We start from the raw sequence: 57471 nt of genomic DNA on the forward strand, positions 1-57471 counted from the left end.
TCTGGTACGCGCCCTGCACATAAACGTCCGTACGCTTCGACAGGTTGTAATCCGCCATCAAACCGACCGAGTGAATCTTCGGCTTCACGCTGCCGGTCGACGCATCGTAGTTCTCCATCGTGTACACATACTGCGCGCCGATAAAGAAGGCCGGCGTGAACTGGTATTTGCCGTTCACTTCGAAGTTCTGGTACTTCAGGGTATTCAACTTGACGCCGGACGCCGCCAGCGGAATGCCGATATAGCCGTTGCCGGTCGGATCCTGATAGTTCGAGTTGGTGTAGGCAAAACCGGCGGTCGCCGAGCCAAACGTGTAGTTGATGCCGCCGCCGAAGACCCGCATGCGCCCGGCAATGAAGCTCGCGTCGTTCGCAGTGATCGCGCCGGTGGACCCCGCGCCCGGATTGTTTGCCTGCAGATACGCGGCCGCAATCAGCAGGCCGCCGTTCGCGTACTGGCCGCCAAAGCTATAGGCGCGGTTGTTCGCGAAGTTCGTGTCGTTGCTGAAGCTGTACACGCCACCGAACTGGAAGCCCGCGATCTCCGGGCTCGCGTACTTCACACTGTTGCCGAGACGGAATGAGTTGTCCGTGTTGTCGTTGTCGTACGGATGCGCAAACAGGTAGCCGGCCCAGTTACCGTTAGCCGTGGTCTGCGCGAGGTAATCGACCACCGAATCGTACTGGCGCCCGAGCGTGACGGTGCCAAACCGGCCGTCGCTCAAGCCCACGTAAGCCTGGCGGCCAAACATGCGGCCGCCCTGGGCGAGGCGCCCGGAACTCACGTCGAAGCCGTTCTCCAACTGGAACACCGCCTTCAGGCCGCCGCCCAGATCTTCCGACCCCTTCATGCCCCAGCGGCTGCCTTGCGCATAGCCGCTAGCCATTTCCCAGACCGCGCCGTGTCCGGCGTTGTTGGTGTAGTCGATGCCTTCGTCGAGCACGCCGTACAGGGTCACGCTGCTTTGCGCGAAGGCGGATGAGGCCGCCAGCGAGGCAAGCGCGGTGAATGCGGCGGCGGCGATGACATTCTTTTTCATTGTGAGCTCCAGACGTCGGTAGTGAGCGGGCCCATGGTCAGAAACGGGGTCCGACCGGCTTCAAAGGCCGCTGCATATTGGCAAAGCCGGGATTTTGCTATTCGAGATGCAATTCGCGTATGGGGCACATCCCTGGATAAACGTGACTTTTTTGAATCTTTGTCCCGCGAATTATTCGCTTGTGGCGGGCGGGTTCCGGGAGAAAAATTCCGTTCATGCACCTTTGGCATGAACGTGATAGCCGAAGGCAATGCGCCACCGCACCAGGCATCTCAGGAGACGACATGCGACTCGATCGGAATTTTGCTAACGGCCGCTTTATCGACGCGGCAAGCGACGAGCTCATCGCCGTCACCAACCCAGCCACGGAGGCGGTGATTGCCCACGTCTCGGGCGCCACCCAGGCCGAGGCCATCGCGGCGGTCGATGCCGCCGCAGCCGCGCAAAAGGGCTGGCGCAAGCTGCCTTCAGCCGAGCGCGCGGTCTATCTGCACAAGCTCGCCGATGCCCTCACCGAATGCGCCCCCGCCATTGGCGCGGCGCTTGCGCTGGAGTCGGGCAAGAGCGTGGCCGACGCCACCAATGAAGCGATCTACGCCGGCCAGATCACCCGCTATCACGCCGAATGGGCGCGCCGCATCGAAGGCGAGGTGATTCCGAGCGACACGCCCGACGAAAACCTCGTGCTGCATCGCGAACCGATCGGCGTGGTCGCGTGCCTGATCCCGTTCAATTACCCGGTCTATACGTTCATGCGCAAGGTGGCGCCCGCGCTGATCGCCGGCAACACCGTGGTGGTGCGCCCGAGCAACAACACGCCGACCTCCGCGTTCGAGATCGCCAAGGCGGTTGAGAAGGCAGGGCTGCCCGCCGGCGTCGTGAACATTCTCGCGATGAACCACGCAACTGCCGAGGCGCTCTGCACGCATCCCAAAGTCGGCATGATCACGCTGACCGGCAGCGTCGGCGCCGGCCGCAAGGTACTCGAATACTGCAAGGCGAACATTGCCAAGCCGTCGCTCGAACTGGGCGGCAAGACGCCCGCCATCATCGAGGCGGATGCCGATCTGGAGAAGGCCGCGCGCGATCTGGTCGCCTCCAAGACCACCCACTGCGGGCAGCTTTGCACGGCGATCGAACGCGTCTACGTGCAGGAAAGCGTGCATGACCGGTTCGTCGCGCTGCTGAAGAAGCATATGAGCGCGGTGGAAAGCGGCGATCGCAGCGAACAGCCGTCGGTGATGGGGCCGCTCGTCAACGAGGCGTCGCGCCAGTCGATTCACGGCATGGTCGAGCGCGCTATTGCGGCGGGCGCCACGCTCGAAACTGGCGGCAGGCTGCCGCAAGGCAAGGGCTCTTTCTATCCGGCCACGTTGCTGTCGAACTGCCGTCAGGACATGGAAATCATCCAGGAAGAAACCTTCGGTCCGATCATGCCGGTCGTCAAATACCGCACGCTCGACGAAGCGCTGGAGATGGCCAACGACCATCAATTTGGTTTGTCGTCGGTGCTCTATACCGAGAACTACCGCAGCGCGATGAAGATCGCCAACGGCATCGAGGCAGGCGAGCTGTATGTGAACCGCACGCCGGCCGATCCGTATCAAGGTTTCCACGCGGGCTGGAAACGCTCGGGTCTCGGCGGCGACGATGGCAAGCACGGCATGCTCGAATTCACGCAGACCCGTCTTGTGGTCATGAAGTACTGAAGCAGAAAACGGCGCGCGCCGCTCGAATCGGAGTAGACGGCACGCGTCGCCTTGAAACCCACAGAAACGCAGCGAACCTGCTGCACTAATAAAAAAGTTTGGAGTCCGGCAGACCGGTAAACCGGCGCTGTGTCTCTCAGGAGCGTTTACGTGTCATCTCAATCCGTTCAGACCGCGGCCTCGCTTGCCTCACGCGAAGCGGAAACCGCGCTGCAAAACAGCAAGACTCAACGCTACGTCCAGCTCATGTTGCTCGTGGTGGCGGCCGGCGCGATTTACCCGATTCTGTATCTGCGGCAGGTTTATCAGCCGACGATGCTCGAAGTGTTCCACATTACCGATAGTCAGCTTGGCTATCTGTATTCGTCGCTCGGCACGATCTTTCTGCTGAGCTACCTGCCGAGCGGCTGGCTCGCCGACCGGATCGCGCCGCGCCTGTTGATCTGCTTTTCGTTGATTGCAACCGGTGTGCTCGGCCTGTGGTATTCCACCGCGCCGTCGTTCCAGATGCTGATGCTGATCTTCGGCGGCTGGGGTTTGACGACCGGTTTGACCTTCTGGGCCGCCGTTATCAAGCGTGTGACGATGATCGCCGGCACGCACGAGCAGGGCCGCTTCTTCGGTTTGCTCGACGGCGGACGCGGCTTGATCGAAGCCATGCTTGCAACCGTCGCGATCACGCTATTCGCGTGGTTCACGCAGACCAAAGGCGAGCCGGTTGCGGCCGGCTTCAAGCTGGTCGTCTACATGTACGCCTTTCTGTGCATTGCGCTCGGCGTGATACTCGCGCTGGTCAAAGATCCGCAAGGCGCTCAGGACGCCGCCGCGAACCGTGCCACACGCAAACGCAGAAACGTGCTGGTCGATCTGAAAACGCTCGCGTCGATTCCCGAGTTGTGGCTGGTCGCGGCCATCGTGTTCTGCGGTTATCAGGTGTTCTGGGCGACGTACAGTTTCTCCGCCTACCTGCATGAAGGTGAGATCGGTTTGACGGTGGTGATGGCCGGCACGATTACCACGCTCAAGCTGTGGATGCGGCCGATCGGCGGCATCGGCGGCGGCTTTCTCGGCGACCGTTATTCCAAGGTCTCGGTGCTGGTAATCGCGCTCTTCCTCGCCGCACTGTCGCTGCTGGGCCTGATGGCGGCGCCGCGTATCTCGAGCCACGTGCTGCTGGTGTTCCTCGTGCTTTTCATCGGCATTCTGACTTACGCGATTCGCGGTCTGTACTGGTCGCTCCTGGATCGCTGCAATATCCCAGTCGAAACAATGGGCCTCGCCATCGGCCTGATCTCCGTACTCGGTTATTCGCCCGACGTGTTCCTGCCGTTGATCAACGGCTATCTGACGCAGAACTTCCCGGGCGTTTTCGGTTACCAGCTTTACTTCGGCTATGTGGCCGGAATGGCGGCGCTCGGCGGCTTTGCCGGCTTGGCGCTGAGAAACATGCTTAATAAGAAAGGGGTTGCGTAAATGAAAGTCGTCTCGCTCGAAACGCATATCGTCGCCGTACCGCCGCCGCACGTGGGCGGCATGTACTGGATCTTCGTCAAGCTCAAGACCGATTGCGGTATTGAAGGCGTCGGCGAAATCTATTCGGCGACGTTCCATCCGAAGGCGATGACGCACATCATCGACGACGTATTCGGCCGATATCTGCTGGATAAAGATCCGCACCATATCGAACGGCTCTGGCGCGAAGCGTATTCGAGCGGTTTCACGCAACGTCCCGACCTGACGATGATGGGCGTGGTCAGCGGGCTGGAAATGGCGTGCTGGGACATCATCGGCAAGGCGGCGAACAAGCCGGTGTACGAGCTGCTCGGCGGTATGGTGAACCAGCGCCTGCGCTCCTATACGTACTTGTATCCGAAGAACAGCAAAGGCGAATACGACTACGACGATCCCGATCTCGCCGCCGAATGCGCCGTTGAAAATGTAAAGCGGGGTTTCACCGCGGTGAAGTTCGATCCGGCAGGGCCGTACACGGCTTACTCGGGTCATCAACTGTCGATGGAAGTGCTCGACCGTTGCGAGACTTTCTGCCGCCGCGTGCGCGAAGCGGTCGGCAGCAAGGCCGATCTGCTGTTCGGCACGCATGGGCAGATGGTGCCGTCGTCGGCCATCCGGCTTGCCAAACGGCTGGAGAAATACGATCCGCTGTGGTTCGAAGAACCGGTGCCGCCGGGCCAGGAGGGCGCGATGGCGCAAGTCGCGCAGCACACGAGTATTCCGATTGCCGCGGGCGAACGCCTGACCACCAAGTATGAATTCTTCAAGCTGCTTGAAGCGGGCGCGGCATCGATTCTGCAACTGAACGTGGCACGTGTGGGCGGACTGCTCGAAGCGAAGAAAGTCGCGTCGATCGCCGAGGTTTACTACGCGCAGATCGCACCGCACCTGTACAACGGGCCGATCGGCGCGGCTGCCAGCATTCAGCTCGCCGCCTGCACGCCGAACTTCCTGATTCAGGAAAGCATCGGCACCTGGGACGGTTTTCATGCGGCGGTATTGAAGAAGCCGATTCAATGGGAAGACGGCTACATCATTCCTTCGCAGGAACCGGGCCTGGGCGTGGAGTTGAACATGGACGTCGTCCGGCAGCACACGCCTTACACCGGCGAGCGGCTGCATCTGCAAATGGCGGCTCGTCCCGCCGACGTGAAAGACCTGGCGCCGGCCAAGGGTTGAATCTGGATTGAACCTGCCGGATTCGACCTGGCGGGTTCAACCAGTTTCTCGCATTCAATGGATTGGGCGCCGTTTGGCGATATAGAGCATGAACTACGATTACATCATCGTCGGCGCGGGTTCGGCGGGCTGCATTCTCGCCAATCGCCTTTCGGCGTCGGGCCAATATTCGGTACTGTTGCTCGAAGCGGGCGGCAAGGACAGCTCGTTCTGGTTCAAGGTCCCGGTGGGTTTCACCAAGACGTACTACAACGAAACCTATAACTGGATGTATTACAGCGAGCCCGAAAAAGAACTCGACAACCGGCCGATCTATTGCCCGCGGGGCAAGGTGCAGGGCGGCTCCGGCTCGATCAACGCGATGATCTATGTGCGCGGCCAGCCGCATGATTTTGACGACTGGGCCGCGGCGGGCAACCCGGGCTGGGCATTCCGCGACGTGTTGCCGTATTTTCGCAAGCTCGAATCGCACCCGCTCGGCGACACCGAATATCACGGCGCGGACGGCCCGATTCGCATCTCGCCGATGAAGGATGATGTCCATCCGATCTGCCACGTGTTCCTGAAAGGCTGCGATCAGGCCGGCTACAAGCGCAGCGACGACTTTAACGGTGCACGATTCGAAGGCGCGGGCATCTACGACGTGAGTACGCGTAACGGGCGGCGTTCGTCGAGCAGTTTTGAGTACCTGCATCCGGTGCTGACGCGCAAGAACCTGACAGTCGAGCGCGAAGTGCTGGCAAGCCGCGTGCTATTCGACGGCAACCAGCGGGCCATTGGCGTGAGCGTGACGCAGAACGGCGCTACACGGCAATTCATGGCGAACCGTGAGGTGATCCTGTCAGCGGGCGCGGTCGATTCGCCCAAGCTGTTGCAACTCTCGGGTGTCGGTGATAGCGCATTGCTGGCGAAGCATCGCATCGCCATGGTGAAGGAACTGCCCGCTGTGGGGCAGAATCTGCAGGACCATCTGTGCGTGAGCTTCTACTATCGCGCGAACGTGAAAACACTGAACGACGAGATGCGGCCCTTGCTTGGCAAGCTCAAGCTCGGTTTGCAGTATCTGCTGACGCGCAAGGGGCCGCTCGCGATGAGCGTGAACCAGTCGGGCGGGTTCTTCAAAGGTAATGACGAGGAAGTGCAGCCGAATCTGCAGTTGTACTTCAATCCGCTGTCGTACCGGATTCCGAAGAGCAACAAGGCGAGTCTCGAACCCGAGCCGTATTCAGGCTTCCTGCTGGCATTCAACCCGTGTCGCCCGACAAGCCGCGGGTCGATCGAGATTGCGTCGAACCGTGTGGAAGACGCGGCGAAAATCCGCATCAATGCGTTGACCACGGAGAAGGACATCGACGAAGTGATCCAGGGTTGCGAACTGGTGCGTAAGGTGATGGCTTCGCCCGCGTTGAAAGAGATTACGATCGAGGAAATTTCGCCAGGACCGCAGGTGAACACGCGCGAAGGTTTCCTGCAGTATTTCCGTGAGCAATCGGGTTCGATCTATCACCTGTGCGGCTCGTGCGCGATGGGTGACGACCCGCGCACTTCGGTGGTCGACGCGCGTTTGCGGGTACACGGAGTGTCCGGCTTGCGCGTGGTCGATGCGTCGATCTTCCCGAACATCACTTCCGGCAATATCAATGCGCCGACGATGATGGTGGCGGAGAAGGGCGCTGAGATGATTCTCATGGACGCCGCCACGGAGGCCGCCTTTAAAGCCGATGCGGCAGAGTTCTCTGCTGCGGCTTGAAGCTGGTCGGTAAAGCTTCACCGTCGTCAATAAACCGCGCCGATGCGATGCCGTCGACGCGGTTTATTCTCATTTTTCTCATGTCGGCTTTGACGCGCTCAAGCTGACGGCACCGACTCCGACGAATCGAGCGCCCGCTCGGTCAACCAGATTTCCTGTTGCAGCCAGTCGCGGAACAACGCGACGTGCGGCAGCTCGTCCTGTTCCGCGCGCGTGACGAGCCAGTACGACTGATGTCCGTCGACGTGCACGTTCAGCACCTGCACGAGCTGGCCTTCCGCGAGTTCGCGGCCGATCATGTGGCGATCGGCAATCGTCACGCCAAGGCCGTCGATGGCTGCGCGGATTGCGTGATCGAGCAGGTCGAATTCGTAGCCGCCACGGGTGTCGACGTTTTCAATCCCGGCGGCCTTTAACCAATGCTGCCAGGTCAGATAGCGCTGATCGGCGCTCGCGAGCACGTGCAGCAGGGTGAACTGATTCAGGTCGATGGCCCCACGGCCGGCCTGGCGCGCGAGCAACGCGGGCGCGCAGACGGCGATATGCCGTTCGTTCATCAGTAGGCGGTTGTCGAAGCCCTCCCACTCGCCGTTGCCGAAGCGGATGGCGCAGTCGAGCACGCCCGATTCGGCGAGATTGTCGTCGACCCGGGTGGACAGGCTGAGTTCGAGATGGGGATGGGCGTCACGCAGGCGTCCGAGACGCGGCATCAGCCAGCGGCTCGTGAAGGTGGGTGGTGCGTTGATACGCAGGCGATTGCGGTGGGTTTTCTCTTGCAGGCTGCGCACCGTGAGTTCGATGCGGTCGAATGATTGTTGCAGCGCTTGCAGGAGGATGCGGCCGGCGGCCGAGAGCTCCAGATGGTGATGGTGACGCTGGAGCAAGGTCTCGCCGAGTTGGGCTTCGAGTTGCCGGACCTGGCGGCTTACCGCGCTTTGCGTGACGTTGAGCAACTCCGCTGCGCGGGTGAAGCTGCCGGTGCGGCCGGCGACTTCGAAGGCTTTCAGCGCGTTCAGCGCGGGCATTTTGCGTTTCAAGATCGGAGACCTGAGGGGAGGCTGGTGCGCGGCGGCGCGGGTGGTGGGTATTTTAGCTGGTTGTTCGTCTCTTTCCTTGATCTGGAATCTTTGGCCTTTCCTTGATTTGTTAGTGGTCTATTAGCGTTGCCCCTGTGCGGGGCGGCACTCACTTCTCTTTGCCTGCCGCAAAGAGAAGTAAGCAAGAGAAAGCGGCTCAAACCGCTAACTCTTAAGCGGGTCCCCTGGCTTGGAGGAGGCAGTGGTGCATCTGGAATCCGTGCCCTCGCACACTCCGCGTTAGTGACTAAGGGCTCATCAGCGCCCACTCCACACTGCGTGCGTCGCGGATGGGTATGCGTGGGAAACCAGGGGCTTCGTTCACGCGTGGCGGGGGGGGGCCATCGGCTTCGCCTCGACGATGCGCTGAATGCGCGAACACCACGAGGTTTAAGGGCTACCGCCTGCTTGAAAAAATAGCGGAGGTTTTTCGAATTACCTTTCGGCGCGCGCAGCGCCGCCGGAAGTATGACGGCCTTGTCACCAGGGCTAAATGTGCGAGAGCACAGATTCCAGATGCGCCACTACCTCCTCCAAGCCAGGGGACCCGCTTATGAGCTGGCGGTGTGAGCCGCTTTCTTTTGCCTACTTTTCTTTGCGGCAGGCAAAGAAAAGTAGGTGCCGCCCCGCACAGGGGCAACGCTAATAAACCAATAAGAATTCAAGGAAAGGCCAAAGCTGTAAGCGCACAGACTAACCGCGCCGAGCAGGCAAAAAACCCACATCAATAAGCAATACAAACAGACTTACTTTCAGTATAAGAATCAACAATAACCTTCCCATGTTCACGCCCGATCCCGGACGCCTTAAACCCGCCGAACGGCATAGCAGGATCAACCATATTGTGCGTATTGACCCAAACAGTTCCCGCTTCAAGCCCATCAACCAACCGCAGTGCCTTATCGAGCTGATTAGTCCAGACACTCGCGCCAAGACCATATTCCGACGCATTGGCCTGCGCCAGCACTTCATCGATATCGTCATAAGGCATAGCCACAAGCACCGGCCCGAACACCTCCTCCCTGACAACAGAAAGCGGCTTGCATGCGCGATTGGCAATCACCGTCGGCCGAACAAAAAAACCATCCGCATCAACGGCCGCATCGCGCGACAGAATCTCGCCACCTTCCAGCTTGCCGTGCGCAATCATGCCCATGACCTTGTCGCGGTGCCGCGCGGAGACCATGGGTCCCATCTGCGTCGCGGCATCGAAACCCGAACCCAATGTAATGCCGTCGGCGACCGCCGCAATGCCTTGCACGACTTCGTCATAGATCGATCGCGCAACGTACAGGCGCGAACCCGCGGTGCAGACCTGCCCATGGTTGAAGAAAATCGCCCCTGCCGCGCCTTCAATCGCTTTCTTCGGATCGCAATCGTCCAGCACGATCACAGGGCTTTTACCGCCCAGCTCCAGCGACGCCCGTTTCAGATCGTCAGCACACTGGCGGCCAATGATGCGGCCCACTTCGGTCGATCCCGTGAAAGTGACTTTGTTCACCAGAGGATGCTTGACCAACGCCGCGCCGGCTGTTTCGCCCCGGCCGGTCACGACGTTGAATACGCCAGGCGGGAAGCCTGCTTCGTGTGCCAGTTCGGCCAGACGGATCGCTGTTAAAGGGGTTTCTTCGGCCGGCTTCAGCACGACGGTGCATCCGCATGCGAGTGCCGGGGCGATTTTCCAGACCGCCATCAGCAGCGGGAAATTCCACGGGACGATTGCAGCGACGACGCCCACCGGGACGCGTTTCGTCGATGCGTTGTAACGGGTGCCAGGCGGGAAGGGGATCGACAGGTCAAAAGTCGTGCCCTCGATTTTGGTGGCCCAGCCGGCCATGTAGCGCAGCCATTGGACGCTGCCTGATACTTCCAGCATCTTTGAGAAGGCTATTAGTTTTCCCTGGTTTAGGGTTTCTAGTGTGGCTAGCTCGTCAGTGTGTTGTTCGATCAGGTCGGCTAGTTTTAGTAGCAGATGCTCCCGGCTGGCGGGCGGCATTCTGCGCCAGGTGGCTGAGTCGAAGGCCGCTTTTGAAGTTTGGACCGCGTGGTCGATGTCGGTTTCCGATGCGTCTGGGATTTGGGTTAGCTCTTGTCCTGTTGCTGGGTTGTAGATTGGGAAGGTTTTGCCTGCGGCGGCTGGGGTTTTTTCGCCGTTGATGAACATGGTGTGGGGGAGTTGGGGTGTTTGGCTATTTTTTTCGGGCATTTTGTGGCTTCTCCGGGGGGGATTGGTGGGGGTGTTTTTGTTGCTTGCTCTTGGGATGGTGGCCTTTCCTTGCTTTGTTAGTGGTTTATTAGCGTTGCCCCTGTGCGGGGCGGCACCTACTTTTCTTTGCCTGCCGCAAAGAAAAGTAGGCAAAAGAAAGCGGCTCACACCGCAAGCTCTTAAGTGGGGCCCCCGCGCAGTTGCGGTAGCGGTGCATCTGGAATCCGTGCCCTCGCACATTCGGCGTGAGTGACAAGGCACTCATACTTCCCGGCTCGCACTTCGCGCTCGCCGGAAGGGGCTGGCCGGTGGGGGGGATGGGTTGGGTGCTCGAGAATTGCGCTCCTATCGAGCCAATTGGCTGCCAATGTGCCTGCGCATATTACGTTCGCTATCGCGCTTAGCACATACAGCACCATGAAGCCGTCGCCGAAAAAATAGGGTGTCATCGATAACGTTGCTCCCATTACCATCCCGATGTGGTGTGCCACGCCGGGGCAGCCGGCACTCATTGCGCTACGCGATTTGCCTCGCAGTTTCATCAGCGCCGGAATCGTCAGGCAGTCGAGAACCAAAAACATCTTTCCCGCATGGAGCGCTAGCGTCGGACCGTCTACGGCTGCGAGCGCTCCAATCAACACCGCCCGTAGCACGTACAGCACAATCAACGTCCGCTTGATGTTGCCGGACCGGTCAGCGATAAGCGCTACCGCGCAAACAGCACCCACCGAAAATACAATCTGCCACAGCGGTTGCACACCACTCACGCCGCAAATCGCATACAGCTGGAAACGCGCAAGACTGCCGCTCGATAAGCCCGCAAACCATGCGAGCAACATCGTCGAACCGGTCGTTTGCAAGGCACGGGTCGGTCGGTTCGCGTTTTTATTCGCGTCCTTGCTTCGATCGAAATTGTCAGTGAGCAAGGCCGGCGCGCCTGACAGGCGCCACCCGCAAATCAGCAACACGCCTCCCACCAACATAACCAACCCAAATGTCGCGGTGCGATGTTCCAACCCGTTCATGTACGCCGGTACGGCGCCCATCGCGCTCATCGTGGCGATCAGCGTCGCAGCCGTAGCGAGCGTGCCGTGCCCTCGGGATATGCGCGACATCGACAGCGGCACGAGCGCCATCGTTGTCAATGCCAGCGCACTCATCCACAGCGCGTTAACGCGTTGACCCAAGCCGGCTTGCGTCACCAGCGTCGCGGCGCCGCTCATGAGTAGCACGCACGCTGCGCCAATCACGCTCGCAATGAGTCCGCGTGCCGCGCCATCCGCGCTCGTCATCAACATGCGTGCCGAGCCCGCAGCAATCCCGGGACGCACGGATGTCGCATCGGCGACGCGTGCAGCGGCGGGCCGTCCGGCGCGCGTCGTCGGATCAGCGCTTGCAGCAGCCATGATCCGTGGTCTTGCCGTCTTCAACGCTGTTCTGGTCACGCTCGGACGGTAAGTCCATCGTCGGGTTGGCCGAGAAGAAGTTGTTCGGCTTGAGCATGAAGCCGGCGTACTCCACCGGCATCACGGGGAAGTCCTCGGGTTTGCACACGTGCGTGTGACCGAAGCTATGCCACAAGACAATGTCTTCATTCTCAATGTTGCGGTTTGCCTCGATGTAACGCGGCAAGCCGTCACCACCCGCGTGCTGGTTCGGATAGTCGCCGCTCGCGTAACGCTCGGACGGATCGAATGGCGTGACCCACACGTGACGCGTAGCAAAGCCGCCGCGTTGCCGGACCTTCGAGCGCTCGTCGGCCAGCATCAGCGGAGAGTCGTTCACGATCAGCTTGTAGCCAGGATTCGCACCCACGGCGTTTTTCACGTTCGGGTTGGTCACCTTCCAGTAACGTCCCGTGCCGCCGTTCGCCATGCGCGCGGCTTCGCTCTCGGTCCTGAACACGCGCTTCGTGGTGTCGAAGACGTTGCCATACGGATTCGCTTCGCCCATCGGGCGCGGCACGAACTCATGTTCGGTCACGGTGTTGCGTTCACCGTCCACCATCATGTGCATCCGTGCATTGAAGAAGTGCTGGTGGGTCGGGCCGCCCAGGTGCTCCGTGATCATGCCGCCCCACGGATACGTGTCGCCGTCTGCCACAGCCGACGTTTGGACGATGCCGGTCAGCTTGCATTCGAGTTGAATCGTGCCGTCCTGATACAGGTACCAGTAGAAACCGTAGTCGTAGTTGCCGACCGTCGCGAAGAAGGAGATCACAAGGCGTCGCGAGCGGCGCATTTCGAAAACGCCAGTGCGAAACTCATAGTGCTTCCACAAGGTGCCGTAGTCCTCTTCGTGCATGCACACGGCGTTCTTCATCAGAAACGCATTGCCGAAATCGTCTGCGGACGGAATGTCGAAATACCGGATCGTGCCGAGGCAATCGCAACCGAGTTCAAGTTGATTCGCCAGCTTGCCAAGGCCGTATTCGCCAGCATCGAACGCGCTTTTCCAGTAGTGATTCGTGCTCGGGTCGGAGTAGGGTACGCACATTTCCGTCACGCTCGCACGGTAGATGACCGGCCGCGCACTCTTGCCGTCGTCCCATGACAGTTGATGCAATACCAGCCCCTCGCGCGGCGTAAAGCCGACCCGGAAGTTCCAGTTCTGCCAGCTCACGTGCCAGCCGTCGATCTCGAAGCTCGGGCCCTCGGGTTGGCTGATCGACAGCGGTTTGAGTGTGCTGCGCGGCTCGCCGAGACTCGGGGTGTCGTAGTTGTGCTTCGCGCGCGGAATCGGAATGATGCGGCCGTCATCCACCAGTTCAATCACTTTCTTCTCGAGCAGATCGACCACCGCCACCACGCCCTCGATCGGGTGCGCGTAACCGTTGTCGGTCACGTTCTCGCGGTAGTAACTCACGCAACGCACGAGGCGCCGGCCATTCTCGTTTTCGCGGTCGAAACAGCCGGCGGAAAACGGATCGACCTGGACGCGCTCCAGATCCTTTTCCGTGATGCCACGCTTCATGACCGCAACGCGCCATGCGTGGTCGTTCTTGACGATCTGCTCGGCGTTCATGAAGTCTTCGATCATGATCGGCGGCTGACCGTAAGGCTCCTGATCGAACGGCAACACGTTGCGCGAGGCGACTCTTTTCTCTCTCAGGTCCACGTTATATTCAATGGTCGTCCCATTCGTGCGGTCGATCGCCAGAACGAACGCTACGCGAGAAAAATAGTCGCCGGTCTTGAATGCGACCACGTCGGCCTTCGGCGGCTCACGCAATTCGACCATCGGAAACCGGACATGCACGTCGAGTTTTTCGGCGGCCTTCACGAGATCGCAAGCAAGCTGCATTTCGTTTGAACTCAGCGGATCGAGCGGATGAACGGGGGCGTGAGCGGCTTTCGTGGCATTCGTGTTCATAAGGTTCCCGTAAGGAGTGTGCTGGACCGGACCACGTTCCCGCGCGGCTGGAGGAAACGCGGCGAACGCTGAGTCGATGGCAAATCGTAGGAACCCAATAATATTTTCGCGCTTGCTTATCGCGCCAAATGAACGATAAAGTGCGCCATGAGAAGTGACACGGCAGCACATCAGCGAAGACTCGGGAGGAGACGGTCGGCATGAAAAAAGTCACGCTCAACGGCAGTTTCCCAATGATCCGCGCTGCGGTGATGGGACCGGTTGTGCGCGCACTCGACGCATCAGGCGCCGAGTGCGACGCGCTGCTCGAAGCGTTCGGCATGAGCCGCAAGCTCCTGTCAAATCCGTATGAAATCCTGCCGCTCACGCGTTACGTAGCGGCATTCGAGCGCGCAGCCGAAGTACTCGGCGAACCGTTGCTCGGTTTGCGTCTCGGCAGCGAATTGCAGGTGACGGAGCTCGGGCCGGCGGGTCTCGTGTTTCTATCGTCGCCGACCTTGAATGCGGCAGTGCGCAAGTTCTCGCTCGCGCTAGCGTCGTGGCAGAACACCACGACCTGCGAGCTGCTGCGCGATGGTGAATGGCCGGTATGGACCTATCAGATCGCCAATCCGCAGATCTGGCCGCGCAGGCAGGACGCGGAATACAGCCTCTCGACGATGTGCCATATGATCCGGGCCGTGCGTGGCTCAGCGTGGAATCCGGCCGAAGTCCATTTCGAACATGCCGCGCCCACTGACCTCAAACCGTATGCACGCATTTTCCGCGTACCAGTGCGCTTTCAGCAGCCTTTCAATGGCGTGATCCTGCGTCCATCGGATCTCGATGCGCCGCTCAAAAGCGCCGACACGCAAATGGCGCGCATGATGGAGCGCCATGCCACCGATCTGATTGCGCGCGATGCAGTGCCCCACAGCATCGCCGACCAGGTGCGCGATCTGGTGACGCGGCGGCTCGCGCACGAAAAGCTGATCGTTGCCGACATCGCGAAAGATCTCGGTCTCTCGCATCGCTCGTTGCAACGGCATCTGGCCGAGGCGGGGACCTCCGTGCGGCAGATCGTGCGCGAAGAGCGGCAGCGTAGTGTGGAAGGACTGCTGGAACGCGACGGGCTCACCAATGCGGCGATCGCTCGCGCCGTGGGCTATGCCGACGCAACCGTGCTGTGGCGCGCCACGCGCAACTGGAAAAAACAATAAAAGGTAGTGGCGCCGCATGTGCTTTCATTCTGAAAGCACATGAAGGCGCAATCTTCACACGAAAAAACTTCCGTTTCCTAACTATTCGCTGCGAACCGCAGTGCCTGAGACGCTCGCGAGCATTGGCGCAATTTATCGAAAATTTGGCGCAGTTCGCGAAGTCGCTTTATTTTTTAGCTACCTACCATGCGCTCACACCGAAACATCGAACGTCGGTCAACCGAGCGCCTGGACCAGTATTTCCAGGGTTTAGGCGAGTTCCAGACTAGCCAACAAAATAGAGGCAGCGATGAATGAACCCTACTCTCCGACCCGTCTGGTCGACGCGGAGAATCCCGTGGAACTGAAGGGCAATACGCTGGGCCTGTGGCAGATCGTGTTTCTCGTGATTTCCGCGGCAGCGCCGCTTACCGGCATGCTCGGCGCGGTGCCGCCCGCGATCAGCCTGGGCAATGGCGCCGGCATTCCGGGCGCGTTCGTGATTGCCGGCATTGTGTTGCTGATTTTCAGCGTCGGCTTCGCGTCGATGAGCCGCCACGTGGTGCGCGCCGGCGCGTTTTACGCATACATCACCGCCGGACTCGGACGGCCGTTGGGCATGGCCGGCGCACTCGTCGCGCTGATGTCGTACACGTTCATCCAGATCGCGCTGTACGGGCTGTTTGGATTTTTCTGCACGGTGATTCTTGCGCCACTACTGCATACCGCGATACCCTGGTACGGCTATTCGCTCATCTGCGTAGCGGTGGTGCAATTCACCGGCATTCGCGGTATCGATCTGAATAGCCGGCTGCTCGGCGTGCTGATGTGTCTGGAACTGGGCATTCTGCTGCTGCTCGCGATTGCGATCGTCGTGCATGGCGGTGGCCCGAACGGGCTCACGCTCGCGCCGCTCACGCCGGAGCATGTGTTCAGCGGCCACCTCGGCATTGCGGTGATGTTCGCCTTCGCCTCGTTTATCGGTTTCGAAGCGACGGCGATCTACGGCAAGGAATGCCGGGACCCGAAGGTGACCGTGCCACGCGCGACGTATGTGTCGGTCATGCTGATTCTCGTGTTCTTCGCTTTCGTCACGTGGACGATTGTCTGCGCGTACGGACTGAACGACGTGGTCGCGGTCGCGACGAAGCAGCCGGGTGACTTCTGGTTCATTCAATCCGGCAAGTACCTGGGCGGTGCGGTGACGACGGTGATGAGCTTCCTGTTGCTCAGCAGTATCTTCGCGAGTCTGTTGTCGTTTCATAACACGCTGGTGCGCTATATCCACGCGTTGAGCATGGAGGGCATCCTGCCGGAAGCGCTTAACCGGGTGCACGAAAAATACCGTTCGCCGTATGTGGCAAGCTATCTGCAAACGCTCTCGGTGTGCGTTCTGCTCGGGTTCTTCATCGCGGCGGGCAGCGATGCGTTCAACATCGTGTTCAGTTGGAGTTCGGCGCTCGGCACGATCGGTATTGTGATGTTGCAAGCGGTGACGAGTTTTTCCGTTATCGCGTTCTTCCGCAAGACGCGTAAGGACACGCGCGTGTGGCACTCGTTTGTTGCGCCCCTCCTGGGCGGCATCGGCCTGCTGTATATCGGCGTGATTCTGGTGCGCAATCTCGATGCGCTCAGCGGGTCCGATAGCCCGATCGTCAAGTCTTTCCCCTGGATCGTATTCGCGGTGGCGCTCGCCGGCGTCGTGATCGGTCTCATCTTGCGTAAGAAGCGACCAGATATCTACGCGCGCTTCGGGCAGTAATCGAACAGCGCGCAAGACACTCAGCGCGCGCCAGCTCGCCACGTTCTAACGATCGACTGTTGCCGTTCATTCCCGAACGGTAGCGGAGTGCTGTCGTTCGTCCGCTGATTTCACCACTCAACTTTCGGCAAAACTATGGCAGACACATTCGTCAAGCGCTCGGCGCTTGCGCTGGCCGCGTGCGGCCTTACGATGGGCGCGCATGCGCAATCTTCGGTGACGCTCTATGGCACGGTCGACGCCGGTGTCGTCTACACGACCAACCAGCAAACGACGCTCGCCGACGGCAGCACCAACGGCCACGCGAATTATCAACTGGCGGGCGGCAATCTGGTGCCGTCGCGTTGGGGTTTGACGGGCGCTGAAGATATTGGCGGCGGCACTACGGTGAACTTCACGTTGGAGAACAGCTTTCTGATCGGCAACGGCGCGATGTTGCAATCGAACACGCTGTTCAACCGCAACGCATGGGTCGGTTTGAACAACGGCACGTACGGCGCGCTGACATTCGGCCGTCAATACGATCCGTTCTCCGACTACATGGGCGCGTATGCGTCGAGCAATAACTGGGCAACGCTGTATGGCTCGCATTTCGGCGACGTCGACAACCTCAACGAAGCGTTCAACTTTAACAACTCGATCAAGTACATCAGCCGGAGTTTCGGTGGGTTGACTGTCGGCGGATTGTTCAGCCTCGGCGGTGTGGCGGGGAATTTCTCGCAGAACAAGGGCTGGGCGCTGGCGGCGAATTACGCGCAGGGTTCGTTGTCGTTGAGCGCTGGGTATCTTGAGCTGAACCAGCCGTTGCAGGCGGCCTTAGGCGGTACAACCGGGTATATCGGCGATTTCAGTTGCGCGAATGCCGACGCGTCGTATTGTCTGCTGCAGCAGGCGAGCAAGGTGAGAATATTCGGAGCAGGGGGCTCGTATGCATTCGGTAAGGCGGGCGTGGCAGTGACCTATACGCACACGCGTCTGTCGCAGAGCCAGTATTTCGCGAATGCCGCGAGACCTGCGGGGGCGGATATCTCTTTCGATATTGCCGAGTTGAATACGACCTACATGCTCGCGCCGGATTTGCAGCTTGGTCTGGCCTATATTTTCAACGATGCCAAACCGAGCAGCAGCGCGTCGACCCGTGTGCACCAGATCAACCTTGGCGCGGTGTATAGCCTGTCGAAACGGACGGCGGTTTATGCGGTGGCGATCGGACAGAAATCGTCCGGTGCCGGGCTGGGGATCAATCCGTCGACGGGGCAGACGGAGAATCTGGCGCAGATTCCGAATATCGTCAATTCGGACACGGATAAACAACTCTCCGTGATCGTGGGTTTGCGGCACAATTTTTAATCTGCCGGTGCGGCGCTGGCAAACAGATTAACGGAGCCAACGCCGCATCCCGACTCACGCAACGTGCCACGCGGTGAAAAAATTAATCTGCGAGGCGCTTGTCCGAAAGCGCGTTCTGGCAATCCGCCAGCACCTGCTTCACCAGTCGCGCTTGAGGGTCGAGCTCGTCCGTATCGAGAATTTCCTCGACAGCATCCCGCGCCCAATCGGCCTCGACAAATTTCGCGTGCCGCTGCGCGATCTCCAGCGCGGTTGCCGACAGTCTGGCGATGCTCAACCAGTCTGCTTCCCGGGACCGATAGTCGAGCCACTTGTGAGCGGCCTGCACGTGAAACGCCGCGTCAGGCCAGTCCTCATTCAGGTAATAGGCGCCCAGGCAGCCGCATGTGAGCCAGCACAACAGCTCCAAACGGTCCCGTGGACTCAGATGATGGCGTACATCACTCATGGCGACGCTCGCTGCTGTAATTTGCGTTCCGGTGAGGACGGCAAACCGCCCCTCGCATACGTTACACAATATCACGCAGAATTCACGAGCGGCAATGCCTGCTTGACCCAGGCGGCTCCGGCGCCACAAACGCCGCGCGGCAACCGGCTGGCGGCTGACTCCGCTAGCGCGTAGCGACGATAAAGAGCCGCGGGAAGGGCAGCAGCACGGTGCCGTCAGCCTGGGCCGGATACGCCCGCGCGATTGCATCCCGGTAGCGCTGCAGAAAGACGCTTTCCTCGCTGTCGTCGAGCTCGGCGAGAAACGGCCTCAGCGCGCTGCCCTTGAACCATTCGACCACCGCATCCGCGCCGCCCGCCAGCGGATGGTGGTAGACGGTGCGCCACACGTCGACCCGCGCGCATTGCGGCTTGAGCAGCGAGTAGTACCAGTCGGCGCCGTAGCGCATGGTGCGTTCCACGCCCTTTAACTTGTTGGCCCAAGGACCGTCCGCCGCGATTTCGCGCAGCAGACGGTGCGCCGGCTCGTCGAGGTTGTCCGGCATTTGCACGGCAAGGCTGCCGCCCGGCGCGAGTTTCTTCACCAGCGACGCAAACACCTGCTCATGATTCGGCACCCACTGCAGCACGGCGTTGGCGAGGATCAGGTCGTAGGGGCCCGGAGCCTCCCACGTCGCAATGTCGCTTATGTCGAACTGGAATTGTGGCAGGCGCTTCCTGGCCGCCGCGATCATGTCGGCGGAACTGTCCAGACCGCTGACCGCCGCGCCGGGCAGGCGGGCCGCCAGTGCTTCGGTGGAGTTGCCGGGGCCGCAGCCGATGTCGACCGCCACTCGTACATCCGTTGCCGGGACCGCCGCCAGCAGATCCCTGACGGGCCGCGTGCGTTCGTTTTCGAATAACACGTACTGCTTCGCATGCCAATTCGTCGTTGAAGTCATCTCACACTCCTTTGTTTCGATCGCTGGATCGTTTCCGCCGACCTCCGCGCGCCGTGTGCGGTGTGGGGTGTGCGGTGTCAGGCCGATCCAATCCGTTCATTCTCTGCGGTGATGAAGGCGGAGTAAAATGAATTTATTATCCAGATTCCTTCATTTTTCTAATGAAAATCGACACCCTCGGCGTGCAGGCATTCGTCGCGATTGCGGATCGCGACAGTTTTCAAGCCGCCGCCGATTCGCTCCACGTCACGCAAACGGCCATTACGCAACGTCTGCGCAAGCTCGAAACGTACCTCGGCGTCACGTTGATCGAGCGGACCACCCGATCCATGGCGCTGACGGAAATAGGGCGCAGTTTTTTGCCGCAGGCGCGGCGTTTGCTGGGCGAACTTGCCGATGCGCTGGTGGAGATTCGCGAGACAGGCGTGGCGCGTCGCGGCGATGTGTCGATCGCCTGTGTGCCGACCGTGGGCGTGCAGTATCTGCCGCGCATTTTGCAGGCGTATGCCGCGCGTTATCCGCATAACCGCATCAAGATTCTCGATCACGCCTCGTCCGCGGTGGAGGCAGCCGTGCTGCGCCGGGAGGTGGAGTTCGGCATCAACATCGCCGGCGAGCATCATCCGGATCTTGCCAGCGTGCCGTTGACGGAAGACCGCTACGTGCTGATTTGCCATGAAGATCATCCGCTGGCAAAACGGCGGCGCATCGCCTGGCCGCAACTGCAACCGTATCCGCTGATTTTTGCCGGCGAGGTCAGCGGCAATCGCGCCTTGCTCGATGTCGCGCTGGAAAAGAGCGAACTGGCGCTGCGCTCGTTTTATGAAGTGCAACGCAGTTCGACTGCGGTTGGCCTGGTCGCTCAGGGCGTGGGCGCCGCCGTCGTGCCGGCGCTAGCGATTCAGAAGGGCGCGTATCCGACGGTTCGTATGGTCGAACTCACGCATCCGGTGGTGTCGCGCACGCTGGTTCTTGTGGCGCGCAAAACCGCCCAGTTGTCACCGGCGGCGCAGGCGCTCTACGACATGATTCTTGAGCAGGCGACGCTGAAAGCGTGACGAAGGCGGCCGGGCGCAGGGTATCGGGCTCGAAACCTGAAGCCCGAAACGTGACGCGAATCCCGGGTACGAACGCCCAGGGCAAGTCCAGCTTCTACAAACACTGAGCGCGCAAACAGCTCGCCGCATGACTCAGATCGTGCTCAATCGCGCGCCGCACGCCGGCTGCGTCGCGCGACTTCGCAGCGTTCAGCAAATCGTCGTGGGCGTCGTTGAGCGTAGCGGCGAACTGCGCGTCGCCAAACAACAGATTCGAAATCGGTCCAACCTGCAGCCACACCGTTTCGATCAATTCGAGCAGAAGCGGCGAGCCGGCCGCGCGGTACAGAATCAGGTGAAACGCCTCGTTGGCGTCGAGATAGCCCTTGGCGTCGGCAGTCCGCAAGGCCTGCACCATCCGCGCATTCAGTTTTTCCAGCGTTTCCAGATCGTGCTCGCTGAGATGCGGCACACCCAGTTCGGCGGCCTGGCCCTCGAGAATCATGCGTACACGCAGCACATCGTCGAATTGTGCTTTCGACAGACGGGGCACCGTCACGCCGCAATTGGGCACGTTCACCAGCGCGGATTCGGCCGCCAGCCGCTGCAAGGCGGAGCGCACCGGCATCTCGCCCACGCCGAGTTCGGCGGCGACGTGCCGGATCTTGATGCGCTCGCCGGGCACGAAGCGCCCAATCGTCAGCCATTGCCGCAGCGTTTCGTAGGTCTGGTCCTGCAGCGTGTGATGGCGCGAAGTTTTCATAAAGCTCGGTGCAGGGGCCGAAAAAAGCTGCGAACAGGCTGCAAAAACGCCGGAAAAACGGCCGCTAGTTTAGCGCCGGCCATGCTCGACCGGCCTCGATCCAATCAGGCTCACGTCAGTTCGGCAAGGCAGGCGTCGAACGTGGAAACCAGTTTGTCGACGTCGGCCGCCGACGTCTCGGGACACACCAGGATCATGTTGTGAAACGGCGTAATCAGCACACCGCGATTGAGCAGGTACAGGTGCACGACATGCTCCAGTTCCGGATCAAGCTGGCGGCCGGCCTCGGTGCCGTTGCGCGGCGGTGCCGGCGTGAACTGGAATTCGGTGCGGGCGCCGACGCGCGTCACGCACCACGCGAGGCCATGACGCTCGATCGCACTTTTCAGGCCGGCTTCGATCCGCTCGGCGAGCGCGAACATATGCTCGTAGGCGGTATCGGTCATCACCTCGGAGAGCGTCGCGCGGATCGCGCTCATGGCCAGCATGTTCGCCGTCAGCGTGGTGCCGATGCCGGAGTGGCCGGGCGGTGCGCTGCGTTTGGCGTGCTGCGCACGGGCCGCGAGCTCCGCGCTGAAACCGTACACCGCACATGGAAAGCCGCCGCCCACCGGTTTGCCGAGGATGAACAGATCGGGTTCGAGGCCGTACGCTCTCGTGTAACCGCCCGGCCCGCAACTGATGGTGTGGGTTTCGTCGATCGCCAGCAGCGTGCCGTAGCGCCGCATCAGCGCTTGTGCTTGCCGCCAGTAGTCCGCTTCGGGCAGCACCATGCCGATGTTGGTCATCGCGGGTTCGGCCAGCACACAGGCGACGTCACCGTCTTTCAGCGCGTTTTCCAGCGCGGCCAAGTCGTTGAATTCGATCACGCGCGTGTTCTCGAGCAGGTCGTGCACCTGGCCGATCAGGCTGTCGCGCTGTTGCGGCTTGCCGTCGACGAGATCGACGAACACGTCGTCCACGGTGCCGTGATAGCAGCCGTTGAAAATCACAATCTGTTTGCGTCCGGTCGCGGCGCGCGCCCAGCGCAACGCAAAGCGGTTGGCGTCGCTCGCCGTCATCGCGAACTGCCAGTAGGGCAGCCCGAAACGGCGCGCGAGTTCTTCGCCGACCCAGGCGGCATCCTCGCCCGGCAGCATGGTCGTCAGACCGCGCTCAGCCTGGGCCGCCAACGCGCGGGCCACGGGAGCGGGCGAGTGACCGAACATCGCCCCCGTGTCGCCGAGGCAGAAGTCGGCGTAGCGATGACCGTCCACGTCGGTAAACGCGGCGCCGCGTGCTTCTTCGACATAGAGCGAGAAGGGCGTCGACCAGTCGTTCATCCAGTGCAGCGGCACGCCGAACAACAGGTGCCGCGCGGCGCGTTCGGACAGCGCGCGCGAGGTCGGCATGGCTTCGGCAAACGCGCGGCGTTCGCGTTCGACGAGCGCTTGCGCGCGCTCCCAGTTGATGCCTTGGCGAGTATTCAAATCCAGCTTCTCCGATGATGTTTCCATAAGCCGCCCGCGCTCAGACGAGCAGTTGCAGATGCTCGCGTTCCCACGCGGTAATGCCTTGCGAGAAGGTCTCGAATTCCTTCTCCTTCACCGAGCAATAGGCCTGCACGAAGTTTTCGCCCAGCACGTCCGCGAGTTCGGTGCATTTCAGGAGCGCCTTGAGCGCGTCTTCGAGACCGCGTGGCAATTCGTATTCGAGGTCGTACGCGCTTTCGATCATCGGCGCCGAGGCTTCCTGTTGCTCCACCATGCCGAGATAGCCGCAGGCGAGGGTGGCCGCCATCGCGAGATACGGATTGACGTCGACACCCGGCACGCGGTTTTCGAGCCGCCGGCCGTCGGGCCCCGAGTTCGGCACGCGGATGCCGCAGGTGCGGTTGTCGTAGCCCCAGCGCACGTTGATCGGTGCCGCGGTGAAGCGCGACAGGCGCCGATAGGAATTCACATAAGGCGCGAACATCGGCATGGCTTGTGGCATGTACTTCTGCAAGCCGCCGATATAGTTGAAAAACAGCGGGCTGGCCGATCCGTCAGGCAGCGAAAAGATGTTTTCGCCGGTTTTACTATCGACAATGCTCTGATGAATATGCATCGCGCTACCGGGCTCGTGCTCCATCGGCTTAGCCATGAACGTCGCGAAAATGCCATGACGGTACGCGGTTTCGCGCACCGCGCGCTTGAACAGGAACACGCGGTCGGCGAGATCGAGCGCGTCGCCATGAGAGAAATTGATTTCCATTTGCCCCGCGCCGACTTCGTGCACGAGCGTTTCGACACCGAGATGCGTGGTCTCGCAGAAGCGCGAGAGGTCCTGGAAGAACGGATCGAATTCATTGACGGCGTCGATCGAAAACGACTGGCGGCCGGCTTCGTGACGCCCCGCGCGGCCGAGCGGCGGGCGCAACGGTTCATGCGGGTTCTTGTTCTGGGCGATCAGGTAGAACTCCATCTCCGGCGCGACCACGGGACGCCAGCCTTTTTCCTCGTAGAGTTTCAACACACGCCGCAAGACCGCGCGCGGCGAAATGCCGATCGGCTTGCCGTCGAGTCCGACGCAATCGTGAATCACCACCGCGACCTGCTCGATGGCCCACGGTACGAGCCGCACCGTATTCGGATCGGGGATACAGACCATGTCGGGATCGCTCGGCCCGACAAAGCGCTCGAAATCTGCGAACTCGCCGTTGACGGTGATCATCAGCAGCGCGTTCGACATGTGCATCTTGCCTTCCGAGAGAAACAGGTTCTTCGGCACGATCTTGCCGCGCGCGACGCCCGTCATGTCCGGTATCACGCATTCCACTTCATGAATGCGGTGATGTTCCAGGAATTCACGCAAATCCGCACGCAGGTCGTCGCGTAGGTCGCTTGGCAAGGTTGACTCCAGTCGGTTGATGAAGACGGCGCGAAGCGCGGCTGCAAATCTTGCGCGACGAGCTGTCTGTTCGGGAAAGCTGGGCGTTTTGCATCATGAGATTTGATCAAATCATCGCACGGATTTCCCCTTTTGGGAAATTTGATCAAATATCATGCTCTCACCGAGAGAGCCCAAGAACCGCCCATGACCGATGCACCGTGTTCGCCACGCCCGTCGCCGGCCCAATGCGTCGCGACCCTGCATACGATTGCTGCTGCAGTCTCCTTGCTGGAGCGGCAGGGGATTGACGCTGCTGCGCTGCTGGCGGGAAGCGGCATCAGCGAGGGCGATTTGCGGCAGCCGTCCGGGCTCGTCACGCACGCGCAGGAGCTGATCGTGTTCGCCAACGCACTCGGCGCTTGCGGCGATACGCGCCTCGGCCTCGATATCGGCCGCGCCATGCATATTTCGAGCTACGGCATCCTCGGTTACGCGATGCTGGTGAGTCCCACGCTCGGCGACGCGTTGCAATGCGCCCAGGACTTCCCCGTCCTGCTCGGCAGCTACTTCAAGGTTTCGCTGCGCCGCAACGGCGACGAAGCGGCAATCGTCGCGGCTGATTATCACTACCGGCCGGACCTCACCGTGATCAACACGGACATGTGCCTCGCGTCGATGTGGGCGATTGTCTGCGACGTGCTGGCCGCCCGTCGCGCGCCTGCCGCGCTCGTGGTGACGTTCGGCGCGCCGGCTCACGCGGATGCCTACGAAGAGCGGATAGGCCGCCACGCCACCTTTGACGCCGCCGAAAATGCGCTGATATTTCCGGCCAGCTGGCTCGACGAACCGCTGCCCCTTGCCGAGCCGGTGAGTTATCTGATGTCGCGCCAGCAATGCGCGCAACTGGAGCGCGAATGGGCCACCGCGGCGGGCAACGACGTGACCGCACGCAGCCTGCGCCTGCTGTATTCCGACCCGCGCCGCTACGGTTCGCTGAGCGCGCTCGCCGATGCGCTGTGCGTGTCGGAACGTACGCTGAGACGGCGTCTGGCGGGTAGCGGCTCCGCCTTTCAGGCGCTGCTCGACCGCGTGCGCCACGATCTCGCGCTCGACTACCTGATGCGCACGCGCCTGTCGATGTCGGATATCGCCGAGCGGCTCGGCTATAGCGAAACGGCCGGCTTCCGGCATGCGTTCCGCCGTTGGACCGGCCATTGTCCGAGCGACTACCGCTGCGCGTAGCCGGCGGTTCTGTCGAAAGTCCTTTGGAAGCCGAGGCATGAACGGCGCCGCCACGCGCTGTGAAGTCACGTCCTGACGCGCTGCCATTTCGCTCAGATTGGCCACATTTATCCCCTCGATGACCGCTTCTCCGTTATCACTCATGGGCGCACCTCGGGCAGAATTTTCCCGGACAAAACCATCGACATAGGAGACACAAGATGCGCGAAGTCAGCGTGGCGGCAATCCAGTTGGCCGTATCCGGATGGGATCGCGAGGCTAATCTCGCCCAGGCGGAGGGCCTCGTGCGCGAAGCGGCAGCACAGGGCGCACAGGTGATCCTGTTGCCTGAGCTGTTCGAGCTGCCGTACTTCTGCACCGAGCAGGACGCGAAGCACTTTCGCCACGCGCTGCCGTACGAAGGCCATCCCGCCATCACACGTTTGAGCCGCGTCGCCGCCGAATTGAACGTGGTCCTGCCGGTCAGTTTCTTCGAACGGGCCGGCAACGTCTTCTTCAACACGGTGGCGATGATCGACGCCGACGGCAGCGTGCTCGGCCGCTATCGCAAAACCCATATTCCCGACGGCCCCGGCTACAGCGAGAAGTACTACTTCACGCCCGGCGACACGGGTTTCCGGGTCTGGCCGACGCGTTACGGCACGCTCGGCGTCGGTATCTGCTGGGACCAGTGGTTCCCTGAGACGGCTCGCGCCATGGCGCTCCTCGGTGCTGAATTGCTGTTCTATCCGACCGCGATCGGCAGCGAACCGCAAGACCCCTCGCTCGACAGCAGCGCGCACTGGCAGCGGGTGATGCAGGGTCACGCAGGCGCGAACCTCGTGCCGCTGATCGCCGCGAACCGCACGGGCCGGGAGCAGGGCCGCGACTTTGCGCAGCGCTATTACGGATCGTCGTTCATCGCCGATCAGTATGGCGAGCAGGTGCAGAAAGCGGGGCGCGACGAGCCCGCGATCCTGCTTCATCGGTTCGATCTGGATGCGCTCGCCGAGACTCGCCACGCATGGGGTGTATTCCGCGACCGGCGTCCGGCCTGCTATGGCATCCTCGCGACGAGCGATGGCGAACACCGTACCGCGGAGGGCGCATCTGGCGCATCGTATCCGCGAGTGTGACCGGCCCGGGCGGGTTGGGTAGCGGATTCAGGCAGGACTCAAGCAGCACGCATCCTGAGGAGACATGGCATGTTGACTGTGTATAGCGAGCGGCACCGGCTGCACCATGGCCGTGCTGAATTGATCGATGGCGAAATGAAGCCTTGCTTCGAGATGCCGAGCCGTGCCGATTTCGTGCTGGAACGGGTGCGCGAAACGAAGCTTGGCGACGTGATTGCGCCCGCGCCGTTCGGGCTCGATCCCGTGCACCGTGTTCACGACAAGGGCTTCATCGCGTTTCTTCGCGGTGCGTGGGACGAATGGAGCGCACTCGGCCGCAAGCATGACGCGCTGCCGCTCATCTGGCCGGTGCGCGGCATGCGCCAGGACCGCGTGCCGGAAGATATCGACGGCAAGCTGGGCTACTACGCGATGGACGCGGGTGTGCCGATCACCTCGGGCACCTGGACCGCAGTGAGCGACGCGGTGGACGTGGCGCTCACCGGCGCGCGCCACGTGAGGGAGGGCGCGCGCGGCGCGTTCTCGTTGTGCCGGCCGCCCGGGCACCACGCGGCGGCGGACTATATGGGCGGCTACTGCTATATCAACAACGCGGCGGTGGCGGCGCAGTCATTCCTCGACGCGGGTGCGAAACGCGTGGCGATTCTCGATGTCGACTATCACCACGGCAACGGCACGCAGAGCATTTTCTATCACCGCCCGGACGTATTGTTCGCGTCGCTGCATGGCGATCCACGCACGGAGTATCCGTTCTTTCTCGGGCACGCCGACGAAACCGGCGCGGGTGCGGGCCTCGGCTACAACGCGAACTTCCCGCTGCCACCGGGGACGGCGTGGGCGGACTATGCGGTGGCGCTCGACGCGGCTTGCGCGCGTGTCGTCGACTACGCGCCGGATGCGCTGGTGGTGTCGCTGGGCGTCGATACTTTCGAAGAGGATCCGATCTCGCAGTTCAAGCTGCGTAGCGCGGACTATCTGCGCATCGGCGAGGCGATTGGACGCGTGGGAAAACCAACCTTGTTCGTGATGGAAGGCGGCTACGCGGTCGCGGCGATCGGGGTGAACGCGGTGAATGTGCTGACGGGTTTTGAGTCGGTTTGACGGTCCTCGATCCCATGCTCCCATGCTCCCATGCTCCAGATACTAGGCAAAGCCACCTCCATCAACGTCCGCAAAGTCCTGTGGACGTGCGCCGAACTCGGGCTGCCGTTCGAACGGGAGGACTGGGGTTCCGGCTTCAGGGCGACCGACGTGCCCGAGTTTGTCGCGCTGAATCCTAATGCCATGGTTCCGGTGATCCGGGACGGCGAGTTCGTGCTGTGGGAATCCAACTCGATCATCCGCTACCTGGCCGGCCGCTATGGCGGCGAGTCTCTCTATCCGAGGGACCCTTGCGAGCGCGCAAAGTGCGATCAATGGATCGACTGGCAGGCAAGCGAACTGAACCGGGCCTGGAGCTACGCGTTTCTGGCCTTGGTCCGGCATTCGCCGGCGCATCGGGACCGTCAACAGATCGACCTGTCGTGCGCGAACTGGGCGAGGCATATTGCAATCGTCGACCGGCAATTGGACATGACCGATGCCTTCATCGCCGGTCCATCGTTCTCGCTTGCGGATATTCCGATCGCGCTGTCGATCAACCGCTGGCTCGAAACGCCGCTGCAGCATGCCGAATTTCCCGCGCTGACGGCTTATATGGCGCGTCTTGCCGCGCGCCCGGGTTATCTGGACTACTGCCGCAACGGCACGCCGTGAGCCGTACGTCTGTGCTGTGCGGCCCAACAACCATAGGCCCAAGTGGCAAGGGCAGCCTGAGGCGGCGTCGCGCCGTCGATGCGCTTTACGCGTGGGTCTCGGCGTGGCGCAGCCTGAACAACCCCACGATGCGCGACAGGCCGTGCGCCTGCTCGTTCAGCGTCGCGGAGGCGGCGGTCGATTGCTCCACGAGGGCGGCGTTTTGCTGGGTCGACTGGTCCATCTCGGCGACGCTGCGGTCGATCTGGCTGATGCCGGCGCTCTGCTCGTTCATTGCGCCGTCGATTTCGCCAATGACGCGATTCACGCGGTCGATCCCGGCGACGATTTCCTGCATCGCCGCGCCGGCGGCCTGCACACGCTGCGCACCCGTGCCGACGCTGGCTTCGGATGCCTGGATCAGGTCCTTGATCTCGCGCGCGGCGGTGGCGCAGCGCTGCGCCAGTGTGCGAACTTCGCCCGCTACCACGGCGAAGCCGCGGCCGTTCTCGCCGGCCCGTGCCGCTTCGACCGCCGCGTTGAGCGCCAGGATGTTGGTCTGAAACGCGATGCTGTCGATCACGCCGATAATTTCGGTAATGCGTGCGGAGGACCGGGCGATGTCGTCCATCGTGCTGACTGCGCTCGTCACGACTTCGCCGCCGCGCGCCGCTGCCTGGCTTGCCGAGGTCGCGAGCCGCGTGGCCTCCACGGCCGATTCGGCCGACTGCCTGACGCTGGCGGTCAACTGCGTGAGGGCCGCCGAGGTGGTCTGCAGATTGTAGGCGGACGTTTCCGTGCGCTGCGACAGATCGCGGTTGCCCATTTCGATTTCGCTGGTCGCCGTCTTCATGTTCTCCACGCCGGCACGCACTTCCAGCAGCACCGTGCCGATCTTGTCGACGAACGCGTTGAACGAGGCGGAAATCTGCGCGACTTCGTCGTTGCCGACCACCGGCAGGCGATGCGTGAGATCGCCGCTGCCCGAGCCGATCGTATCCATGGCATCGCGCACCTGCGAGAGGCCGCGGAACGAATGCGAGGTGAAGAACGCGGCAATGCCCACCGCCGCCAGCGTCAGCAACACCATCGCCACGCCGAGTGCTTGCAGGACGTTGGCCAGACCTGCTGTTGCCTCTGCCTTGTCGAGTGCGATCACCAGATACCAGTCGGTGCCGTGCACCGGCTGCGCCTTGAGCAGCTTCGCCACCCCGCCCAGCTCGACTTGCATCGGCGCACCGGCTTGCGCGAGCGAGCTCAGCGCGTCCGGCGTGAGCGCCGCGGAGATGTCGGTTGCCTGCTTGAGAATCAGCTTGGCATCCGGATGCGCGATCACCTGACCGTCGCGCGCCACCACGAAGGCCAGGCTCGAGGGCGTCGGATGCACGGCGGCGACCACTTCGCGCACCCCGTCGAGTGGTACGGCGCCGCTCAACGCGCCGGTCGCTTCGCCGTTACGGATCATCGGCGCGGAAAACGAGACGTAGGGCACGCCGGTCGACGCGTCGCCGTACGGCTTCGTGACAATCAGCGTACCGGCCGCGACGGCCGCCTTGTACCAGGGCCGGGCAGTCGGATCGTAGTCCTTGGGCGTGGTGCTGCTGGTCGAGAAATAGGTCTTGTCGGTCCAGCCGACGGTGGTGATTGGAAAGCCGTCCGCATTGCTCATATGCTTGACGAAGCCTTGCGGATCGCCGTGCTCGACCTCTTCAGCGGTCACCTTCACGGCCTGGGCCTTAGCGGCCACCCACTTGTCGATGGCCAGTGCATTGGCGTCGGCGATCGCGCTCAGGTTCTCCGCGATGGTCGCCATCGTATTGGCGCGCACCGTGACGTAGGCGGTGGCACCCGAGAGCGCGAGCGCGCCGATGACCGTAGCGGAGGAAATGATGAGGATGCGGGTTCGGAGTGAGGAAATCATGGTTTCCGTGAAGAGTGGGGGAGGCTGCTGCACGATCTGGAATGGAACGCCTGCTGCGGCACCTCGGCACGACCCGAGCCGGGCCGCGGTTTTAGGGCTACCTTCACGGACTACGGCGAAAAAATGGAGAACTTGAGGCGGCCGCGTGGGTGGCGGCGACGTTGATGTCGCAGGATTCGTTTGCAGACGAATGCTTACAAACACGCGAGCGAAATCCTTACGGAATTCTGAGTGCCGGATGCTCCTGCGCACCACGGCCCGATGCGCCTACAATGGCCGCTTTTGCGACACAGATTGAAGGTTTAACGATGCGGGTATTGAAATTTGCACTGGCGCTGCTGACGGCCAGTTTCACGCTCAACGCAAGCGCCGAGATGACGGCCGCGCAATACAAGGTCTGGGCGCATACCGACAACAACTCGGTCTACGCGGCCTACATCACGGGCACGATCAACGCGCTGGGGTGGGCGAATGGGGATCTGGTGTCGAAGAAGCGTCCGCCGCTGTTCTGCCCGCCGCAAAACCTGGCTATCGGCAACCAGAATGTCTACCCGTTGCTCGATCAGTTTTTCACCAACCATCCGGGTATTTCAGACGACTTTCCGATCGGCCTCGCCATTCTGCGCACGCTTCAGGCGGCGTTTCCCTGCTGATACCGCCGATCGTTTTGAATCAGGCGGCTTACGGGGCCGCGAGGGCCCCGCGAAGACTTACATCTGGACGAGCCCGGGAATCTGCACATCCGGATTGACGTCGGCGTCATAGTCCACGCCGGCGATCTCGAATCCGAAGAGACGCAGGAAATCGGTCTTGTAGCCGCTGAAGTCGGTGAGTTCGTAGATATTGTCGTTGGTCACCTGAGTCCAGAGCGCCTGGACGCGTGCTTGCACGTCGGGATCGAGTTCCTTGTAATCGGCGCGCAGACGGCCTTCTTCATCGATGTGCGGCGTTGCGCCGTACATGCTGTCTTTGTAAAGCCCGTAGACCTGCTCGATACAGCCTTCGTGCGTGCCTTTTTCCTTCATGACCTTGAAGAGCAGCGACAGGTACAGCGGCATCATCGGGATCGCGGAGCTTGCTTGCGTGACGACCGCCTTGAGCACCGAGACGCGTGCATCGCCGCCCTTGGCAGCGAGTTTTTCGCGGATGCCGATCACCTTCTGGTCGAGGTCTTTCTTGGCCGCGCCGATCGAGCCGTTCCAGTAGATGTCGTGCGTGATTTTTTCGCCGAGATAGGTGAACGCGGTCGTCTTCGCGCCGTCCGCGAGCACGCCGGCTTCGAGCAGGGCGTCGATCCACATCTGCCAGTCTTCGCCGCCCATGACTGCGACGGTGTTGTCGATTTCTTCTTGCGTGGCGGGTTCGAGGACGGTTTCCTTGACGACTTCCTTGTCGGTGTCGATGCCGCGCAGGGTGACGGCCTTGCCGATCGGCTTCAGGGTCGAGCTGAACACTTCGCCGGTTTTCGGATGCGTGCGTTTGGGGGCGGCAAGACTGTAGACGACCAGGTCGACCTGACCAAGATCGCGCTTGATGACTTCGATGGTGCGTTGTTTGACTTCATCGGAGAAGGCGTCGCCATTGATGCTCGTGGCGTACAGGCCTTTTTCCGCGGCGAATTTCTCGAAGGCGGCGGTGTTGTACCAGCCTGCCGTGCCGGCTTTGGTTTCGCTGCCGGCGCGCTCGAAGAACACGCCGAGGGTGGCCGCGTCCGAACCGAAGGCGGCGCTGATGCGGGCGGCGAGGCCGTAACCTGTGGATGCGCCGATCACGAGCACCTTCTTCGGGCCATTGGCAATGGGGCCGCGTGCCTTGACGTATTCGATCTGTTCTTTGACGTTGGCTTCGCAGCCGGTCGGATGGGTCGATACACAGATGAAGCCACGCACGCGCGGTTTGATGATCATGAAGCACCTCTTGTCGGAATTGCCGACATTATAGTTTGGGCCTGCTCGGCGGGGTTTTTTTGTCTGGTTGCCTTTTGGGGTTGGTCTTTTCTTGTTTTCTTTGTGGTTTCCTTGTTTTGTTAGTGGTCTATTAGCGTTGCCCCTGTGCGGGGCGGCACTCACTTCTCTTTGCCGCCGCAAAGAGAAGTAAGCAAGAGAAAGCGGCTCACACCGCCAGCTCATAAGCGGGTCCCCTGGCTTGGAGGAGGTAGTGGCGCATCTGGAATCCGTGCCCCCGCACACTCCACGTTAGTGACTAAGGGCTCATCAGCTCCCACTCCGCACTGCGTACGTCGCGGATGGGTATGCATGGGAAACCAGGGGTTTCGGGCGTGCGCGGTGGGGGCCGTCGGCTTCGCCTCGGCGAAGCACAGAAAATATAGGTGATTCAGAATGTCCCGCCCAGAGCTCCGCGCGGCGGCAAGCCGCGGCGTCGAATGCAGGACTGAATTCGCACTTCGAATGAAGCGCTGGCGCAGCGGAGAAGGGGATACGCCTGCGAATCGCTGCGGCGGGTGAAACTCGCGCGCGAAACCGAACAGACGGTTCCAGGAAATACGCGTCGGCGCGCGCAGCGTCGCCGGAAGTATGACTGCCTTGTCACTGACGCCGAATGCGCGAGAACACGGATTCCAGATGCACCACTACCGTGGCTGCGCGGGGGACCCGCTTAAGAATTAGCGGTGTGAGCCGCTTTCTCTTGCTTACTTCTCTTTGCGGCGGCAAAGAGAAGTGAGTGCCGCCCCGCACAGGGGCAACGCTAATAGACCACTAACAAATCAAGGAAAGGCCAAAACCATAAAAAACCACCCCCCAAACAAACCGCCGAGCAGGCCCCTGCTACGATGCTGCCTTTGTCAAGCAGAACGGTAACCCCGAGTGAAGCGCCTGATCCCCCAATTCCTGCAGATCCTTGAAAAAGGACTAACCCAGGCAAACCAGCCCATTGCCCGGGCCCTATGGCACCTGCGCCATCCCACGCTGCGCGGCATGGCATGGGCTTGCGCCGCGATCCCGGCGCTCTTCGTCGTGTATGTCCTGGCCCTGATCCCATTCACGCCCAGCATCGGCGACATCCGCAAGGCGAAAATCGAGCAGCCGGCCCAAATCCTCTCGGCAGACGGCAAACTGCTTGCCGAATTCAAGCCCTCGAACCGCGAGTGGGTGAAACTCAAGGACATCTCGCCAAACGTGGTGAACGCGCTCATCGCCACGGAAGACCATCGCTTCTATCAGCATTTCGGGCTCGACTGGCGCCGCACGGCATCGGCCGCGCTGCATACGTTTTCCGGCGACCGTCAGGGTGGCTCGACCATCACCCAGCAACTCGCCCGCAATCTTTATCCGGACGAAATCGGCCGCGCGCCCACGCTGACCCGCAAGATCAAGGAGGCGATTACCGCCTTCAAGATCGAGGCGCTCTACACCAAAGACGAGATCCTCGAAACCTACCTCAACACGGTGCCGTTCCTCTACAACGCCTATGGCATCGAGATGGCGGCACGAACCTATTTCGATAAATCGGCCGGCGACCTGAACGTGCTGGAAAGCGCAACGCTGACCGGCATGCTCAAAGGCAATAGCTACTACAACCCGGTGCTCAATCCGGAACGCGCCCTGCAGCGCCGTAACACGGTTCTCGCGCAAATGGTCAAATACGGCAAGCTCACGCCCGCGGCCTACACAACGCTCGCGCGCCGTCCCTTGCGTATCGATTTCGAGCGGCAAACCGAGCCGCCCGGACCCGCGCCTCACTTCGCACAGCAACTGCGCAAGTGGCTCGCAGCATGGGCCGATCGTAACGACTACAACCTGTATTCCGACGGCCTGGTCGTACGCACCACTATCGATTCACGCTTGCAGGCCATGGCCACCCAGGCCGTGACCTTGCAGGGCAACCAGTTGCAGGGCATTGCAAACTCGGCGTGGGGCACGCGTGCGGGTTGTGCGGGTGGCCGCGACCTGTTGCAGACTTTCCTGCGCGAAACGCCCGACTATCGCGCCGCGAAAGACGCGGGCCTCACGGACGACGAGGCGCTCAAGCGCGTCTCGTCCGACCGCAACCTGGTCCAGGCGGTGTGCGAATCCAAAACCCGGGTGCAGGCGGACTTTCTCGCGATGGACCCGCGCAACGGCCAGATCAAGGCATGGGTCGGTAGCCGCGACTTCAGCCAGGACCCGTTCGACCACGTCCAGCAGGCGCGGCGTCAGCCGGGCTCGACCTTCAAGCCGTTCGTCTACGCCGCGGCCTTCGAAGACGGCGCCAAACCCTCCGATACGTTTATCGACAAGCCCGTCGAGATTCCGCTGGCCGGCGGCGAAGTCTGGCGTCCGAGCGACGAGGACGAACCGAGCGAGCGCGCCATCAGCCTGCGCGACGGCCTCGCGTATTCCCGCAACCGGATCACTGCCCAGTTGATGGAAACGGTCGGTCCGAACAAGGTCGCGAGACTGGCGCGCGCCATGGGCGTGCGCGACAGCGAACTCGACCCGGTGCCCTCGCTCGCGCTGGGCACGAGCCCGGTGACGCTGAAGGAAATGGTTTCGGCCTACGGCACGATCGCCAACCTCGGCGGTTACGTGGAGCCGGTGATGGTCACGCGTATCGAAGACCGCAATGGCGAGGTGCTGGCCGAGTTCGCGCCGGTGGCGCCCAAGCAGGAACTGCCGGCCGCCGCCGCCCGCACGCTCGTCGACGTGATGCGCGACGTGGTGAGCCGGGGCACGGGTTCGAGCATTCGCAGCCGCTTCGGCGTTCGCGGCGATGTCGCGGGCAAGACGGGTACCACGCAGGGTAACGCCGACGGCTGGTTCATCCTGATCCAGCCGCAGCTCGTGGCCGGGGCGTGGGTCGGCTTCAACGACAGCCGGGTGACCTTGCGCAGCGACTACTGGGGACAGGGGGCGCACAGCGCCTTGCCGATCGTCGGCGACTTTTTCCAGCGCGCGCAACGCTCGAAGCTGGTCGACAGCCGCATCAGATTCGCGACTGACCAGACACCGGGCTGGTTTGAGGAACGGTCGGGCAGGTTGCGCGAGTGGTTCCAGCATCTGTTTGCGGCGCCGCCCGCGAAGACGGAGGCGCCGGTTGTCACGCGCAATCCGGCGCGACACGCGCCTGCCGTTACTGCATCGGCTTCGGAATCTGCGTCAGCGTTTGCGTCCGCCACGGATATCGAGCCGAAGCCGCTCCCGGCACAGCCGCCGCTTCTTCAAGCGCCTGTGCCAGCGAGCGGGGTGGCAAGCGGAGTGGCAAGCGGGACGGCGAACGGGTCAGTCGACGGTGAAACGCATGGAAGCGGCGAGCCGGCTCTCGCGCCGACACCCACGCCGGACGACAACGCGCCGCCGGACACAGGCGAGGGCACGGCACGCCCGCTCGTGGGCGCGTCGGCGAGCGTCAGCACTTCGCCCTGACGGAGAAGGGCCGGCGCCAAAGCCGCCGGCCCCGAGCCGCCCCCTGCCGCGGTTCGCCTTAGAACCGATGCGTCATACCCACCGTCGCAAGAATCTGCTTGGTTCCGGGTGCCGTCACGGTCACGCCCGGCCAGCTCACCGTGGCGGTGCCGTTGTTCTTCATGTAACCCGCCCGCATGTACAGACTCGTCCGTTTGGATAGCGCATGGTCAGCCCCCAGTTCAATGCTCGACGTACTGTCATGCGCGCCACGCACGCTGCGTTGAACGCCCGCAATCGTGACCGTGTCGGCCGGGGTTGCCTGGATCGTCGCGCCCAGCTCCGCAATGCTCAGCGAATGACCGGTCCCCAGGTGGGCGGCCAATGACCCGTGCGCCGGGTCCTCCGCGCGATTGAATGAGTAGTTGAACTGGAGGTTCACGATGCCGATCCGGTAGGCGAGGGCGCCGATGAAATGCTCGGTGCCCAGCAGGCTCAGCGAAGTAGGGAGGCCGGCGATGGTGACTTGTCCCGGATGCTGGTTCACGTACGCAAGACCCGCGTAGAAACCGTAGCCCGAGTAAGTGGCCGCCACGTTCAGCATGTTGCCGGTGGTGGCCGGCACGGGCTGGCTCACCGTGGCGGTGAACGCATACATGCCGTAAAACTTCAGGCCGTTCAGATCCGGGGATTGATACATGACCGAATTGCTGGCCCGCCCGGAATCGTATTGCGTCGAGAGCGTATTCCGATCGACCGCGAGGACGTTGGCCGAAAACGGCGACAACACTTCGTTCGCGCGAAACGGATCGGACGGATAGATGACCCGGAAGCTCGGCTCGTACTGACGCCCCATGGTCAACGTACCGTATTTCGCGTCGCTCAGGCCGACCCATGCCTGACGATAGAAGAGCGCCGAGGTGTCGGCGAACAGCCCGCCGTTGTTCACGTTAAAGCCCGATTCGACGTTGAACTGCGCCGACAGGCCGCCACCCAGGTCTTCCGTGCCCTTCAGGCCGAACAGGGAACCGGTCGAGCCGCCGCTCTTTTCGGCATACGAGTGGACGCCGCCGTTGTCCAGATACTGGATGTTCGCATCGACAACGCCGTACAAGGTCACACTCGACTCGGCGGCCGCGGCGCCACCGGCGGCAAGAATCAGCGTGGCTCCGCAAACGCCATGATTGATAAAACGCATGCATGTCTCCTCTTTTTATATCCGCCTGTTACGGACTTGATTGCACAGCCTTGCTGCAAGGGCGAGTGCGGTCTGGATTCATCGGCCCCGACCGGTCACGGTCAAAATGGCATGACCGTGCTAATTTCAAGCCAACTGACGGGATAAAGCCAGTGCATTGTTTTTATGAGAAGAGTGCAGAAACTGCATGAGATGGAGAGACCATGAAAACCTTGGCTAGCCCGGCGGAATGACGCTGTTCGCCCATCGCGCCAACGACTTGCGAAGTCCCTTCCCGGCATGGCCTGCCGTCGATTGTTAAGGCGTATGCAACAGTGTTTTCAGGTGACGAGGCTGATCTGGCACGCCTGATTGCGCATAATTTCGGGATTGACAAAACGGTTAAAAATGTAGGCGAATATGTTCAACCCTGTCTCAGATCACAGGCTCGATCAGGAGCGGGCAGCGCTCGCGCTGCGGCCCGGAAGCGCACTGTCGAGGCGGGCTCGCGCGCTTGTCGCGGCGCTGGCCGCGTGCGCCAGCCTGGCGGGATGCGCATCGGCGACCGACGTGGTCGCCACTGACAAACCCGGCACTTACACGGTTGCGGCGAGCGCGACTGGCGGTCGGATGGCCTGGGCCCGCGCGCATGAACAGGCAGTAAGCGAGGCGCGTGAGTTCTGCGAGCGTCGTGGCATGCAGATCAGTGTCACGACTGAAACGGTGAGCGGCGTGCAGATGATGACCGAGCACGCATCGTCAGTGAGTTTCGAATGTCATCCGAAGTTCTAAAAAAACGCGCCAGCCGGTGAGGGCGGCGCGGCGGGATGTGCGCGAGAGGCGTCTGCCTCTCACACGACGCACTCACTGCTTGTCGAACGTGACCAGATTTTTATCCTTCGTGTCCGCCACAAAAATAGCTAGCAGCTTCGCGGGTTGCGTATCGCTCGCGTTTTCGCTGACCGTATGATGCGCGCCGGGCTTTTCGGTCCAGTGTTCGCCCGCATGAAAGACGCGCACTTCGCCGTCGTTGACACGGCTGCGGATCGCACCTGAGAGAACATAGCCGACCACAAAGGCCTGTCCATGCCGATGCGGTAGCGACTTGCCTCCGGGCGCATAGTCGACGACAAGCGCCGTCATCGTTTTGCCCGGAACGTTGGCGATTGCCTCGGTAAACGCCGGCGTAATCGTTTCCTGTGTAGCGGCTGCATCGGCGGCGAATACGGTTTCGGAGATTCCCGCGACGGCAAGACCGGCGAGCGCTGCCGTCGCGATAAGCGTACGAATATTCATGCGACTACTCCTGGCTCAACGCCATAGCATCGTTGTTCTGTTTTAAAAGTGAGGCCGGCTCCGGCTTCGCCGGAGCGGCCCCGTTCGCCGCGCCAGCGGTATGCTCAGGCTGGCAACTTGCGAAACGCGATCGCGAAGCGGTTCCACGCGTTGATGGCGGAGATCAGCAGTGTCAGGTCGACCAGTTCCTCGTCGCTGAAATGCGGGCGTACGGCTTGCCACACAGGGTCGGGTACATGTTCTTGCGACACCAGCGTGAGCGCTTCGGTCCATTCGAGGGCGGCGCGTTCACGGTCGGTGAAGAAGGGCGTTTCACGCCAAACCACGACGGTCGCCAGGCGCCGCTCGGATTCGCCGCCTTTGCGGGCGTCGGTGGTGTGCATATCGACGCAGAACGCGCAGCCGTTGATCTGCGACGCGCGCAGACGGACCAGTTCAGTCAGCGATTTTTCGAGGGCCGATTTGCCGATGCGTTCTTCGACGCCGACCAGCGCCTTGATGGCGGCGGGGTTGGCTTTGTAGAAGTCGAGGCGTTGTTCCATGATTCACTCCTTGATGGGTTGGCCTCACTCAGTGGGCCGGCGAGTGAAGATTAGGACGCTAACTGGCCTTATTAAATAGCCAGTTTTGTCAATTTTCAGGTAGCCATTTTTGGAGAGTGAATCTGCCCGGCACACTAGCGTGCTGCGGGTGTTGCATCCGGTATCGGTGGGCGAAGCGGACGCGGCGTACCGGAATGAACGCGGGCGGGCAAAGTCATCGGCCCCCAACCCGCAGCGACCTTTGCCAAGCTCAGGTCCGTGTCTTTCAAATGGGCGTTAATGAAGGCCTTGGCCTGCTCGAACCGGGCACATCGGGACGTCGTGGTATTTGTGCGGTTCTTGTCTGAATTGGCACGGGCAAGGCGCAGATTGGCTCGCCTCGAGTCCGCGGGCAGCACTGGTTCAGGCAAGACCAGGAAAAATCGGATCATTCGGTAAACCACAGGACGTGCAGCACATCCGGTTATGCAGCAATGGACGATACTGAATCCCTTCTTTGGCCAGTTTGGCCTCGATAGGGAACTGCAAAACATGAACTGGATCGTTTACTGCACCGATAAGCTTGGTGCGCATGGGCTTCGCGATGCCAATACGCCGAAGCATCGTGCCTATCTGGAGACCAGGCCGATCGTTCTTGTCACCTCCGGTCCGCTGGTGGACGACGCTGGTGAGAAAAAGATCGGCAGCTTCTTTCTGGTGGAAGCGCAAACACGCGAGGAAGTCGAGGCGTTCAATCGTAACGATCCGTTCTTCGCGCTGGGACTTTGGGACGAAGTCAGAATTCACCGTTTTCATCGCCGTGTGGGCTGACCGAATTCTCGCCTCGCGTTGCACCGGCAAGGAAACGAACCGGTAGTTCGAACAGAGCATCACATAAGCCCATGCCGGGCGACGCGCCGATGGCAAAGAACGCGTTTTCGAGCAGGGCATGGCGCGATCGGAAGCACGGGACGCGGTGGTCGCGGGTGTCCCGCTGCGCGTTCATTAACAAAATTTAATGAGCATCCGGCGGCTCGACCGTTGCGTGAAGCGCGGCGGCGCCGGGCCGGTCCGGTCCGGTCCGGTCCGGTCCGGGAGCATCGACAGTCAACGTGCTGTTCCGTCTGAGTTCAGAACAACGCCAGTGCCGCTGTTGCCGTTCGCCATCGGGGATGATGTGTACTACATGTGCCGCCAATTCATGTTGGCCCGCGGCTTGGCCGGTTCGCAGCGGTTCGCGTCCTTTAATTGACATAATATAAAGAAGTTCTCTAACTAAAGCTGGCGTTACACCTGCGGGACCCAAGCCCCACAAGCGTTAGAGGGTAGCGCCAGCCACCGAAAACCCTTGGAAAATTTTTCCAGGAGACCAGACCAAACAGCGCGTGCCTCATCACTTTTCGCGCGCTCGATTTGCATCGCAAAAAGAATCTCTGCCGGATCGATTTCGCACAGATGGGCAAGTTTGATCGCCATCGCGTCATCAAAATGGCTACGGCCCTTGCGGTAGTTCGTGATGCCAGAAGGGCTCACGCCAAGCAACTTCGCAAGCGCGTAGTCGGACGGAAGGTCCCGCTTGATCTTCGCTAGATCAAGGTAGTGATCGCAGCTCTTCATGGAAAAACCCCTTTAATTTCAACCCGAAGCAAAGGTACTGCAAGTACCTTGCTAGTGCAATATGCAAGAAACTTGCAATTGCAAGGTACTTGCATGCTGCAAGAGTCTTGCATTATGCTTGCGCCTGTCGCCCGGCAACCGGTTCCCAACCCCGCCGGTGCTGGAATAGCTACCCAGCCGCCGGGCGAGTTTTACGCCGTACATCGTTCAAGGGGTTGAACAAGGGGAAGTCAAATGCAGCACATTTCGTTACAAGTCACACATTCTGGTTACAGACCGGCCGCGCTTAAGCGACAGGTTGTAGACGCTGCATGGCGTGCGCTTATGGACTCAATGCAGAAAATTCTTCGCAAGCGGACTTCGAGTGCGACGGGCGGTCTGGCAGGGGCGGACTGAGCCGGTGAATTGCCGGCTCCAATTGTCAGCCTCATTAAAGCGTGGCGGATAGACGCGAACGCCACGCCTTGATAACTACAGAGAACCAGTACCGAAGTGGAGATTTAATGTTGTCTATGAATCGGACTACTAACGTGATGGGCGACGAATCCGATGCGATTCGCCGCGAGTTGAATGCACACAATGAGGCGCAGCGCGCACGCTACCGGGCGCGCTGCGCAAGCATGTTTGTGATGCAAGCACGCCAACAAGCGCGCACGTACCTGACTGCCGTGGGTGTCGCATGACGGACGTTGATATTGAACAGGCGCAGCCGCGAACGGTGGCGCCGGGTGTCGTTGAGTGTGGTCCGTATTTTGAACGGCACGCGCGCGGCGGTTATTTCATGGTAGGGCGACGTCAGATCCACTGGTACGAGGAAACCGCGCCGCTCAGCTCGTCATACCTACTGACGCGTGACGAGGCGCTTGGCGCCGCGCTGCATGAGACACAAGGGCGCGAGTGAATCCCGAAATCGCTCCCAATGAGAAAAGACCCAGCCGTGGAGAGTTGATTGAAGACCTCGCGGCGTTTGGGGTCGGGGCGGGGGTGCTGGTACCCCCGTTCGTCGTTTACGCCCCGCCGCGTACCGCGCATGCGGACAGGGCTGCGGCCCGTGCGTTGGATGAATTGCGGCCCCTCCTAAACAAACTGGCACGGCGCCGCCGGGTCATTCGGTAGGAAATTTCATGAAGAAACGGAACCTCGATAAGCCAATGCCGTTGTGGGCAATCTGGCTGATTTCGGTCGTTGCAATCCTCGCGTGGTGTGGTGTGCATGGGGAGACGCAAGACCAGGAGGCCGCCTCGGCGCGGCCCTACGTTTGTAGCTGATAGGCGAGGGAACAGGGAATGTACGTCTATATCGAATCAGAGCGAGTCCAAGGCGACGACGGATTTACCCGTGTCAATTACACCGTGGGTTTCTATGACCCGTCCGGCGAGTGGCGGCCGGAATCCGATCACGGTTCACCACAAGAAGCGGCCCGCCGGGTGGCGTGGCTGAACGGCAAACCTGCCTGAGCGCGCGGCAAGTAAGCGATGTGGATCTACGCCAACGCCGTTGCGACTGAACTGCCGAAGCTGCCCGATGTGCAGAAGGCACGTAAGCGCCTCCCATATAAATGGTATCGCCGAGCATATCGCACGGCCGAGGGCGCCGGTCGAGAGAGCGCTCGCAAGAGCGGTGCGCCGAATCTTTTCGACATGAATGCCGCCGCGCGCACCATGGCCGCGTTTGTGGGCGAACACGCGCCTGATTCCATGCCAGTGCGCCCCGATGCATCCGATTACGAAATCTGCATGAAGGCGCGCACGCTCGCCAACGATTTTGTTCTTCGTGCGCTCGGACTCGACGCCAATCAGGCGCTCGTAGTCGCGGCCCGCACATGCGCCGCATATGGTGTGCCAATGCCGGCATTCGATGAACCGGCGCAACAGGTGCTACGTGTGAAGTGCGAACTGTGGTGGCGGCGGCAACTAAGGCGCCTGCATATCCGGTCGCTGGAACATTCGAATATCCGCCTGCATTACGTTCACTACAAGGCAGAGCCGTACGCGAGCGATGAAGCCGTGCGCCGGCGCATTGCGCAGAACCGACGCAACGCGGCCACGCTCGAAGCTGTCACGCTAGAAAACGAACTCGGCCACCGTTTCACGCTCGCCGAGCTGGCAGCAAAGAGCATTTCCAACAAGGCACTTAAGCGCGGCGAGCTGATGACGCGCCTACGCGGTTGTGAAGATCTCGCAGTCGCGGCCCACTTTGAAGGCGTGATGTTCACGCTTACTTGCCCGAGCCGTTTTCATGCCATCCGGCAATTGGGCAACGGCATCCGGTTCATTCCGAACAAAAAATACAGCGGCGCCTCGGCCCGCGATGGGCAGGTGTATTTGCGAAAGGTGTGGGCGCGGATTCGTGCGCAGCTCAAGCGCGAGGGCGTGACCTATTTCGGCATGCGCGTGGCAGAGCCGCACCACGACGCTACCCCGCATTGGCACGGCCTGATTTTCTCGAACGATGTAGACCGCGTTTGCGCGGTGATGCGCGCCCACGGCCTGCGCGATTCGGGCAACGAGGCAGGGGCACAGGAACGGCGTGTGAAGTTTGAGCGAATCGACAGCGCCAAAGGCTCGGCAGTTGGCTACATCGCGAAGTACATCGCCAAGAACATCGACGGCCATGCAGTCGGCGACCACAAGACGCAAGAGGGCTATATCGTCCAAGCGGATATGTGGGGCGAAGACGAAATTACACCATCGCAACGCGTGGAAGCTTGGGCCGCGCTGTGGGGCATTCGCCAGTTCCAGCAGTTCGGCGGTGCGCCTGTTGGCGTGTGGCGTGAGCTGCGGCGTGTGAAGGCTGAAGACCTGCCGACCGCCGAAGAATCCCCCGCAATCGTGGCGGCATGGCATGCGGCACAGAAGACCGATACCCATAAAGCGGATTGGGCGCAATACGCGCGCGCCATGGGCGGCGTTGCCGGCGAAGAACGCCTCATTTACGTGAAGCGCACCACGCAGCACAGGGAAGGTCGCTACGGAATTGCGCCGGTCAAAGTACCGCACGGCGTGGCGGCAACGGGTATTGCCTACATCGTGGACGGTATGTGTGCGTACTCGAAAGAAACAGAGATTTTTGTTCCGGCTACTCGCTACGAGTGGCGGAAGGTTGAGCGCAGCGGCGAAGCCGCGAGCACTCGGACTTGTGTCAATAACTGTACGCGCAGCGTTCGGCCAGGGGTGGCCGATCCGATTGCGCAGATGGATCGCAGCAACGAAATCAGCGTCGGTGGGGAAGGGGACGGCGCGAAATGGGGTCAATGGAATCTGTAGAGCGAGGAATTCCCATGACACAAATGAAGATCGATTGCCCGTGCTGCGGCGGCGAAATTGACGCACGCCATACCGAAGGTCTTTCTACAACGCTGCGGCGCATGTACTTCGTTTGCGAGGACTGCGGCTATCGCACCCCGGCGGGCTTTGAAATCCTGTTCTCACTGTCGGCGTCGTCCAGGCCGCGCGAAGGCGTGTCGCTCGAAGTGCGGCCGTCGCCGACGCTGCGCGGCGCGGTCAACGCGCGCACAACGATGAATCGGGAGAAACGGCCGTGAGATTCACAATCGCTTGCCCGCATTGCGACGCTCGCGGCATTGCGCGCGCGATGGAAAAGAAGTCGGCGACGGATTGGGAAATTGACTTTCAGTGCGATGACGTGACGTGCGGTCACACGTACCGCACGAAGCTCGAAATGTTCCCGCCTGAACTGCCTATACCTAAGCGGCAACGGCGAAGCAACACTGAATTGCAGTTTGATCTTTAACCAGCTCCAAGGGGAGCGAAACGGAATGTCTATGCCAATGAGAGCACCACCAGCACTACTCGCGCTCGCGCTCGCGGCCACCATAACGTCAACCTGTTTATCGATAGTCGCCGGATGGCAGCGGGGCGGGTTACTTACGGAGCGTGTGCTCCTGGTTTGCGTGGGCGTCGTGCTGGTCGTCGCCGCTCATTTGCTCCCTGCATTGTGCCGCCCGCATGATTGGCGGATTCGGGTGCTCGGCCTAGTGCTTTGGAGTGCCTGCATGACGGCAACCTGTTACGGCCACGCGGTGTTTTTCGTCATGGCTCAGAAACATGCCGGCGAGGTCCGCGCGGCGGCCGTCCCGGTAATCTCAGCTCCTAGTCGTAATCTGGCAGAGATCGCGAGTGACCGCGCCGGCGCCGTTGCCCGACTGGCCCGCGTGACCGAGCGTCGATGCGGCGGCCAATGCGCAGCGGTTCGTATGGAACGCGCAACTCTTAATGCGCAACTCGTCGCACTCGACGCCGAGTCGGCCGAAGTGACGCGTCGCGAATTGACGCTCGAGCGTGCGGACGCAGCGCGCACGACGGCGAAAGCTGATCCGGTTGCAGGGTTGTTGACCGCGTTCGGCGTATCCACCAGCCGGGTCGATCTGATAGTCGGTATGGCGTTCGCCGTCGTGCTTGAGGGCATTGCCTGCTTCTGCTGGTTGCTGGCGCTCAGGTTTTCCGACCGGCCCTTTGCGGTAGTCACGCCCGAGCAGGAAGTTAGTCATGGACTGCCAGTCACGCCGGTAACGCCGGCGAGTAATGCCGTCGCGCCAGTCGGTAACGATGCGACCGGACCGGAGAAGACATCCAGCTCACGGGCTTCTGAGAAGGTGGCTGACGTGACCAACGTCCTGACCGCGATCCATGACGGAACGCTGCGCGGCACGGTAATAGAGATTCGGAAGCACCTCGGATGCTCCCAAGCGAAAGCGGCAGCCGTTCGCAGAGAGATTGCGCAGCACACGAAGTCCATTAGCTCCGTGACTGACGCAATAAGCCGATCCTGAGAGATACGGCATGCAGGTTCGTCGCGGCCGCACATCGAGGCCTACGTCACTGCCTTCGCCGGCCACGATCGTGCGCTGTAATTCGATGTTAGCGCGGTCTGCGCTTATGGTCTTGGCGTTTGTTTAGAACCTTTGCATTTGAGTCTAAATAAGGGAATCGATTTGTCGACATCAATATAGATTGGGCTTCAAGCGTACCGTCATCTGTATATTTCTCGCCTTTTTTGTACGGAGTGATTTTAAATGACAACTTGTCCTTGAACCCTAATGCCGTCTTGGTTGCAACAATTCGACACCGCTTGTCTGCAGGGTTTTTAACGGTCGCGAGATGATTCGCCCTTATTTTTCGGTGAATGACTTCACACAACCGACCCATGTATGGTTTGTTTCGAAGGTGATCGCATTTAGAGTAATTCTGCCCGCAGATTGAGCATTCGAGATATCCAGATGTAAATCCGGCGCTCAAGAACGTTTGCGGAGGAAAAATTATCGACTCAATTTCTTCAAGTCGCTTCATTTTCGCGTTCAAGTTACCAAATCCAATGTGTGATCGAGCTGCGTCAGCGATCCCCATTTGCGCCGCAACCAATTGCTCCCACGCTTTATTTGGGTCGTCTTTTTTCAAAAAAATCCACATTCGCAGTTCGCACAATATCGCTCCAATCGCACACTCGAAGCCAAGAAACAAGTTTGCATCGGACTCGCTACCGTGGGTGATCGCCTGATGCTTGAACGACGTCGCCTCGTGCAGTAGATCTTCCAAGGCGTCGCAGCGTTCTCGTTGTTTAACAGTCATCCTTGCAGGCGAAAGATAGGCCTCACTCTCGGTAATTGCTACATTGAATTTGTCAATTATGGACTGCAAAGTTAATGTCATTATTTAAGCCTCTCTACAACCGCGACGACCGAATTTAAATTTTCCGGTGACCCTTCATAGGCAATTTTCTTGTAAGATCCGTCTGCGGATTCAATAACAATATTTAAAGATACCTTCCCCTGACTGCCGCCTTTAAAAAGGTCCGAGAGATAGTTGGTCAGTAGGCCAAGAATTACTGTAGTGAGATTGGGGTCTTGTGTTAAAAGACTTGCAGAGAACAAAAGGGTCGGTCCAAACCACTCGTAGCTGTAGTTTTGGATGTAAGGCGGTTGATGTTCATCATCAAATAATTCGGTGTAAGGTATTTTGTTGATACGGAGCAGCGTTCGAACAGTATCTGCTTCGGTCTGCTGGAGCAATTGGTCAACCGATTTCGCATCGTCCAAATTATCTGGCAGCAGCGATAGTCCATTGACTTTACCAAGACCGAGGCTTTCGAGCTTTTTGGAGACTGAAGCGACGTCGGTTATCTGAATACTCATCTACGTCATCCTGTTTAAATAGCTGGTTGTGGGTTGGGTAGCCGCCAAAATTCAGAATCAAGTCGTTCGCGCCCCATGATGCATGCGGGAAGGTAGCACGGTCCAATGGTTGGAGGTACTGGATCGCCTACAGACCTGTGCGCACCGTCCCTAACTGGTTGGCACGATGCGTTTTCGGTTGGTCCCAACTAAATATGGAACAAAGGGAGTAGGATGCTCTACATATGGTAGGGGTGAGCAGATCCGATGAACGACGCAGAGCAGGTAAAGACCTTCCAAGCGATGGCGGAAGTTTCCAGAAAATGGGTTACGACCCTTGATGCTAAGGCGGGCTTTTTGGTCGCCATCAATGGGGCATTGCTCGGGTTTGTTTTTTCGAGCGCGAAGCTTACGGATTGCCCTTTGCACTGGGTAAGAGTACCCGCGTATGTTGCTGCGGCCCTCGCTTTGGCGTCACTTCTGCTGGCTGCAACCGTCGTATTTCCGCGAATCAAGCTCGACGTTAGTCCGTCAGTCGGGGCAGTCACTTTCTTTGCCTACGTTGCGAGCAAATATGCCGAGCCTGACGGCAAACGGTTTGTTGTTGATGTATTTGCCATGAGCGATCGTGATTTGGCACGCGAAGCGCTCGAACAACATCACGCTATCAGTCACGTGGCCATGATCAAGAACACTCGGGTTACGCACGCTTCGACCTGCTGGCTCGGGGCGCTTATCTTCACCGTCGGAGCAGTACTCATTAAAGCAGCGGGGTGAGAATGGAAAGCAACTGGCGCAACTATACGTCCGACGACAGCGATGATCGGCTCCAGGAGATTCTTGACGCTCCGGCTGGCTCTTATGAAGAACTGGACTACATTCCCGATCGTGCGCGCCTTACTTACAGGAACGGTTTCTACGTCAACTGCACTGCAGTATTCATTGACATTCGAGGAAGTTCCAAGCTACCCGCGTTGCACACCACCCCGGTGCTAGGGAAGATTTACCGCGCGTACATTAGTGAGTGCGTGGCGTTGCTGAATACATTTCGGCAGTGCAAGGAAATCTTTATCGCCGGAGACTGCGTGAGCGGAATCTTCGATACGCCTCTGAATGAGGACGTGGGGGCAGCCTTGCTGGCCGCGGGATCGCTGAATTCGCTGATTGCCCATCTCAACTACCGTCTCGAAAAAAAGGGATATGCCGCAATCAGTTGCGGCATCGGAGTTTCGTACGGTCGCGCGTTAATGTTGAAATCTGGTTACAACGGTTCCGGGGTAAATGACGTAGTTTGGATGGGGAACGTCGTCAATGATGCGTCGAATTTGTGCCATCAGGGCAACAAAGGCGGACGGAGTCCGGTTCAGGTAGCGACCACTGTTTATCAGAAGCAAGAAAAGCGGGTAAAAAACTTCCTGATGCCAGTTGGTGGAAATCTACTCTATCCAGCTGGCATAACGCATTACGAAGGCGACATCTGCAACATCGGGATGCGCGAATGGCTTAACAACAAGAAAGCGGCCATACCACTTAACGGTTTGCTGTCGTTGATGTCAGGCCAAGATGCATTCGCGAACCTAATTAGCTCGCCACCCAAAACGAAAAAAGTCAACTGGATTTGACTCCCGTGCAGCGCGGCGTAATACGGCGCTGCCGGTGCGAAAGTGCCTCGATGATTTCCGTGCTCGCCCAAATCTAACCCAATATGCGACGCGCTGAAAACAATCTACCAGAGTACGTGCACTGCGGAAACCCGGAGTGTCCGCGACGGTTGCGACTCCTCGATTACAGTTAGGAAAAGGCACCTTCGATGCACATCATCCAGCCATTGCTCGAGAAGCAGCTCAAAGAGATTCCCCGTCTCATAATGAGCAATTCCATTAAAGAGAAGCTTCTCGCGGCCGGCGTCGATCCAAGCGAGACGCTTGTGGATCAACTTGTCGAACATTCGTTCAGCGGAAATACAGAACCGTTTACGTGGGACGACGGGGAGCAAACCGAAAGCATGGGTACAAAGAACGTTACTCTGTCATTCTCAGACGAGGACGTCGCCAATGTTGAAGAGACCTGTGCTCGCTTCCTCGAAAACATTCCCACGATGATCGAGGAGGTATCAGGTGATATTGCCAAATCCCTTCTCAAGACGTTAAAGAAAAACTGGAAAGAGGAATATTCCCTTCAGATTCGCGACGAAAAAGGTTTCCGACGGCGCCTGGAAAAACGCTGGGGCAAAGCACTAGGAAAGTTGCGAATGCTCCTGACAATATCCATAGAACAGGCTTCAGAAGCGGCCAAGACGGAATCTCCCGACCGTTCGCAGTCGCGCGACGTGCTACATCGTTTGCACGTAAGGGCATGTCAAGTTACTCGGGAGATCATCACCCTGATGGAAAACGGCTTTGCCGATGGAGCTATGGCACGGTGGCGAACACTTCACGAGATTAGCGTCGTCACCGTCCTTTTGGTCGAACACGGCGAGCCGCTAGCGGAACGTTACGTGGCGCACAGAGCGATCGAAGCGAAAGCTGGAAAGGATCAATTTTTGCTCTGCTATGAACAATTGGGTTACGCGCCGTTAGACCCCGACGAATGCCGAGAAATCGACGAAGCCTATGATCGCGCCATAGCGAAATTCGGGAAAGAGTTCCGGACGCCGTACGGCTGGGCATTTGGTTTTGTGCAAAAGAACTCGCGCGGCGTCGTAGGCCTAGGAGAGTTGGAAGCCGCGGCGGGCCGATCTGCGCTAGCGTCTCATTACAAACTTGCTAGTCATAATGTTCACGCTGGACCGCATGCGCTGTTTTTTCGCCTTGGTTTGATGGGCGAGCCAGGTTTGCTTGCGGGGGCTAGCAACGCTGGACTCATGGAGCCTGGACAAAATACCGCGGTCAGTCTTGCGCTGATATCGATTCTTCTCGCTAACGACCGCGACACGTTGGACGGCGTGGTCACGATGAAGCTCGTGCAAATACTCAAATACGAAATCGGCGAAGAATTTGCCAAGGCCGAACGCAAACTCCAAGAGGATCATGCACGCTATACCGGAGAGGCCGGATGATTGTGGCGCGACGGCATCTAGTCTCAAAACACTCAACATGAGCAACACACGGTGAAACGCATTCGAAGCCAGCGCTGCAACCGACGGAAACTCCTGCTGCACGCATCAAATTGCATCACTCGGCCGGCCTCGAAATCCCCCCGAACCCGGCACAAGCTGGCACTACACCGGCCGGCGGCCTAATGCATCACAACCGGCCACCCAAGAGGAGGGCAGGCGGGGAGGGGGACTGCGATCTTGCAGCAACGGCGGCTGACTCGGCCTCTGCAGCCTTCCGGCGGCATCGGACCGTCCTTGGTGGCTTCCCCGAGCCCATTCAAGCCCGTTGCAAGCCCGCAAAACGCACCCGCGAGCCACCGCCGAACGACCCTTACCCTCTTGTCGGCGCTATTTAGCTTTGAACTGTGCAAGCATATGGCGCAGGGCTTTGTGTCGAGTATGCTCACGTAAGGATGAACTGCGCGTTCGACTAACTCTGAACTTTCTGATTGCCATTCCACTGATGACCGCCCGCAACTTCACGACGTTTTATCTTGCAAAGGTAGACCTTCCGGTTGTACTTGAACCGCACAAGTTCTACGTTTCGGAAGCGAGAAAGAGATTACTGGCGCAGTTCAGTGATATCGAGCGCGAGGCGCAGGAAGCAGAGGCGGAACATTTGGAAACGTCCGGACGGAATTTTGATCCGGATCGAGACGATCCCGCAGACGCGTACGAGGATGCATATCAAAAGGGCGTGTCCCGCTGGATGGCACTCACCGAGATGCAGAACACGATCACACTCGCACTAACCGCTGGGATGTTTCACCAGTTTGACAAAGCCTTACGTGACAAGGCAGTCCGGGAATTCAGTCACTGGCTTGATAGAGAGAAAATTGGTCCAATTATTTGGGATCTTGGCTTTCCTCGATTAATGGAACTGCTTGAATGGCTTGGCATGGAAATCGTGGAAAAAGACTTCTTCAGGAAGCTTGATGCCTGCCGACAGGTTGTGAACGTCTACAAGCACGGCGATGGAAACGCGCACCGCGATTTGTCGTCCAAGTTCCCTGAGTACTACGGTCGCTTCAAGGAAGAAGACCTACCGTGGTTCCGCGCCCGTCACGAGGACTTGACGGTGAGTGAAGCGCAGTTCGTTGAATTTTCCGACGCTATTACTGCCTTCTGGTTAAATATTCCAGAGTACAGCTTTTGGTCTCAGTCGAGAGAGGCGCCAACGTGGCTGGGGCTAGAAATCAAAAAGCAAGAAAAACGGCTCGACAAAATGAACTCTACGTTGCCCGCGCGTGGTGGTCGAATCGACTAATTGCGCGCGAGGCTGACTATCACGATCTGAGGCCACTTTAAGACCTGGATTTCTGCGACGGTGTGCCGGCATCTGCCCGGTGGCGAACCATTTCCAAGCTAGGATTGCTGAGACGATGAACGCATCAAATCCGATTGACTACCAGGTGCCGCCTGGCTGGGGAGATGACCCGCTGTCCGAGTTCCAGTGGGCCGGGATGAAAAACGAGTTCGCGAGTTTCGTCCACGCTCCGGGGTGGCGGAATGCTCTGAGCGCGATAGCCGAAGATCTTTCAAAATGCTCGGCTTACGCTATTTCCGGCGCCTTCGAAGTTGATGACCCTGCGGCTGGTTTTCTATTCATGACTGCCCATAACCATTTCCTGGCTTCGGCACGTCTTGTCTCGTCAGGGCAATGTTTGTCAGCTTATGCAACCGGGCGTGCTGCGGTGGAATCGGCTTTGTATGGATGGTATCTGGCGGGAAAACCGGACGCTTGTCAGCGCTGGCACGACAAACCCAAGACGCGGGGCGAACGGAAGAAGTGGGATCAGGAATTTAGATTCTCAGCGCTCTCTGACGCGCTTTCAATGATCAGCGAGGATGCATCGAAGTGGGCGAAAGAGATGCATCAAACGGCGATTGATTTCGGAGCCCATCCGAATAAGGAAGCGCTCTATTCCAACATGAGGCTTGAGACGACCATGGAAGGCAGGCGGTTGACGATGGAGTTTCTTCATACGTCGCGGGCGGCCTCACTCTCTGCGACCAAGTTCGTAATAGAGACCGGGATGTTCGTCGTTACTCTGTTCGGTAGAGCCTACCCTGACGCTGATCGGTTCCACGGACTGGTGAAAGCGGCGTCCCGTCACGCAGAAGCTCTGCGCGCCCTAGTGGCTGAGTATGCACAGGTCGTCAAGGATGACGTGCAGGGCCTTAGCGCACCCCATGACGGTATTCCATAGGGGCGCCAACTTGGGCTGAAGTTACCCCGGGATGCTCAGGCCGCGGCGGCCGCTCGCTTGATGCTGTAGGGATTGAAGCGTACGACCTCATCGCCGATCCACTCGTTGAGTTGCGTAAAGCGGCGCTGTAGCGGTTCGATTTCGTTCGCACCGAATACCTCGGCCGCCGTATCTGCGGCCCCAAACCCGCCTGTATTGCTAGGCACCACGCCGATAAGCTGCGGCGGTACGCGGTGCGCGGCGAGCAGGTCGTCGCGTGTCACATTCTTGATGTTGAAAAACTCGTCTTTCGCCGTGACCTCGGACACCGGGATTAGCTGAATCCCTTCCTTTTTGCCGTTCGGCGCGTACATGAACAGGTTGCGGAAATTGCCCGGTCCCTTGCTGTTTTTCAACGCCTCGCGCAACGTGTCAACGTCCTCCTGCTTCTGAGCGGCATCTGTCATGTACAGGATAAACCCGGCATGCGATCCGTTCTCATAGTAGCGCCGGCGAAACAGCGTTGCCGACTCGTTCAACCATGCCGCGTGCAGTGCGCCGAGATATTCAGGCAGGCCATACACTTCCTGGTTGATATCCGGTTCCATCAAATTGAAGATCGCGCCAGGTTCGAATTCGTGCTTTTCCTGTATGCCGTTGACCTGAAAGAAGCGCTGCAAATCTGTCGCACGGCGCATGTACTTCGCCGGCGCCCGCTTGAGCGCGAGCGTGCCGCCGAGCCGGTTCTTTTGCCTCTCGATCGGGCCATTGCCAAACACCAGGAAATCAAGCGCCCACTTGTCGAATTCCTCGCGCGTGAGCAACTTGTGTGGAATGAAAGTAGACGAAAGCACATTGCGCTTGAAGTAAATCGCGGAGCTGTGATGCACGCCGGCGCGAAATGACTTCGCGAGACCTGCGAACGACACCGGCGGCTCAAACCATTCGCCGGCCGACCAGCTCTCAACGTAATCCAGAATCTCGGCCCGATCCATAACCGGCATCGGGTCGCCGAATGTGAAGGCCTCGGCCCGCGCTGGCGGTGCTGCAGTTGGCGCCGGCGCTGCGGCGTGCGTGTGGTTGTGTCTGCGCTTGCTCAATTTGAAAACTCCATAAAGCCTGTGTTGTTGGCGGTAATGCCCTCTAGCGGTTCATTGCCGAGCGCGTGAAGGCAAGCCCATGCAAGGTCCGCGTGACCGGTTTCCTCGCTGCGGCTCGCCTCATAGGTCACATGCTTTCCGCTCGCCGTCATGGTTTTTCGGATAGCCATGAAGGATTGCGCCAGGTCCGTCCATCCCGCATCGAACTCGAGGCGGCCCTTACCGATCACCGACAGGCCTTTGAGTACGAGCCGCCCTTTAACCTCTGGCGAGTAGTTGAGCGCGACCGCGTTCGGGTAGAACTGGCGAACGAGCTGATACACGCCCTGGCCGATACCGGTCGTATCGATCGCCATGTATTCCACGTTGAAATCCTGTGTGATGCGCCTGATCGCATCGGCCTGGGCTTCGAAGTCCATGCCGCGCCATTGCTCCTTGTGGAGCACGCGAAACTTGCCACCGGGCACCGCCGGCGGCGCCACCACAATCAAGCCGGCCGAGTCTCCGGACAGGGCAGGGTCATAGCCGACCCATACAGGCCGGTAAGCGAAGGGGCGGGGCGCCAGTGGCTTGAAGTCTTCCCAAAGCTCCCACGAATCCACCATACAGCGCTGCAAGTCGGCGAGCGGGAAAATCGATGCCGTGTCATCAATGAAGTGACACATCAACAGGTTGAGATATTCCTCGGGGCTGTACTCGAGCCCCAGCTCGGCAAGATCGAACAGATTGCAACCGCCGGCCACTGCGTCTTCGACCGTCACGATCTGGCGCCACTGCCGATCCTCGCAAAGCCGGCCGCGTGCAAGCGCCTTGTGTGTGACGTCGAGGTGCAGATGATCGGCCTTGGCGCGGCCGCGGTTGAAATGGTCGCCAGTCCAGAAGGAATAGGCCTCATGCTGCATGCTCGATGGCGTGGAGAAATAGGTTTTTCTCCACTTGCTATGCATCGCCATGCCCGATGCGACCTTGTTCAGCTTGCGAAAGCCGCCGACCCAGAAATACTCATCGAAATAGAAGTTGCCGTGATAGCTCTGCGCGGTGCGCGCGTTCGTGCCGAGAAAGTAAAGCATTGCCTCGTTGGGCAACAGGATCGGCTCACCGGTCAAGTCAACGTCCGCGGCCTCGCGCGCAAACTGGCACATGTACTGCCGGAACACATGCGCCTGTGCCTTGCTGGCCGATAGAAAAATCTGATTCCGGCCTGTCTCGATCGCATCAACCAGCGCCTCACGGGCGAAATACCACGTCGCGCCGATCTGCCGCGATTTCAGGATGTTGCGCGTGCGCTGATCGCGCTGGCGATACCAGACTTTTTGATAGTCGAACAGCGAATCGCGGAAGGCCTCGACGATCCTGTCGCGCTGCTCGTCACTGAATTCGTTGCGTACTGCCTTGGCCTTGCGCGGCGCCGTGTTGCGCGCCTCAATCGCTGGGTTTAGATCGCTCTCCCTGCCTGTCTCGCCGTACTTTTGGACACGCGCCATGCGCTCAACCTGCCGCATGAGCAAATCGACTTCCTTGAAGTCGCGGCCGTCTTTTTCCGGCTTGGCAATCAACACCGCAAGCCGCGTTTCTAACGACGACTCGATGCGTTCAATCGGCGTCGCCTTGTCCCATTCATCGCGCTGTTTCCACGCTTCGACTGTCGCGCGCTTGATTTCCAGATGGCGCGCGATCGACGTGACGCGCCAACCCTGCCAGTAGAGCGCGCGGGCTATACGGCGTGGGTCGGCATTCGATTCAAGTACAGGGGCGATTTCAGCGGTTTCTAGCATGACCCCAAGTTTCTCGCGACGCGCGCGCGCAAGCATCCCTGGGCGTCTGTACCCATATCGGGAACATGTGCGAACCGTTGAGCTGCGGCGCGCGCAAACGCAAGATATGGACTCACGCTTAACCAACCTCTAAACCCGCTGGAGACCTAACAAATGCAATTCCGCAAGCTGTCGCTAATGTCGTTCGCCGTTGCGGCGATCGCGTTCGCTTTCACGATGGACGCGCATGCGGCGACGCTCGCCGTGAGTAGCGTTCTCAACCATTCCGATTTCTTCGGCGGCCACCTCGGCGCCGGCGCGCTCGCTATTGGCTCTATTGCTACGGCTGGCGCCGGCGGGTCGGTCAAGCATGCGGCAACCAAGTTTTTTCGTATCGCCGTCGAAGGTGCGACAAGTGACGGCCGGAGCATCGATCGCGCATCGCTGGTGCAGATGGCGAAGAACTACAACCCCGACGTGTATGGCGCACGGCTGAACCTCGAACACTATCGCGGCATCATCCCGGATAGCCCGTTCAAGGCATACGGCGACGTGATCGCACTGGAAACCCGCGATGAAACCGGTCCGCTCGCCGGAAAGCTCGGCCTGTATGCCCAGATCGCCCCGACGACCGACCTCGTCGCACTAACGAAAGCCAAGCAAAAGATCTACACGTCGTGCGAAATCGATCCGTCATTCGCCGATACGAATCAGGCGTATCTCGTCGGCCTCGCCGTGACCGATAGCCCCGCAAGCCTCGGCACGCAGATTCTGTCTTTCGCAGCTCAGAACCCGGCGGCATCGCCGTTCGCAAGTCGCAAGCTGTCGCCGGCGAACCTCTTCACGGCGGCCGAGCCGGTGACGATCGAGCTGGATGAATTCACCACGACGCCGGGCATTGGCGCGCTGTTCTCCCGCGTCGCCGAACTGCTCGGCATGTCGAAGAAGAAAGACGCGAGCGACGAAACGCGATTCGCTGACGTAGGGCAAGCCGTCGAGACGCTCGCAGCGCACGGCAAGCAACAGGCCGACGCCGTCGCCGCCCTCACGCAAACCGTCGCGGAGCTGACCGGGCTGCGCGAAGCCGACCGCAAGGCATTCGACGAACTGCATACGCAGCTTTCGGCGACCAGCGGCACGCAGGCACGGCCGCCGGCAACCGGCGCGCCCGCTGCTGTTGTGACCGACTGCTAACCCGCATTCGTCCCTCTCACCGATCTAGGAGAATTTTTAGATGCGCAATGAAACCCGCGAAAAGTTCGATGCCTACGTCGAAACTGTCGCCAAGCTGAACGGCGTTTCGAACGCCACCAAGAAATTTGCTGTCTCGCCAAGCGTGCAGCAAAAGCTCGAGACCCGCATTCAGGAGTCGAGCGACTTTCTGAAACGCGTCAATATGATCGGCGTGACCGAACAGCAAGGCGAGAAGCTCGGCCTCGGTATCGGCTCGCCGATTGCCGGCACGACCGACACCACGAAACAGGATCGCGAAACGACTGACGTTAGCGACCTCGATGCGAAGGGGTACATCTGCACGCAAACGAACTTCGATTCGCACATCACGTATGCGAAGCTCGACGCGTGGGCGAAGTTCGCTGACTTTCAGGCGAAATTGCGTGATGCGATCGTGAAGCGTCAGGCGCTCGACCGGATCGCGATCGGCTTCAACGGCACTTCGCGCGCGGCAACGTCCGACCGCACGAAAAACCCGCTGTTGCAGGACGTCAATAAGGGCTGGTTGCAGAAGTATCGCGATGAAGCCGCAGCGCGAGTTCTGCACGAAGGCACGAAGGCGGCCGGAAAAGTGCAGGTAGGCAAGGGCGGTGATTACGAGAATCTCGACGCACTGGTTTTCGACATTCTCGCGAACATGGTCGATCCGTGGCACCAGGACGATACCGGCCTGTTTGTTTTCTGCGGCCGTGGTCTGATGCACGACAAGTATTTCCCGATCGTCAACACGACGCAGGCACCGACCGAAACCCTCGCGGCGGACGTGATCGTGAGCCAGAAGCGCATTGGCGGCCTGCCGGCGGTTAGTGTGCCGTTCTTCCCGCCTCATGCCTTGCTGATTACGCGTTTCGACAACCTGTCGATCTACACGCAGGACGGTGGGCGCCGGCGCAACATCGTCGATAACTCGAAGCGCGACCGTATCGAGAACTACGAATCGAGCAACGATGCGTATGTCGTCGAAGATTTCGGCTGCGGTGCGATGGCTGAAAACATCGAACTTCTGCCAAAGGCTGCGTGATGAAAAGCCCCGCCCAACGCCATTACGAACGCGTCTCGGCCGAACTGGCGGCTGCCTCGGCCGCGCCTGGCGGGTCGCTCGCGGGCGCGAGCGCGTACGAGTTGATGCTTGCGAAGCTGGCGACCGATCGCCGGCGCCTGAAGGCGATCCAGTCGATCGAACGCAAGATCGACGTGAAGCGCGCGGAGCTGCTGCCCGAGTACGTCGATTACGTCGCGGGCGCACTGAGCGGCGGGCGGGGCGCGCAGGACGATGTTCTTACTACCGTGATGATCTGGCGTGTCGATGCGGGCGACTTCGCCGGCGCGCTCGATATCGCCCGGTACGCACTGGCGCACCGCATGACACTGCCCGACCAGTACGACCGGCCGCTCGCGACTGCGATCGCCGAAGAATTCGCGCAGGCTGCGCTCGCCGCGTTCAAGCTCGGCGACACGTTCGACGCGGGCCAGCTCGCCGAAGTGATGACGCTGACAGAGTCGGCCGACATGCACGACCAGGTGCGGGCCAAGCTGCATAAGGCGCTTGGCAAAGCGCTACAGGATGCCGACAGAACTGCGGCACTCGATCACCTACGCCGCGCGTTGCAGCTCGACGAACGCGCCGGCGTGAAACAGGACATTGCCCGGCTCGAAACCGAGCTGAGCGATGCGGCCGGCGCCAAAGCCGGCCGCAAGTAAGGAGCCCCCCCGGCATGGCGGCGCCGGCTGACGAAACGCAACACCTGACGGAAACGCGTTTCCGACGCCGGCCCACCGCCATCATTTTCTGAGCCATGTCCCATGAGTAGCTTTCTCGCGACCGCTGA

Annotated in this window: 53 protein-coding genes (2 of these 53 only partly in view); 33 read left to right on the forward strand and 20 right to left on the reverse strand. The window is 60.2% G+C overall.

What is annotated here, in order from left to right; genetic code table 11:
- Positions 1-1039, reverse strand: partial view of a porin gene (locus KHO23_RS15260; protein ID WP_211612052.1) — the 5' portion only. It extends 119 nt beyond the left edge of the window; the window shows 1039 of its 1158 coding nt (coding positions 1-1039); its start codon is at positions 1037-1039; the stop codon falls past the left edge of the window.
- 284 nt (positions 1040-1323) lie between these two features.
- On the opposite strand from KHO23_RS15260, the gene aldA reads away from it, so the two are divergent.
- From aldA to KHO23_RS15280, 4 genes are all read left to right on the forward strand, one after another.
- A complete protein-coding gene (gene aldA / locus KHO23_RS15265) occupies positions 1324-2748 on the forward strand; it encodes an aldehyde dehydrogenase (protein WP_211612053.1) in 1425 nt (474 codons plus the stop codon).
- A 150-nt stretch (positions 2749-2898) separates the two neighbouring features.
- Positions 2899-4221 carry an MFS transporter gene (locus tag KHO23_RS15270; RefSeq protein ID WP_211612054.1) on the forward strand — a complete coding sequence of 441 codons (1323 nt, stop codon included), beginning with the start codon at positions 2899-2901 and terminating at the stop codon, positions 4219-4221.
- Positions 4222-5439, forward strand: a complete 1218-nt coding sequence (locus tag KHO23_RS15275; RefSeq protein WP_211612055.1) for a mandelate racemase/muconate lactonizing enzyme family protein — start codon at positions 4222-4224, stop codon at positions 5437-5439.
- A gap of 88 nt (positions 5440-5527) precedes the next feature.
- The gene (locus KHO23_RS15280) at positions 5528-7189 is read left to right on the forward strand and encodes a GMC family oxidoreductase (RefSeq protein WP_211612056.1); all 1662 of its coding nucleotides are present in this window, start codon (positions 5528-5530) and stop codon (positions 7187-7189) included.
- A 98-nt stretch (positions 7190-7287) separates the two neighbouring features.
- On the opposite strand, the gene KHO23_RS15285 is transcribed toward KHO23_RS15280, so the two are convergent.
- The 4 genes from KHO23_RS15285 to KHO23_RS15300 all read right to left on the reverse strand — a co-directional run bounded on the left by KHO23_RS15285 (position 7288) and on the right by KHO23_RS15300 (position 13843).
- Complete coding sequence (locus tag KHO23_RS15285; protein WP_211612207.1) at positions 7288-8214, reverse strand: LysR substrate-binding domain-containing protein; 927 nt, start codon at positions 8212-8214, stop codon at positions 7288-7290.
- Between the two features lie 775 nt (positions 8215-8989).
- The gene (styD, locus tag KHO23_RS15290) at positions 8990-10471 is read right to left on the reverse strand and encodes a phenylacetaldehyde dehydrogenase StyD (protein ID WP_211612057.1); all 1482 of its coding nucleotides are present in this window, start codon (positions 10469-10471) and stop codon (positions 8990-8992) included.
- 179 nt (positions 10472-10650) lie between these two features.
- Positions 10651-11877: a hypothetical protein gene (locus KHO23_RS15295; protein ID WP_211612058.1), complete on the reverse strand. Its 1227-nt coding sequence runs from the start codon at positions 11875-11877 to the stop codon at positions 10651-10653.
- Entirely contained in the window at positions 11858-13843 is a 1986-nt protein-coding gene (locus tag KHO23_RS15300; RefSeq protein WP_211612059.1) for a primary-amine oxidase, read from the reverse strand. Before KHO23_RS15300 ends, KHO23_RS15295 begins: the two co-directional genes overlap by 20 nt.
- A 200-nt stretch (positions 13844-14043) precedes the next feature.
- Between KHO23_RS15300 and KHO23_RS15305 the strand changes: the two genes are divergently transcribed.
- From KHO23_RS15305 to KHO23_RS15315, 3 genes are all read left to right on the forward strand, one after another.
- On the forward strand, positions 14044-15042 hold the full coding sequence (locus KHO23_RS15305) for an AraC family transcriptional regulator (protein WP_211612060.1): 999 nt from the start codon (positions 14044-14046) through the stop codon (positions 15040-15042).
- A 289-nt stretch (positions 15043-15331) separates the two neighbouring features.
- Positions 15332-16783 (forward strand): APC family permease, encoded by a 1452-nt coding sequence (locus KHO23_RS15310; RefSeq protein ID WP_211612061.1) that lies wholly within the window; start codon positions 15332-15334, stop codon positions 16781-16783.
- Between the two features lie 135 nt (positions 16784-16918).
- The gene (locus tag KHO23_RS15315) at positions 16919-18133 is read left to right on the forward strand and encodes a porin (protein WP_211612062.1); all 1215 of its coding nucleotides are present in this window, start codon (positions 16919-16921) and stop codon (positions 18131-18133) included.
- An 82-nt stretch (positions 18134-18215) separates the two neighbouring features.
- Here KHO23_RS15315 and KHO23_RS15320 read toward each other — a convergent pair whose 3' ends face one another.
- Together KHO23_RS15320 and tam are read right to left on the reverse strand one after the other, a co-directional pair.
- On the reverse strand, positions 18216-18581 hold the full coding sequence (locus KHO23_RS15320) for a hypothetical protein (protein ID WP_054037539.1): 366 nt from the start codon (positions 18579-18581) through the stop codon (positions 18216-18218).
- A 163-nt stretch (positions 18582-18744) separates the two neighbouring features.
- On the reverse strand, positions 18745-19521 hold the full coding sequence (tam, locus tag KHO23_RS15325) for a trans-aconitate 2-methyltransferase (RefSeq protein WP_211612063.1): 777 nt from the start codon (positions 19519-19521) through the stop codon (positions 18745-18747).
- Between the two features lie 161 nt (positions 19522-19682).
- Here tam and KHO23_RS15330 point away from each other — a divergent pair, with 161 nt between their 5' ends.
- Positions 19683-20579: a LysR family transcriptional regulator gene (locus tag KHO23_RS15330; RefSeq protein WP_211612064.1), complete on the forward strand. Its 897-nt coding sequence runs from the start codon at positions 19683-19685 to the stop codon at positions 20577-20579.
- 94 nt (positions 20580-20673) lie between these two features.
- On the opposite strand, the gene KHO23_RS15335 is transcribed toward KHO23_RS15330, so the two are convergent.
- The 3 genes from KHO23_RS15335 to KHO23_RS15345 all read right to left on the reverse strand — a co-directional run bounded on the left by KHO23_RS15335 (position 20674) and on the right by KHO23_RS15345 (position 24168).
- A complete protein-coding gene (locus KHO23_RS15335) occupies positions 20674-21321 on the reverse strand; it encodes a GntR family transcriptional regulator (RefSeq protein ID WP_211612065.1) in 648 nt (215 codons plus the stop codon).
- A 110-nt stretch (positions 21322-21431) separates the two neighbouring features.
- A complete protein-coding gene (locus KHO23_RS15340) occupies positions 21432-22817 on the reverse strand; it encodes an aspartate aminotransferase family protein (RefSeq protein WP_407946056.1) in 1386 nt (461 codons plus the stop codon).
- Positions 22818-22830: 13 nt separating this feature from the next.
- On the reverse strand, positions 22831-24168 hold the full coding sequence (locus tag KHO23_RS15345) for a glutamine synthetase family protein (protein WP_211612208.1): 1338 nt from the start codon (positions 24166-24168) through the stop codon (positions 22831-22833).
- A gap of 210 nt (positions 24169-24378) precedes the next feature.
- Here KHO23_RS15345 and KHO23_RS15350 point away from each other — a divergent pair, with 210 nt between their 5' ends.
- The 4 genes from KHO23_RS15350 to KHO23_RS15365 all read left to right on the forward strand — a co-directional run bounded on the left by KHO23_RS15350 (position 24379) and on the right by KHO23_RS15365 (position 28286).
- Entirely contained in the window at positions 24379-25416 is a 1038-nt protein-coding gene (locus tag KHO23_RS15350; RefSeq protein ID WP_211612067.1) for an AraC family transcriptional regulator, read from the forward strand.
- Positions 25417-25616: 200 nt separating this feature from the next.
- Positions 25617-26531, forward strand: coding sequence for an N-carbamoylputrescine amidase (gene aguB, locus KHO23_RS15355; protein ID WP_211612068.1), 915 nt, complete (start codon positions 25617-25619; stop codon positions 26529-26531).
- A 69-nt stretch (positions 26532-26600) separates the two neighbouring features.
- Entirely contained in the window at positions 26601-27632 is a 1032-nt protein-coding gene (locus tag KHO23_RS15360; RefSeq protein ID WP_211612069.1) for a histone deacetylase family protein, read from the forward strand.
- A gap of 30 nt (positions 27633-27662) precedes the next feature.
- The gene (locus tag KHO23_RS15365; RefSeq protein WP_211612070.1) at positions 27663-28286 is read left to right on the forward strand and encodes a glutathione S-transferase family protein; all 624 of its coding nucleotides are present in this window, start codon (positions 27663-27665) and stop codon (positions 28284-28286) included.
- Positions 28287-28371: 85 nt separating this feature from the next.
- Here the strand turns inward: KHO23_RS15365 and KHO23_RS15370 are convergent, their stop codons facing one another.
- Positions 28372-30186, reverse strand: a complete 1815-nt coding sequence (locus KHO23_RS15370; protein ID WP_236066859.1) for a methyl-accepting chemotaxis protein — start codon at positions 30184-30186, stop codon at positions 28372-28374.
- Positions 30187-30494: 308 nt separating this feature from the next.
- Between KHO23_RS15370 and KHO23_RS15375 the strand changes: the two genes are divergently transcribed.
- Positions 30495-30839 (forward strand): hypothetical protein, encoded by a 345-nt coding sequence (locus KHO23_RS15375; RefSeq protein ID WP_211612210.1) that lies wholly within the window; start codon positions 30495-30497, stop codon positions 30837-30839.
- Between the two features lie 57 nt (positions 30840-30896).
- Here the strand turns inward: KHO23_RS15375 and fabV are convergent, their stop codons facing one another.
- Positions 30897-32093, reverse strand: a complete 1197-nt coding sequence (gene fabV, locus KHO23_RS15380) for an enoyl-ACP reductase FabV (RefSeq protein ID WP_211612071.1) — start codon at positions 32091-32093, stop codon at positions 30897-30899.
- Between the two features lie 918 nt (positions 32094-33011).
- Between fabV and KHO23_RS15385 the strand changes: the two genes are divergently transcribed.
- Positions 33012-35549 (forward strand): penicillin-binding protein 1A, encoded by a 2538-nt coding sequence (locus tag KHO23_RS15385; protein ID WP_211612072.1) that lies wholly within the window; start codon positions 33012-33014, stop codon positions 35547-35549.
- A 58-nt stretch (positions 35550-35607) separates the two neighbouring features.
- Here the strand turns inward: KHO23_RS15385 and KHO23_RS15390 are convergent, their stop codons facing one another.
- Positions 35608-36726: a porin gene (locus KHO23_RS15390; RefSeq protein ID WP_211612073.1), complete on the reverse strand. Its 1119-nt coding sequence runs from the start codon at positions 36724-36726 to the stop codon at positions 35608-35610.
- A gap of 399 nt (positions 36727-37125) precedes the next feature.
- On the opposite strand from KHO23_RS15390, the gene KHO23_RS15395 reads away from it, so the two are divergent.
- A complete protein-coding gene (locus KHO23_RS15395) occupies positions 37126-37497 on the forward strand; it encodes a hypothetical protein (RefSeq protein WP_236066860.1) in 372 nt (123 codons plus the stop codon).
- Positions 37498-37569: 72 nt separating this feature from the next.
- Here KHO23_RS15395 and KHO23_RS15400 read toward each other — a convergent pair whose 3' ends face one another.
- Entirely contained in the window at positions 37570-38001 is a 432-nt protein-coding gene (locus KHO23_RS15400) for a cupin domain-containing protein (RefSeq protein ID WP_211612074.1), read from the reverse strand.
- A 104-nt stretch (positions 38002-38105) separates the two neighbouring features.
- Positions 38106-38543 (reverse strand): carboxymuconolactone decarboxylase family protein, encoded by a 438-nt coding sequence (locus KHO23_RS15405; RefSeq protein ID WP_211612075.1) that lies wholly within the window; start codon positions 38541-38543, stop codon positions 38106-38108.
- A 465-nt stretch (positions 38544-39008) separates the two neighbouring features.
- On the opposite strand from KHO23_RS15405, the gene KHO23_RS15410 reads away from it, so the two are divergent.
- The gene (locus KHO23_RS15410; protein WP_236066861.1) at positions 39009-39353 is read left to right on the forward strand and encodes a YciI family protein; all 345 of its coding nucleotides are present in this window, start codon (positions 39009-39011) and stop codon (positions 39351-39353) included.
- A 456-nt stretch (positions 39354-39809) separates the two neighbouring features.
- On the opposite strand, the gene KHO23_RS15415 is transcribed toward KHO23_RS15410, so the two are convergent.
- The gene (locus tag KHO23_RS15415; protein ID WP_211612076.1) at positions 39810-40139 is read right to left on the reverse strand and encodes a helix-turn-helix domain-containing protein; all 330 of its coding nucleotides are present in this window, start codon (positions 40137-40139) and stop codon (positions 39810-39812) included.
- Between the two features lie 512 nt (positions 40140-40651).
- Between KHO23_RS15415 and KHO23_RS15420 the strand changes: the two genes are divergently transcribed.
- The 8 genes from KHO23_RS15420 (at position 40652) to KHO23_RS15455 (ending at position 44931) form a co-directional block, all read left to right on the forward strand.
- Entirely contained in the window at positions 40652-40822 is a 171-nt protein-coding gene (locus KHO23_RS15420; protein WP_236066862.1) for a hypothetical protein, read from the forward strand.
- Positions 40819-41040 carry a hypothetical protein gene (locus tag KHO23_RS15425; protein ID WP_200652653.1) on the forward strand — a complete coding sequence of 74 codons (222 nt, stop codon included), beginning with the start codon at positions 40819-40821 and terminating at the stop codon, positions 41038-41040. The genes KHO23_RS15420 and KHO23_RS15425 overlap by 4 nt, the downstream gene beginning before the upstream one ends.
- Positions 41041-41263: 223 nt before the next feature.
- Entirely contained in the window at positions 41264-41407 is a 144-nt protein-coding gene (locus KHO23_RS15430) for a hypothetical protein (RefSeq protein WP_211612078.1), read from the forward strand.
- A gap of 18 nt (positions 41408-41425) precedes the next feature.
- Complete coding sequence (locus tag KHO23_RS15435) at positions 41426-41596, forward strand: hypothetical protein (RefSeq protein ID WP_211612079.1); 171 nt, start codon at positions 41426-41428, stop codon at positions 41594-41596.
- A gap of 18 nt (positions 41597-41614) precedes the next feature.
- Entirely contained in the window at positions 41615-43405 is a 1791-nt protein-coding gene (locus tag KHO23_RS15440; RefSeq protein ID WP_211612080.1) for a replication endonuclease, read from the forward strand.
- Between the two features lie 14 nt (positions 43406-43419).
- The gene (locus tag KHO23_RS15445) at positions 43420-43683 is read left to right on the forward strand and encodes an ogr/Delta-like zinc finger family protein (protein ID WP_211612081.1); all 264 of its coding nucleotides are present in this window, start codon (positions 43420-43422) and stop codon (positions 43681-43683) included.
- Positions 43680-43892 carry an ogr/Delta-like zinc finger family protein gene (locus KHO23_RS15450; protein ID WP_211612082.1) on the forward strand — a complete coding sequence of 71 codons (213 nt, stop codon included), beginning with the start codon at positions 43680-43682 and terminating at the stop codon, positions 43890-43892. Before KHO23_RS15445 ends, KHO23_RS15450 begins: the two co-directional genes overlap by 4 nt.
- A 262-nt stretch (positions 43893-44154) precedes the next feature.
- Positions 44155-44931: a hypothetical protein gene (locus KHO23_RS15455; protein ID WP_236066865.1), complete on the forward strand. Its 777-nt coding sequence runs from the start codon at positions 44155-44157 to the stop codon at positions 44929-44931.
- An 88-nt stretch (positions 44932-45019) separates the two neighbouring features.
- On the opposite strand, the gene KHO23_RS15460 is transcribed toward KHO23_RS15455, so the two are convergent.
- Positions 45020-45808: a hypothetical protein gene (locus tag KHO23_RS15460; protein WP_211612083.1), complete on the reverse strand. Its 789-nt coding sequence runs from the start codon at positions 45806-45808 to the stop codon at positions 45020-45022.
- On the reverse strand, positions 45808-46290 hold the full coding sequence (locus tag KHO23_RS15465; protein ID WP_211612084.1) for a hypothetical protein: 483 nt from the start codon (positions 46288-46290) through the stop codon (positions 45808-45810). The genes KHO23_RS15460 and KHO23_RS15465 overlap by 1 nt, the downstream gene beginning before the upstream one ends.
- Before the next feature lie 246 nt (positions 46291-46536).
- Between KHO23_RS15465 and KHO23_RS15470 the strand changes: the two genes are divergently transcribed.
- The 5 genes from KHO23_RS15470 to KHO23_RS15490 all read left to right on the forward strand — a co-directional run bounded on the left by KHO23_RS15470 (position 46537) and on the right by KHO23_RS15490 (position 51576).
- Complete coding sequence (locus tag KHO23_RS15470) at positions 46537-47046, forward strand: Pycsar system effector family protein (RefSeq protein ID WP_211612085.1); 510 nt, start codon at positions 46537-46539, stop codon at positions 47044-47046.
- 2 nt (positions 47047-47048) lie between these two features.
- Positions 47049-47891, forward strand: coding sequence for an adenylate/guanylate cyclase domain-containing protein (locus tag KHO23_RS15475; RefSeq protein ID WP_211612086.1), 843 nt, complete (start codon positions 47049-47051; stop codon positions 47889-47891).
- 188 nt (positions 47892-48079) lie between these two features.
- On the forward strand, positions 48080-49327 hold the full coding sequence (locus KHO23_RS15480) for a DUF5677 domain-containing protein (RefSeq protein ID WP_211612087.1): 1248 nt from the start codon (positions 48080-48082) through the stop codon (positions 49325-49327).
- Between the two features lie 502 nt (positions 49328-49829).
- Positions 49830-50633 (forward strand): hypothetical protein, encoded by an 804-nt coding sequence (locus tag KHO23_RS15485; protein ID WP_211612088.1) that lies wholly within the window; start codon positions 49830-49832, stop codon positions 50631-50633.
- Between the two features lie 115 nt (positions 50634-50748).
- Positions 50749-51576 carry a hypothetical protein gene (locus tag KHO23_RS15490; protein WP_211612089.1) on the forward strand — a complete coding sequence of 276 codons (828 nt, stop codon included), beginning with the start codon at positions 50749-50751 and terminating at the stop codon, positions 51574-51576.
- Positions 51577-51611: 35 nt separating this feature from the next.
- Here KHO23_RS15490 and KHO23_RS15495 read toward each other — a convergent pair whose 3' ends face one another.
- Both KHO23_RS15495 and KHO23_RS15500 read right to left on the reverse strand, forming a co-directional pair.
- Complete coding sequence (locus tag KHO23_RS15495; protein WP_211612090.1) at positions 51612-52655, reverse strand: phage portal protein; 1044 nt, start codon at positions 52653-52655, stop codon at positions 51612-51614.
- Positions 52652-54430 (reverse strand): terminase ATPase subunit family protein, encoded by a 1779-nt coding sequence (locus tag KHO23_RS15500; protein WP_211612091.1) that lies wholly within the window; start codon positions 54428-54430, stop codon positions 52652-52654. Before KHO23_RS15500 ends, KHO23_RS15495 begins: the two co-directional genes overlap by 4 nt.
- A 153-nt stretch (positions 54431-54583) precedes the next feature.
- Here KHO23_RS15500 and KHO23_RS15505 point away from each other — a divergent pair, with 153 nt between their 5' ends.
- From KHO23_RS15505 to KHO23_RS15520, 4 genes are all read left to right on the forward strand, one after another.
- Positions 54584-55603, forward strand: a complete 1020-nt coding sequence (locus KHO23_RS15505; RefSeq protein WP_211612092.1) for a GPO family capsid scaffolding protein — start codon at positions 54584-54586, stop codon at positions 55601-55603.
- Positions 55604-55643: 40 nt separating this feature from the next.
- A complete protein-coding gene (locus tag KHO23_RS15510) occupies positions 55644-56663 on the forward strand; it encodes a phage major capsid protein, P2 family (RefSeq protein ID WP_211612093.1) in 1020 nt (339 codons plus the stop codon).
- Entirely contained in the window at positions 56663-57343 is a 681-nt protein-coding gene (gene gpM, locus KHO23_RS15515) for a phage terminase small subunit (protein ID WP_211612094.1), read from the forward strand. Before KHO23_RS15510 ends, gpM begins: the two co-directional genes overlap by 1 nt.
- Before the next feature lie 102 nt (positions 57344-57445).
- Positions 57446-57471: the start of a head completion/stabilization protein gene (locus tag KHO23_RS15520; protein ID WP_211612095.1), read on the forward strand. It continues 466 nt past the right edge of the window; 26 of the gene's 492 nt are visible here — the first part of the coding sequence; the start codon lies at positions 57446-57448; its stop codon lies off the right edge, out of view.

Source organism: Paraburkholderia haematera (assembly GCF_905220975.1).
GTDB classification, from domain to species: domain Bacteria; phylum Pseudomonadota; class Gammaproteobacteria; order Burkholderiales; family Burkholderiaceae; genus Paraburkholderia; species Paraburkholderia haematera.

Coding starts and splice junctions, on each gene's coding strand:
- aldA (WP_211612053.1), top strand. CDS start 1,324: ATGCGACTCGATCGGAATTTTGCTAACGGCCGCTTTATCGACGCGGCA.
- KHO23_RS15275 (WP_211612055.1), top strand. CDS start 4,222: ATGAAAGTCGTCTCGCTCGAAACGCATATCGTCGCCGTACCGCCGCCG.
- KHO23_RS15280 (WP_211612056.1), top strand. CDS start 5,528: ATGAACTACGATTACATCATCGTCGGCGCGGGTTCGGCGGGCTGCATT.
- KHO23_RS15285 (WP_211612207.1), bottom strand. CDS start 8,214: ATGCCCGCGCTGAACGCGCTGAAAGCCTTCGAAGTCGCCGGCCGCACC.
- styD (WP_211612057.1), bottom strand. CDS start 10,471: ATGCCCGAAAAAAATAGCCAAACACCCCAACTCCCCCACACCATGTTC.
- KHO23_RS15295 (WP_211612058.1), bottom strand. CDS start 11,877: ATGGCTGCTGCAAGCGCTGATCCGACGACGCGCGCCGGACGGCCCGCC.
- KHO23_RS15300 (WP_211612059.1), bottom strand. CDS start 13,843: ATGAACACGAATGCCACGAAAGCCGCTCACGCCCCCGTTCATCCGCTC.
- KHO23_RS15305 (WP_211612060.1), top strand. CDS start 14,044: ATGAAAAAAGTCACGCTCAACGGCAGTTTCCCAATGATCCGCGCTGCG.
- KHO23_RS15310 (WP_211612061.1), top strand. CDS start 15,332: ATGAATGAACCCTACTCTCCGACCCGTCTGGTCGACGCGGAGAATCCC.
- KHO23_RS15315 (WP_211612062.1), top strand. CDS start 16,919: ATGGCAGACACATTCGTCAAGCGCTCGGCGCTTGCGCTGGCCGCGTGC.
- KHO23_RS15320 (WP_054037539.1), bottom strand. CDS start 18,581: ATGAGTGATGTACGCCATCATCTGAGTCCACGGGACCGTTTGGAGCTG.
- tam (WP_211612063.1), bottom strand. CDS start 19,521: ATGACTTCAACGACGAATTGGCATGCGAAGCAGTACGTGTTATTCGAA.
- KHO23_RS15330 (WP_211612064.1), top strand. CDS start 19,683: ATGAAAATCGACACCCTCGGCGTGCAGGCATTCGTCGCGATTGCGGAT.
- KHO23_RS15335 (WP_211612065.1), bottom strand. CDS start 21,321: ATGAAAACTTCGCGCCATCACACGCTGCAGGACCAGACCTACGAAACG.
- KHO23_RS15340 (WP_407946056.1), bottom strand. CDS start 22,817: ATGGAAACATCATCGGAGAAGCTGGATTTGAATACTCGCCAAGGCATC.
- KHO23_RS15350 (WP_211612067.1), top strand. CDS start 24,379: ATGACCGATGCACCGTGTTCGCCACGCCCGTCGCCGGCCCAATGCGTC.
- aguB (WP_211612068.1), top strand. CDS start 25,617: ATGCGCGAAGTCAGCGTGGCGGCAATCCAGTTGGCCGTATCCGGATGG.
- KHO23_RS15360 (WP_211612069.1), top strand. CDS start 26,601: ATGTTGACTGTGTATAGCGAGCGGCACCGGCTGCACCATGGCCGTGCT.
- KHO23_RS15365 (WP_211612070.1), top strand. CDS start 27,663: ATGCTCCAGATACTAGGCAAAGCCACCTCCATCAACGTCCGCAAAGTC.
- KHO23_RS15370 (WP_236066859.1), bottom strand. CDS start 30,186: ATGATTTCCTCACTCCGAACCCGCATCCTCATCATTTCCTCCGCTACG.
- KHO23_RS15375 (WP_211612210.1), top strand. CDS start 30,495: ATGCGGGTATTGAAATTTGCACTGGCGCTGCTGACGGCCAGTTTCACG.
- fabV (WP_211612071.1), bottom strand. CDS start 32,093: ATGATCATCAAACCGCGCGTGCGTGGCTTCATCTGTGTATCGACCCAT.
- KHO23_RS15390 (WP_211612073.1), bottom strand. CDS start 36,726: ATGCGTTTTATCAATCATGGCGTTTGCGGAGCCACGCTGATTCTTGCC.
- KHO23_RS15395 (WP_236066860.1), top strand. CDS start 37,126: ATGTTCAACCCTGTCTCAGATCACAGGCTCGATCAGGAGCGGGCAGCG.
- KHO23_RS15400 (WP_211612074.1), bottom strand. CDS start 38,001: ATGAATATTCGTACGCTTATCGCGACGGCAGCGCTCGCCGGTCTTGCC.
- KHO23_RS15405 (WP_211612075.1), bottom strand. CDS start 38,543: ATGGAACAACGCCTCGACTTCTACAAAGCCAACCCCGCCGCCATCAAG.
- KHO23_RS15410 (WP_236066861.1), top strand. CDS start 39,009: ATGCAGCAATGGACGATACTGAATCCCTTCTTTGGCCAGTTTGGCCTC.
- KHO23_RS15415 (WP_211612076.1), bottom strand. CDS start 40,139: ATGAAGAGCTGCGATCACTACCTTGATCTAGCGAAGATCAAGCGGGAC.
- KHO23_RS15420 (WP_236066862.1), top strand. CDS start 40,652: ATGAATCGGACTACTAACGTGATGGGCGACGAATCCGATGCGATTCGC.
- KHO23_RS15425 (WP_200652653.1), top strand. CDS start 40,819: ATGACGGACGTTGATATTGAACAGGCGCAGCCGCGAACGGTGGCGCCG.
- KHO23_RS15430 (WP_211612078.1), top strand. CDS start 41,264: ATGAAGAAACGGAACCTCGATAAGCCAATGCCGTTGTGGGCAATCTGG.
- KHO23_RS15435 (WP_211612079.1), top strand. CDS start 41,426: ATGTACGTCTATATCGAATCAGAGCGAGTCCAAGGCGACGACGGATTT.
- KHO23_RS15440 (WP_211612080.1), top strand. CDS start 41,615: ATGTGGATCTACGCCAACGCCGTTGCGACTGAACTGCCGAAGCTGCCC.
- KHO23_RS15445 (WP_211612081.1), top strand. CDS start 43,420: ATGACACAAATGAAGATCGATTGCCCGTGCTGCGGCGGCGAAATTGAC.
- KHO23_RS15455 (WP_236066865.1), top strand. CDS start 44,155: ATGACGGCAACCTGTTACGGCCACGCGGTGTTTTTCGTCATGGCTCAG.
- KHO23_RS15460 (WP_211612083.1), bottom strand. CDS start 45,808: ATGACATTAACTTTGCAGTCCATAATTGACAAATTCAATGTAGCAATT.
- KHO23_RS15465 (WP_211612084.1), bottom strand. CDS start 46,290: ATGAGTATTCAGATAACCGACGTCGCTTCAGTCTCCAAAAAGCTCGAA.
- KHO23_RS15470 (WP_211612085.1), top strand. CDS start 46,537: ATGAACGACGCAGAGCAGGTAAAGACCTTCCAAGCGATGGCGGAAGTT.
- KHO23_RS15475 (WP_211612086.1), top strand. CDS start 47,049: ATGGAAAGCAACTGGCGCAACTATACGTCCGACGACAGCGATGATCGG.
- KHO23_RS15480 (WP_211612087.1), top strand. CDS start 48,080: ATGCACATCATCCAGCCATTGCTCGAGAAGCAGCTCAAAGAGATTCCC.
- KHO23_RS15485 (WP_211612088.1), top strand. CDS start 49,830: ATGACCGCCCGCAACTTCACGACGTTTTATCTTGCAAAGGTAGACCTT.
- KHO23_RS15490 (WP_211612089.1), top strand. CDS start 50,749: ATGAACGCATCAAATCCGATTGACTACCAGGTGCCGCCTGGCTGGGGA.
- KHO23_RS15500 (WP_211612091.1), bottom strand. CDS start 54,430: ATGCTAGAAACCGCTGAAATCGCCCCTGTACTTGAATCGAATGCCGAC.
- KHO23_RS15505 (WP_211612092.1), top strand. CDS start 54,584: ATGCAATTCCGCAAGCTGTCGCTAATGTCGTTCGCCGTTGCGGCGATC.
- KHO23_RS15510 (WP_211612093.1), top strand. CDS start 55,644: ATGCGCAATGAAACCCGCGAAAAGTTCGATGCCTACGTCGAAACTGTC.
- gpM (WP_211612094.1), top strand. CDS start 56,663: ATGAAAAGCCCCGCCCAACGCCATTACGAACGCGTCTCGGCCGAACTG.